The organism is Geodermatophilus sp. SYSU D00742, from assembly GCF_054049935.1.
This window is the reverse complement of the sequence record NZ_JBJGYJ010000002.1, coordinates 114,205-171,875: the sequence shown is the minus strand read 5'-3', so window position 1 is coordinate 171,875 and position 57,671 is coordinate 114,205. Positions and strand designations below refer to the sequence as shown.

The following is a 57,671-nucleotide window of genomic DNA, read 5'->3' as shown; positions in this document are numbered from 1 at the left end:
GCCTCGGCGACGTCGTAGCCCTCGTCCTCCAGCGCCCACCGCAGGGCGGTGCGGATGGGGTCGTCGTCCTCGACGACCAGCAGACGCGGAGCCACTCCCGCCATGCTGCCACCGGTCCCCGGACGTTCGGCCGGCCGTCACACGATCGCAAAGCAACGTCCAGCGGGATCTCAATCTCCTCCCACGAGGCTGTCAGTGGGCATCAGCAGGATCGGTGCCCCGACACCGAGGAGGACCGAGATGACGATGGCCGCCCCGCGGCACCGGACCGACGCCGGGACCCGGTCGGACGTGGTCACGATCCACCTCGACGACGCCCTGCTCGCCGACGGCCTCGCCGACGTGCGCTGGCTGCTGCACGACGCGCTGTTGGCCGGCGCCCGCCGCGTGGTGGTCGACGTCTCGGAGCTGAAGCACCTGTCCAGCCCCGCCGTCGCCAGCTTCCTGTGGGCGCACCGCATCTGCCGGGCGCGCGGCGGCGCGGTGGTGCTGCGCGGGGCCAACCGCCGGACCGAGGACCTCCTGCACCGCACCGGCCTCTGGCGGGTCATCGAGCTGGAGCCGACCCCCACCGGAGCGGTGGCGTGAACGCCCCGGCACTCACCGAGGTGGTCGACCGGCGGGCCGGGCTCATCCGCGCCAGCGGCCACCTGACCTCCCTCGGCGCCGACCTGCTGCGCGGCACCGCCGACGGGCTGCGCGGCAGCGGCCACGCGCGGGTGGTGCTCGACCTGCGCGGCGTGCGGGCCGCCGACGCCGACGGGCTGGACATCCTGCGGGAGATGCGGCGCGAGTTCGCCGCGGACGGCGGGGAGCTCGTCGTCCGCGCCTGAGCCCGCGGGCCGCGGTCGCCCGGGACGGCCCCGGTGTCTCCGTCAGTCCCCCGGTTCGGCCGGCTCGTCCCGCGCGGCGTCCTGCTGCCGCCGGAACCGGAGCGACTCCACCAGCACGTAGCCGAACAGGACGCTCCAGGCGAAGCTGAGGAAGCCCTCCCCCCACTCCCCGTCCACGAGGTGCAGCACCAGCTGCACGAGGCTGTAGGCGAGCGCGCCGGCGGCGAGGACCTGTACCCCCCGGTTGCCGAACCAGGGCGGGCGGGAGGGAGCGGGGGTCACGGTCCAACGCTAGCCCGGCCGACCGGGACCACCGGGGACAGCGCGCGGGGACGGACGGCACCCGGCCGGGGCCCGGTGCGCGAGCGGAGGGCGTGGGATTCGAACCCACGATGGGTTTGACCCCATAGCGGTTTTCAAGACCGCTGTCATTCGCATCTCCACTGATTCACGGCGCCTCGCGAGCCGGTGCGATGACGGTGTCACAGACTCCTGACCTGCGCAGTCACCGGTACGGGCGACGCGGCGCCGTCCGGGCCACCGGCCCTTCGACATGGGTCCCTCCGTAGACCCGTCCGTACGGACGCAGCGTACGAAGGCGCTCGGACAACGCATGATCGTTGCCCCGGCATCGGGAGCGGCGCCTGCGCCCGTTTGGATGGCGGGCGTGGCCGAGGACTACCCGACGTGGCTGTACTACCCGAACCGTGCGCAGCCGCCGGCGTGGGTCGAGACGTTCATCGAAGTCGTCTGTGATCAGCGGCCGGCCATCGAGTCCGCGAAGGTCGACCACCTGACCAGTGACGCGGTGCTGAGCCACCTGGCACCGGGGTTGGCCGCCGCGGGCTACGTCGTCGAGACGGGCAAGAAGCGGGGCGAGAAGGTCAGGCGGCCCGTGCTGTTCGGTGAACAGGGGAGACCGCGCGTCACCTACGAAGTGGACGCGGTCCACGACGAGCTCGGCATCGTGGTCGAGGTCGAGGCCGGCCGGGGCGCACGTGGGAACGCGATCTACCGGGACCTCATCAGGACCTCGTTGATCGTGGACGTGAACTACCTGGCCCTGGGGGTGATGTTGGAGTACCGCCATCTCTCCGGCGGCCGGAGGATGGCTGTCCGGAGCTTCCAGGAGGCGCGCGACCAGGTGGACGCGATCTACGCCAGCGGACAGCTCCACCTGCCGTTCGAGGGGCTGCTCCTCTTCGGATACTGAGGCTACCGGCGTCGCCCTGGCCGTCGTGCTCCCCGACCACCGACGATGACCTGTTCCTCGTCCACCGACCGCTGCCCGGCATCGACGTCGACTACGTCGCAACGTGGAAGGCGACGGAGGAGAACTACGCCGGCGGTCGCCGCCGGGCCATCGGCGTCTCCGATTTCAGGAGCACCACCTGCGGCGGCTGTTCGGCGAGACCGAGATCCGGCCCGCCGTCAACCAGGGGCGAGGTGCCCCCCACCTCGCGCAGGACGACCTGCGCGCCTTCGACGCCGAGCCCGAGATCGTCACCGGGGCGTGGTCGCCGATCCCCGGGGCAAGGTGCTCGACGCCCCGGCCATCGTCGCGATCGGGAGCGGCTGGGCCGCACACCCGGGCAGGTGGTGGAGCGCTGGCACGTCCAGCGCGGCGACGTCGTGTCCCCGAGGACGGCGGACCGGCAGCGCATGGAGGAGAACTTCGCCCTGGTCGACTTCGAGCCCGGGGCGACGACATCGCCACGTTGAGCGGCCTGGACCGGGGCGAGCGCACCGACTCCGACTCGGACACCTTCCACTACATCCCCTCGTTGGCCGCGCTGGAGCTGGCCCCCAGGATGACCACCACTACGACCGCCGCACCCGCGACCGCGGAGGACCCGAGGAAGGTCTGCTTCGCGATCCGCGCCAGGGTCGGGTCGTTCGCCCTCGGGGCCATCGCGGAGCAGACCTTCCCTACAGCCGTCAGCACCGTCTTGAGCTCCCGGAGCGGGTCGACCTGGCCACTGGCCCCGATGTTGTCGATTGTCATGCTCGCGCACTCCAACAAGTGATGGTTTTGTCCTGACCATCCGCAACCTAGTTGACACGAACCGGCGACGCAACAAGCTCTGACCGGTCGTGACTGCTCGGCACCTGTTGGGTATCCTCGCCGCGTGGACGACGGCGGAGCGCGCGACGAGATCGGGGAGCCTTCTCCCCTCGTGGATCTGCGCGTCGGGCCGGGTGAGCCCGGCAACGCCCAGTTCGGAGAGTTGCTGGAGCGCCTGCGCTGGAAGGCAGGCCTATCGCGGGCCGATGCGGCCGACAAGCTCGGGCTCACTTCCGAGTACCTCCGCCTCCTCGAGGTCGGCAAGCGCGTTCCCGCCCTCGGGCAGATGCGCCGCTTCCTGAGCGTGTACGGCGCGAACGGGGCGGTCGAGCAGATCTCGCCGCAGGGATACCGGCAGGACTTGATCGTCTTCGACCCGCTTCACGGCGAGGACGGCGAGCCCACCATCGTCGAGTTCACCAGCCGGATCCGCGAAGCACGCCGCCGCGCGCTCGGCGGCCCTCCGGACGAGGAGGATCGGGACGACGACAGCGCCGGTCGTGCGGCCGAGGTCGGCGCGATCGTGTTCCTCCTGACTCGAGCCGACGACGGCACGCTGCGGAAGATCCGCCAGTTGCTGGAGGCCCGGGTCAGCTGAGGTGCGCGTCCTGGTCCGGATGGATCGGCTCGCAGGGCTAGCCTGCTGCGGGTGCCGACCTGCCGCGACGAGATTCTGGCCGCGCTGCCACCGCTCGCCAGGAAGAGTCGGGACGGCACATTCACGGCGGACGAAGTCGTCGCGGCCCTGTCGAGCACCGGAACCCGGTACTCGGAGAGCACGATCCGTACTCACGTCACCTCCCGAATGTGCGCCAACGCACCAGATCACCACGCGCGGACGTTCGATGATCTGGAGCGCGTGGACCGGGGCCGATACCGCCTGCGGCGTCCACAGCACTGAGAGGCGACGCTGGGCCACCGCACTCGGTCACCCGAGGCGCCTGCCGGTCCTCGACCCCCGGCCGATGCGTGAGCGACAGAGGGACGGACAACAAGTGATCATGGGAACGCCGGGAGAGAAGGGCAGCCGACATCGATGCCGCCGCTCATGATCGGGCCTGACTGGAGTACCGCTGCGGCACCGGTGATCGACGCCGGCCGCTTCCCCCTGGGCGTCGAGAGCGCCACGCTCGGCAACGCAAGGCGGTTGGTGCCGTTGGTGAACTCGGGCACCGCCCACGCCCGGTACTACCTGCTGCACGCCGCGCTGGCCGCCGCACACCGCGTCCAGCCCGGAGATCGCTCCGCGATGGAGACGGCCCGGCAGCACGTACGCCGAGCGGAAGTCGTCCTCGCCGCCGCGACACTCCGTCACGCGCAGTCCGACCCGGCCGAGCACGACGCGGTCCCGCCCTACCAGGACCCCCACGGAGCGAGAGTCGTCGCTCCGGCTCTCGCCGGTGGCACCGTCGACGTCGGCAAGCTCGCCGCGAAGTATTCGGTGCAGACGAACGGCTTCCTCGCCGTCTACCGGGGCGCAGAGATCGAATCAGGGCTGCTCGACCGACGGAACGGGTCCCTCCTCCCCGGGACCGTCGCCTTGCCCGAGTCCGGACTCGAGGGCGTCCGTGCGATCCTCGCAGCCGCCGACAACACCAGCCTCACCCTCGCCCAGCTCGACGAGCTGCTCCCCGCGGCATGTCTGTGCCAGGTGCGCCGGGGCGACGAGGCGGCCCAGCTGGCACGCCTGCTGCTCGGCCATCCCGGCGATGACGGATCGGACGTGTCGAGAGAAGTCCGGCGAGCGCGCCGCAGGACGGCGGCCACCGCCAGGTTGTTGCTGCACTCGCTGAACGGCCGCGACCCCGGAAGCGACCCCACCGAGGCCATGGCCGAGCTCTGCTACGGCGAACTGGACGCCGTCGCCGCCCTCGGCGATCCCGATCTGGTGGGCTGGGCAGAGCTCTGGCGAGGCGCTCTTCTGCGGAACGCGAGCGTCACCGCCTGGCGGTGGCTGTGGTGGTGGCTCACCGAGCAGCTCCGCCAGCAGCCACAGAGCCGGGCAGCTCTGGCCTCCGCCCTCGCCGATGCTCTCGTGGAGGCCGCGGGTGGCGACGGCCTGGCGGTGGATCTCCTCAACGAACAGCTCCCCCCTCGCAAGGACGGGCAGCGACTGCTCAACGCCGAGGACTCGCTGCTGTACCCGAACGGCGGCGAAAGCGTCGAGCCGTGGGACTTCCTTCGAGTACTCCTCCTGGGAGCGCACCGGCTCCACGACCTGACAGGCCCCGCGCTGACCGCATTCCTCGAGCACGGGGAGCTCGGCCCGACGTACGTGCGTGACTGGCTGGCGTCGTCGTCACACCTATCCGTCTCTGAGCTCGGCCGCGACCTCGCCGGACGACTGCTGCGTCAGGCCGAGGAAATCAGTCGCCGCCGTATCCGCTGGGAGGCCGGGCAGCTGCGAATGCCGACCCGGCTGCGGGAGATCGGAGAGGTCCTCGATCTTGCCGGCGCGGAAGGCTTCATCGCGCCGGCGCTCCGGCTGGAGCGCCTCCGCCAGATCCTCGCGGAACTCGGCTACCTCACCGAAGTAGACGGGGCCCTGGCACCGGGCGGACCCGCGGCGCAGCGGTGGGCGGCATGATCGGCCACTGGAGCGACCACCTCACGCCCGGGAGCGCCCCGCCGTGGCTGCTCCGTTCCCGAGCGGTGCAGGCAGAGGAAGTCCTCGTCCTCAGCTACACCGCCGACCTGCGCTTCTTCGAACGTGTCTGCCTCCCGGAGGCCCGCGCCGTCGGCGCCCGGGTCACCGTGGTCCACGACGTCGCGGCCGACCTGGTCCCTGCCGAGGATCTCCACCACGTCGGCGTGCACTACACCGACGTTCCTGTCCGTTGCCGCTCCGACGGCGAGTTCCACCCCAAGCTGCTGATCGCCATCGCCGCCGACCGGGCCCTCGTCGCGATCGGCTCCGGCAACGCCACCGCCAGCGGCTGGCACCACAACGGGGAGCTGTGGACGACGCTGGCTGCCGACGTCGCGGACTGGCCGGTCACATTCCACGACCTCGCCGGTTGGTTGCGGGCACTCCCCGACCACCTGTACATCGACGACTTCGGTCGCGAGCGCATGGAAGCAGCCGCCGCCGCGCTGTCCCGCCATCCCGCACAGACGGAAGGCCCCCGGCTCGTCCACAACCTGGACGTACCCATCGGTCATCAACTGCCGAGCTCCACAGGAGCGGTGAGCAGGCTCAGCGTCGCCAGTCCCTTCCTGGACGAGAAGGCGGTCGCGCTGCGGCACGTGACCGAGCACTTCTCCCCCGAGCAGGCGACGCTCGCGCTGACGGACAACGCCGACGCCGACGCGGACGCACTCGCCGCCTGGGCCGAGCGCCCGGGCGCGGCCATCCACGCCATCGACTCCGAGCGGTACTTCCACGGGAAGCTCGTCCAGTGGACCGACGACGCCGGAACCCACGCCCTGGTCGGAAGCGCGAACGTCACGGTGGCCGCCCTGCTCAGGACGACAGGACAGCACCACGGCAACTGCGAGCTCGGCCTGCTCTGCGACCTCGAGGCGGCCGACCTGACGCCACCGCTCGGCGACGAGCTCACGGCATCCGACGAGATCGCCGGCGTGCTGACCGACGCGCCCCCGCCGCCCGATCGGGACGCGCACACCCCACGACTGCTCCGCGTGCTGCTCTCAGGGCCCGGCGTCCTGGTCACCGTCGTCGCCGACAGCAGCGACCGAGTGGCCGCCGTAGTGACCGCCACCGGTGAGCGCTACCCGCTCACGCTCGTGGGGAGCACCGGTCGCGTACACCAGTTCACCGGGTCCGCGGAACTCCTCGTAGGGGCGGTCTGCTTCGTAGAGCTCACGGACGGCTCCCGACTCGGCCCGGTACGACCGACCGACCCGGTCACCGTCACCGCCCGTCCGGGAACCAGCAGCCCGCTCGAGGGGGCCCGCCTCACCCAGGTGCTGTCTGACCCCCGGCTCAGCGAGCGGCTGTTCCAGGCCCTCGCGGACCTGGCCGCGGCGCGTCCCGAGGACACGCCCCAGCAGGGGGGCGCCGCCCCAGGCCGGCCCGCACGGTGGCGCCGCACGGCGGAGCTAGTCGTCGGCTCCGCGCTGGTCAGTCTCGCCCTCGGCCGGGCTGACTCCGACGTCGACGCGAGGGCCGACGGCGATGTCCCCCCTGCGGACGTCGATCCCGGTGACGCGGTGTCCGAGGTCGGAGAGGACGACGACGCCACCAGCCTGTTCGACGACGAAGACGCCGAGGTCGACACCGGGATCCTCGATCCCCTCGACGCAACCGGCGACCCGGTCAGCGCGCTGATCGCGGACAGCGTCACGGCCGGCCGACTCGCCCGCGCGATCGACAAGCGGCTGACCGACACCGAGGAGTGGGGCCTGGTCGCGCTGCTCGCGCTGCTGCGCGTCACCCTGATCGTCGCGGCGGGCGGCGGCTGGCCCCACCGGTTAGATGCGGCCGACGCCGTCGCGGACGTCCTCGACCGGGTACTGCAGGCGCCGCCCACTGCGGACGAGGACGTGGAAGCGTCACGTCGAGCCGCCGTTCTGGTCGCGCTGGCCGTCGTCGCCACGGCGGTCGAGCGGTGGGACGAACCGGACGATCCCTTCGCCGCCGACTTCGAGCGCTACCGATCAGGGGCCGCCCTCATCGCTTCCGAGGTCGACGCGGAGCGGGTCGCGCACTACGCGGCCGACCTGGACATCGGCTTCGGTTCGATGTTGACCGCCGACTCGGTTCTGGACGCGGCCTCGTTCCTCGTGGCCTCGACCGCTCTGGAGCGGGCGGCCGAGGCCTTGGCGGAGGACTACCCCGGCCTCCAGGTGGCGGCGCCGCGGCTGTTGCGCATCCCGGCGGCGGCGAACCCGTACACGGCCGCGATGCGCCTGCTGACCCGGGCGGCCCATCTCGCGCCCGTAGCCGTGCAGGCGGGGGGGCCAGCGGGCGAGGTCTACGTTGCCTGGCGGCCGAAGGCGCTGGTCCTGCAACGCTGCTCCGCCGTCGGGACGCCCACGGCCGGCGGTGTCCACCACCTCGTCGTAGGGCCCGGCGCCCACACGACGACCACGCCGCGGTCGGCGTCTCGGACGTGGCACGGTCCGTTGCCGACTGATCTCGGGTTGGAGCTTGCCAACGCCGGGTTGCTCGCGCGGCAGCCTGCGGATTCACAGGGGTAGCCGTCCCCTGGCTGCCCGCGATCGTGGCGAGTCCCTCGGAGACTCCTTCGAAAGGTGGCCCGACGCGGACCCACTGCTCGGACACCGACCCGGCGTGCCTGGGATGATGCGGGGACGACCGCGGTCCGCCACGGCGTAGGAGGGTTCGCATAGCGGCCGAGTGCAGGCGCCTTGAAAGCGCCCGGTGGGTCAGACCACCCGTGGGTTCGAATCCCACACCCTCCGCCTACTCCCCTAGCGCAGGTCCGTGTGGCCGTGCGGACCGCGTCGAGCCCGTCGCGGCTCTCGAGCCGTACCGGGTCCGCCGGCCATGCGTGCCCGGGGCGCCGTCACCTTCATGAAGGAGGCCGGCGCGCGGTAGGCACGGCTACCGCGCGCCGGTTCCCTATCCGCCGCGTCCACGGCTTCGGCCGCTCTCACAGTTCGCCGGCACGGCCAGCCCGCGGCCGGATCCGTCGGTGCAGGCCCGTGTGGAGGCGTTCGTTGGGGAGCAGTACCTCGCCGGGCGGAGCCTGCGCGAGTTGTCCGAGCTCGGTCGGCACGGCATCCACCGCCGCTCGGCCGGCGCCGCACCCCAGCACGCCGGCACCGCCGCGAACTGCCCGGAACAGTCCGCCGTCCGGGTTCAGTCGGCCAGGCGCAGCCGGGCCGACTGAAGGTTTCTCGGTCCGACCTGTCACGCGCGGGGGCCCATCGGGATCTTCCTTACGTGGAGCAGACGACACGGGGGGCAGAACCGTCCGACGCTGCCGTGGATGACCGCATCGGTGCCGACACTGTCGGTGCTGTGCCCTACGGTGACGCGCCCGCGTTCGCGGGAACGCCAGAACCCCCTACGCCCAGGAGCCACGTGTCCGAGCCGACCGATGCCTCGCGCCCCCCGACCGATGTCGAGCAGCTGTCCTCTCAGCTGCCGCTGGGAACCGAGACACGGGCAGCCCATCGGTCCTCGGACGTCGGGCGGGTCCTCGGCACGGAGGAAGCGACCCCGCTGAAGTTCCACGTCGCGCTCAGCGACGGCGCCTACCTGCAGCTCGATGACGTGGTCGTCACTCTGCGGGCGGTGCCCGGCATCGGTCCCGTGATGACCGCCGGCGTGGTCACTGAGGTCCGGGCCCGGCACGAGGGCGCCAGCTTTGGTTCCGACGTGTTCCTCATCAGCGACGGCGTACTGCCCGCCCGGGTGCAGGAGGTCGCCGAGGTGACCACCACGCGGGTGGAGCCGGAGGTGTACGTGCCGCCGCTGCCCGGAGAGCCGGCCCGCCGCGCGACCGGTGCCGAGCGGGCGCAGGCGCTGTACTTCGACCGGATGGAGCGCAAGCTCCCGGTCGGACTGGGCCGCGACGGCTCGCCGATCTACCTCAACCTCGACTTCCTCGACGGGACCCGCGGCGCACACATCTCCATCTCCGGTATCTCCGGCGTGGCGACCAAGACCAGCTACGCGCTGTTCCTGCTGCACTCGCTGTTCCGCTCCGGAGCGCTCGGCGCGCGGGCGGTGAACGCCAAGGCGCTGGTGTTCTCGGTCAAGGGCGAGGACCTGCTGTTCCTTGACCACGGCAACATCCGCCTCGACGACGACCTGCGTGCGGCCTACGCCGAACTGGGCCTGCCGGCCGAGCCGTTCGCCTCGGTCGGGTTCTACGCCCCGCCGACGCCCGGGGACACCACCGGCCGGCCGTACGTGGCCGGCCGGACCAGCGGGGTCGCGTCGTTCTGGTGGACGCTGGCCGAGTTCTGCGCGAACGACCTGCTCCCCTACGTGTTCGCCGACGCCGAGGACGAGCGCAACCAGTACACGATGGTTGTGCATCAGGTCGCCGCACAGCTGCGCCGCGTGGCGACCCCGGCCGGCGGCGACGGCGCGGTGAGCATCGACGGGGACCTGTGCCGCACGTACGAGGAACTCGTTGACGTCATCGTCGACCGGCTCAACGACGACACCACCCGCGCCGACTGGGCCGGGCCAGTCACCGGCGCGGGCACCATCAACGCGTTCGTCCGGCGGCTGCGCAGCTCGCTGCGACCGCTGGGCCCGCTCATCCGCGCCGACCTGACCGACCCGGGGACCCGGGCGGTCTCCACGGCCGACCGACAGGTGACCGTCGTCGACCTGCACAACCTGCACGAGCGCGCGCAGCGGTTCGTCGTCGGCGTCGTGCTGGCAACCGAGACCGCCCGCAAGGAGGCCGCCGGCCCCGGCAGCCTCCTGTTCACCATGATCGACGAGCTGAACAAGTACGCGCCCCGGGAGGGCAACAGCCCGATCAAGGACGTGCTGCTCGACATCGCCGAACGCGGCCGCAGCCTGGGCATCATCCTCATCGGCGCGCAGCAGACCGCCAGCGAGGTGGAGCGGCGGATCGTCTCCAACTCCAGCGTGAAGATCGTCGGCCGCCTCGACCCGGCCGAGGCCGGGCGACCCGAGTACGGCTTCCTGCCGGCCAGCCAGCGGATCCGCGCGACGCTGGCCAAGCCGGGCACGATGTTCGTCTCCCAGCCGGAGATCCCGGTGCCCCTGGCGGTGGAGTTCCCGTTCCCGGCGTGGGCGACCCGGCAGTCCGAGTGCGGCACCCCGCCGCCGGCGCCGGCGCACCGGCCGACCGGGTCGGCGTTCAGCCGGCTGCCCACCGCGGCGGCCGACGATGAGGACGACGACCCGCCGCCGTTCTGACCCGCCCCCGCGGCCCGCTCCCCCCTTCGGCTCGACCTTCGAGGACGTCATCGTGAAGCTGCTGCACACCTCCGACTGGCACGTCGGCAAGACGCTGCGAGGCCGCAACCGGCTCGAGGAGCAGCGGGCGGTGCTGCGCCAGATCGGCTCCCTGGCCCGCGAGCACGAGGTGGACGCCGTGCTCGTCGCCGGCGACCTGTACGACACCTCCACCCCGTCGGCCGACGCGCAGCGGCTGGTCGTGCGCACATTGCTGGACCTGCAGCGGACCGGCGCGCACGTCATCGCGCTCGCCGGCAACCACGACCACCCCGGCACCTTCGACGCGTACCGGCCCCTGATGGGCGCGGCCGGCATCACGCTGGTCGGACACGTCCGCCCCACCGACAAGGGCGGCGTGGTCACCTTCACCGCCCGTTCCACCGGGGAGAAGGCCAACGTGGCGGTGCTGCCGTTCGTCTCCCAGCGCTACGCCGTCCGCGCCGCTCAGTTGGTTGCCGCGACCCCGGCGGAGAACTCCGGCAGCTACGACCAGATGATCCGCGAGCTCGTCGACGCGCTCACCGTCGGCTTCTCCGGCGACGCGGTGAACGTGATCATGGCGCACCTGACCGTCACCGGCGGGACGATGGGCGGTGGGGAACGAGCCGCCCAGTCCATCTTCGAGTACCACGTGCCGGCCTCGGCGTTCCCTGCCACAACGCACTACGTGGCCCTCGGCCACCTGCATCGTCGGCAGACGCTGCCGGCGGGGTGCCCGGTCGTGTACTGCGGCGCGCCCCTGGCCGTCGACTTCGGCGAGCAGGACAACACCCCGGTCGTCTGCCTGGTCGAGGCCACCCCGACCACCCCGGCGAAGATCACCGACCTGCCGATCACGGCGGCGAAGCGGCTGCGCACCGTGACCGGCACGGTCGCCGAACTCGCCGCCCGCGCCGCCGAGTTCGGCGACGACTACCTGCGGGTCGTGGTGCGCGAACCGGCCCGCGCCGGGCTACGGGAGGACGTCGTCGACGCGCTGCCCAACGCCCTCGAGGTACGCATCGACCCGGAGTTCGCCGCGCCGCTGCACGACGGACGGCCGGCGGCCGACCGCACCGGCCGCAGCCCGCGGGAGCTGTTCGCCGAGTACTGCGCCGAGGCGCACGTCGCCGACGACCGCGTGCTGGCGCTGTTCGACGAGCTGCACGACGAGCTGACCACCGCCGGCCCGGCCGACTGACCCCGCCCGAGGAGAGGAACCGAGCATGCGCCCCGTGCGGCTGGACATGGACGGCTTCGCCAGCTTCCGCGAGCCGACCAACGTCGACTTCACCGACGCCGACTACTTCGCCCTGGTCGGCCCGACCGGTGCGGGCAAGTCGACGGTCATCGACGCACTGACCTTCGCCCTGTTCGGCACCGTGCCCCGGTGGGAGAACAAGAAGGCGCTGAGCTACGCACTGGCTCCGACTGCGAACCGCGGCACCGTCCGGCTGGTGTTCGACCTCGACGGATCCCGCTACGTCGCCGCCCGCGAGCTGCGCCGCACGCGGCAGGGGGTGCAGCAGAAGAACGCCCGCCTGGAGCGGCTCGATGACCGGGCCGCCCTCGGCGGCCTGGACGACCCCACCGAGGTGCTCGCCGCCGACGGTCAAGTGACCGGCGCGGTGGAGGGACTGCTCGGCCTGACGTTCGAGCACTTCACCCAGTGCGTCGTGCTGCCGCAGGGCGAGTTCGCGCAGTTCCTCAAGGCCAGCCCCGCCACCCGACGCACGATGCTGCTCAAGCTGCTCGGCGCCGACCTGTACTTCGACATCGGCCGCCGCGCCAACGCCCGCGCCTCCCTGGCCGGGGAGCGGGCGCAGCTGCTCGCCGACCAGCTGACCCGCTTCGGCGACGCCACCGCCGAGGCCCAGGCCGTCGCCGAAGGCCGCGTCGCGGAGCTAACCGCGCTGAGCGCCGCGGTCGGCGCGGCGCTGCCCCGGCTCGCCGCCGCCGACGACGCGCTGACGGCCGCCCAGGTCGACGCCGAGCGACTGGCCGCCGAGCACACGCAGCTGACCGCGGTGCGCATCCCGGCCGGTCTCGATGAGCTCGACGCCGAGCTGCGCGCGGCCCAGGCGACCCTCACCGGCGCCCGCACCGTCGAGGAGGCCGCCCAGGCCGCCGACACCGCGGCCCGCACCGAACTGGACGCCGCCCCGGCCCGTGGGCCGCTCGAGCAGGCACGCCGGGACCATGCCGATCGTGACCGGCTGACCGGGCAGCTGCCCGCCGCGGCCGCGGCGGTCGAGGACGCCGAGCAGCGGCTGGCCACGGCGACCGCCGCGCACCGGGACGCCCTCGAGGCGCTCGCGGCCGCCCGGCAGCGGCGGGACACGGCCGCCGCGGCCGCCAGGGACGCCGCGGCCGAGGTCACCCGGCTGGCCGGTGAGACCGACGCGCTGCACCGAGTCGTCGTCCCCGCCGACCTGCCCGCACTCGACGAGCGCGTCCGCGCCGCGGCGACCGCGCTGGCCGCCGCCGAAGACGCGCTGGCCGCCGCCGAGGGAGCCGAGGATGCCGCCCGCGCCGCGCTCACCACCGCTCCGGCCCGTGCCCCGCTGGAGCGGGACGTGGCCACCCTCGGCGAGTTGAACGACGCCCGCGCCGCCCTCGACGGGCTGCGCGCCGCGGACGGCGACGCCGCCACCGCGCTCGCCGCCGCGGAGGGCGCCCTGGCCGCCGCGGCCGAGCAGGTGGCCGCGGCCCGTGCCCACCGGGACGCGGCGGCGGTCACCGATGGCGCCGCCGCGCTGCGCGCCCACCTGGCCGTCGGAGCCGCGTGCCCGGTCTGCGAGCAGACCGTGGCCGTCCTGCCGGCAGCCGCGGAGGCGTCCGCGGTCGACGCCGCCGAGCGGTCTCTCACCGAAGCGGTGGCCGCGCACGCCGCCGCGCAGGACGTCGAACGCGCCGCCGCCCGCGCGGCGGCAGACGCCCGCGCTGCGCTGACCGCGGCCGACCGCCGAGTCGAGACGCTGACCGCGGCCCTGTCCGGGGCCGCCGCCGACCCAGCGGCGCTCCGGGCCGAGCTGGACCGGCTCGACGCGCTCGACGCCGCGGCCACCGAGGCGGCCGCGGCGCTGCGGGCCGCCCGCGCCGCGCGGGTCGACGCGCACGCCCGGATGAACGGCGTCGAGGCCGACGCCGCCGCGCACCGGTCGGCGTTCACCACCGCCCGCGACAGCCTGGTGTCGCTCGGCGCGCCCGCCGCGGGCGACGGGTCACTGCTGGAGTCCTGGACGGCGCTGGCGACCTGGGCCGCCGAGGCCGGCCGGTCCCGGTCCGCCGCACTGGCCGACGCGCAGCAGGCCGCCGACGCCACGGCCGGTGCGCTCACCGACGCCGAGCGGGCGTTCGGCGCCGCCGAGGCCGGCGTGGCCGACCGCCGGGCGGGGGAGGCCGCAGCCAGCGGCGCGCACGGCAGCGCCGTGACCGAGCTGCGCGGGCTGCGGGAGCGCCTCGCCGAACTGGATCGGCGTCTCGACGGCATTCCCGGCCCCGACGACGTCGCCGCCGCCCTCCGCGAGCTGGACCGGCTCGAGGTGGCCGCACACGCCGCCGATGAGGAGCTGCGCGCGGCCCGCGCCGCCCGCATCCGAGCGCAGGAGACGCTCGAGGGGCTGACCGCCCGCGACGCGGCGGCGTGGCAGACGTTGCGCGGCGCCCGCGACCGGCTGGTCGCCCTCGGCGCACCGGACCTGCCCGCCGGGTCGGCGCTGGCCGGTTGGGAGGCGCTGCTGGACTGGGCCGGGCAGCAGGCCGGTGAGCGCGCCACGGCGCTGCCGACGGCGCAGACCGCGGTGGCCGCCGCCGCCGAGGAGCGGCAGCGGTTGGGGAAGGAGCTGACCGAGAGCCTGGCCGCCGGCGAGGTCACCCTCGAGGACGGGCCGCTGGCGCAGACCGCCCCGGCCGCGGTCGCCGCAGCCGTCGCCGACGCCCGCGGCGAGGTGCGCCGGATCGCCGACCGGCGGGCGGAGGCCGGCCTGGTGTCCGAGCAGCACGCCGCGGCGGTCACCGACCAGCAGGTCGCGAAGCTGCTGGCCAACATGCTGCGCAGCGACAAGTTCCCGGAGTGGCTGGAGGCCGCCGCGCTGGACACCCTGGTGCTGACTGCATCGGGGAGCCTGGCCGAGCTGTCGGGCGGACAGTTCGAGCTCACCCACCGCGACGGGGAGTTCTTCGTCGTCGACCACGCCGACGCCGACAGCCTGCGCAGCGTCCGCACGCTCTCCGGCGGGGAGACGTTCCAGGCCAGCCTCGCGCTCGCGCTGGCACTGAGCTCGCAGCTGTCGTCGCTGGCGGCGTCCGGTGCGGCGCGGCTGGACTCGATCTTCCTCGACGAGGGATTCGGCACCCTGGACGAGACCACGCTGGAGACCGTGGCCGGCACCCTGGAGAACCTGGCCTCCGGGGACCGGATGGTCGGGGTGATCACCCACGTCGCCGCGCTCGCGGAGCGCGTGCCGGTCCGCTTTGCCGTCCGCCGCGACGCCCGCACGTCCACGATCACCCGGGAGACCGCATGAGCGCCCCGCTCTCCCCCACCGCGACATCCGCTGGCCGGTCGAGCGCGGGGGCGGCAGGGATGCGTTTCACCGTCGACGGCTGGGACCCCAGCTACGGCACCAGCCTGGAGTTGGAGGACGCCGACCTCGGCGCCTCCACCGCCCGCATCGACGTCGACGTCGAGCGGCCGGCCGCCGACTGGGCGCCGCTGGATCCGCCGGCCGACCAGGCCCGGCCTGCGGCGGTGCTGTTCGTCGACGGCGTCCGCCGGGTGGAGGCCCGGGTCTGGATCGACGACGTGTCGGCGGCCGGGCCGGCGACGGAGGCGTCGGCGGCGATCTGCGCCTCCTACGCCGGCGGGGTGGTGTGCTGCTGCAAGGAGGGCGCGCACCTGCTCACCGTCGACGCCCGCCGCGGGCTGTTCACGATCGCCGCGCACGCCGTCGACGTGACCACCTACGCCGGCACCTACACCGCCTGCCGCACCGCGCCGAGCGAGGGCATGCCGCTGTCCGTGACCCTGTCCTCGGCGCTGCAGCAGCGGCTGGCCGGCGTGGAGATGGAGGTCGCCGTGACCGCCCGCAGCCAGCTGGCCGGGCACGGTGTCGACGGTGAGGACCTGCTGGTCATCGACGGGCCGCTGCGCGGCCGGCAGCATCTGCCGCGGGCGATCGGGTTCATCAAGTCCCACCGTGCCGCATACCTGCCGGCTGAGCTGCATTCGATGGTGGGCGCGCTGGGCCCCGGGCAGCGCACCCCGGTGTTCCTGATGGGGACCTCGTGGGACCGACATGCCTGGTACCTGCGGCTGCCGTGCCGACCCGGCGCGCCGTGGGCCGGGATCGTGCGGGTGGAGTGCTCGGCGGACCTGCCGGCCGCCGAAGTCGTCGGCCTGGCAGACCTGTCGCAGCTGACGCTGTGCCGGTACGCCTCGGACGAGTACAAGGACGCCCGGGCACCGCAGAACCTCTACCCGATCGCCGGGCTGGAGCGGGAGCTGCGCCGCCGGCTGGGCGATCCGCGGCTGCTGTACCGGGCTCTGCGCGTCGCGGCCGCCTGACCCCCGACGCACCGTCCCACCTGCTCGCGGCGGCCCGTTCCTGCCAGGCCCGGTGATCGTGGTGCTGCACGCGTGCCGCAGTATGCGGAGCGTGCAGACGTGGGACGAGGTGGCGCAGGCGACGCGGGCGGCGATCGATGAGGTCGAGGAGGAGCGGGAGGACTTCGCCATCCTCTCGTTGGCCGACGACGACAGGTACGTGCAGTGGACGCTGGGCAACACGGGGGCACTGCGCGTGGAGGTCTCGAGCAACGAGGCGCTCGGGCAGGAGGTCCTCTCCCCCGCCGACGTCGCGCAGCTCCGCGCGATGGGGATCGACGTCGCCGACCCCGACCCGAACTACGTCTACGAGCCCGCGACGGCCGCCGAGGCGACCGACCTGGTCGTCCGCGTCGTCCGCGAGGTGTTCGGGGTCCAGCCGGCCCAGATCGCCGAGGTCGAGCTGGGCTGACGGGGCTCCGGCGACGCTGGCCCCTTCAGGCCGCGTGCAGTTGACGGCCGATCACGGTGACCGCCCGATCGCGCAGCTCGCCGAGCGGGCACGGACCTGACGGGCAGCCGCTGGGGAGGCCTTGACCTCTGACGGACACGGCTGCGGCCGCATTTGACGCCCCACCGCTGGCCGGACATTGCTGTCCGCACCAGCGGCGGTACTCACTGGGCGTGGGGAGATCAGCTGCGGCGCAGCCCGAGCCGGTCCTCCAGGTTGGCCACGGCCTTGCCAAAGTCATCCATGGCGGGGGCGAGGTACCAGATGTCGTCCTGCCAAAGCCTGAAGCCCAGCGAACCCCAAACCCCGCGTACCTGCTGAAGTCCCGCCATGTAGCCGGGCTCGTCCTCCTCCCGAGAGAGCTCGAACGGGGCCGGTTGGGTGACGACCACTAGGGCGCCGGAGAGGAGCCACTGCAACATCCGTGCGGTCAGGAGCCGACCGACGCCGCCGAGCCCCCGCCAGGCTGGAGCCAGTTGGGCACGGTCGAGCAGGATCACCCGACTGCCGAGGCCCTCGATCAGCTCATCGAAATCCTCGTGGATGTTGAGCTCGCCCCTGTCGAAGAACAAGGGCATGAAGTGTGCGAAGTCGGCGCTCTCATCCAGCACAGTCGCCAGGTTGCGGGCAGCGTCGACGTCGATAACGAGCCCACTCGCAGTGGCGACGACCAAGGTCTCGCTCCCGGGCGCGCCCGGGATGGGTCGACGGGTCAGAGCGACGTCCCCGCGCGCCAAGAACGCCGTTTCGTCTGAGGCATCCGGGCAATCCGGGTTGGCGTACACCTCGATGTAGGCCTCTCCCGACCACTTGGCGACGCCGCGGTCGTCGTAGTCGAGGTACTCGGTGACCGGCGCGGTCAGGGTGACGTCCACCCGCGACTCACGCAACCGGTCCCGCAGTACACGCGTGAAGTCCTCGTCATGCGTCACGCCGCCCATCCTCTCCGCCCGCCCCACGTGACCGATCGGTTTGTCTGCGCTGGTCACCTGCTAGGCGGACACGGAGCCAGCGCGCCGGGGTCACCTTGCCCATGCCACGATCCGCCGGGCCCCCGGAGTCGCAAGGTCCGTTGGCTTGTGCAGGTTGGGACTGGGGTCTGGCGCGGTCTCCTCGTAGCTGGCGACCGCAGGCACACCAGCCCGCTCATCAAGCGTTAGCACCGACAGCACCGGAGGTCAGGCCGCCAGCGGCTGGGTAAAGAACTGGCTGTGCAACCCCACGAAGTCGCTCAGCGGGCGTCGCCTGAGTACGACCAACCCTGACTCGGTAGCAGTCTCTCCATAGCCGGCGAACTCGTCCGGCATCTCCGCCGTCACCAGGTGCAGCCTGCGCTCGGTGAGCTGGGGTGCAGCCTCGGCGCGCGAGTACAGCTCCTCGAACGCCGCACGCACCGGCTGCCGCCACCGGGAGCGCAGCACCTCGGTGACGACCCCCGGCGGAGGCGTCCGTTGCCGGTCCAGCGCCGCGAGCGCCCCGACCACCTGGGCGTGCACGGTCTGGTACGCCGCCAGTACCGGCCCGCCGACAGCGGCGACGGCGCAGAACGACGGCAGGTCGTCACGCAGCCGGGCCGGGTTTCCTGTTGTGATCCACAGGCGAGGTGGGTCGGCGGGGACGTTGTAGCCGACCGGGGCGATCTTCACGCTAGTCGTGACCGCCGCTGGGCCTGCGCCGTCGTACACGATCAGGTCTGCGTACGAGAGGGCGCCACGCTCGGCCCGGATCGCCGTACCGGCCGCGATCAGTCGCTCGACGGCCCTCGCGGCCAGCGGCTGGCCACCGACGCGGCCGGTTCGCAGCCGCCGGCCGGCGACTGCCTCGGCGACCACCGCGGCAAGCACCGCCGGATTCGCGGTCTTCTCCAGGCCCATTACGACCGCCCGTGGCTCGGTCATGGGCACCCCGACCCGCTCGAGAGCGTCACGCACCGGTACCACTACTCCGGGCACCCCGGCGTTGAGCGCATCGGCGACGGCGAGCTCGAACCCTTGCCCGGCCGAACCACGGTGAGTACGCAGCAGCGCCGCCAGCTGTCCGACGGTCAGAGACCCAACGTCGCGGGTGTCGAGGTCGAACAGCCGCCCACGGCCCTGCCGCAGATGGATGGTCAATGCCTGCAGCACCGACCCGGCGAACATCAGCCGCAAGCCGGTGCCGTGCCCATGGGATGCGACGAGTCTCCCGGCCTCACCCGGGTCGACCTCGACCGCCGGGACGTAGGCGTCCAGCAGCACCGCTCCCCGTACATCCACCACGTCAGGAGGCTCGCACACCAATCCGGCAAGGCCGACGCGCGAGGTCTACCTGCACACCCGTTCGGATGGAGCCGAAGGACGCGTGCCATCGACAAGGTCGGCGGGCAGTGCTGCCCCTGGTCACGTGGCATCCCTGTCACGGCGCCGCCTTCTACTGGGTCTTCCGGGTGGAAGAACGCACGCCGGCCGCGAAACCGCCCCACGAGGGGGGCGGCGTTGTTGGCGCTTGATGCCTGCCAAGATCAGCGACCTCGGCGCCTACATGGGGCGTCATCTAAGACCGACTACCGACCGAACGCACGCACCCTCGTCCGGAGATCACCATGGCCCGTCACAAGCCGCGCAGACTGCGCATCGAGATCGAGCTCGACGTCACCGGCACGCGAAAGATCCGCCCGATGACGAACGAGGAGTTCACGCGGGACTTCGCCCGGCCTCTCCTGGAGCGGGCGGCGGAACTGGCGAACGACCTCAACCTCGACGCCCGGAACGGGACGGTCGCCGCGGACTTCACCTACGGCCCGTTTCTCGGAGCTCGGGCGAAGCTGACGGACACCCGGAAGTTCGAGGACACCGACTGACGACGACTGTCGGTCGGGCGATCCGTCGAAGGCGCGAGCTACTTCCTCGAACCCTCGTGGATGTGGCGGCCGATCGCGTCGACCGCCCGGACGCGCAGCTCGTCGAGGGGGCAGGGACCGATCACCTCTTCGGCGTCGTCACAGCACCTCTCCCCGTCCCGATCCTCGGTCCAGGCGACCCACCCGTTCGACGGCTCCGAGTCCAGGTCGAGGGCGAGGAGCAAGTACGCACCATCGACATCTAGCTGGACACCGAAGTAGCCCCCGGCGAGCGAGACCACCTTCCCGCCGGTTGCATCCGCGGCTCGATCGACCTGTTGCAGGTACTTCTGATACTCCAATGCCGTCTCGCATTCGCGCCTAGGGGATGGCGGCCGTCTCCGCTGCAACGGCGGAGGTGGTCGTACACCTCTCATGACGTACAAGCCCGTCGAGCGTCGCCTATGATAAGACCGCCGCGGACAGGGTGCCTGCGTTTCGCAACTGATGACGGCCTCGATCTTGACGCCGCTCATGCGATTTCGTTGAGGCCTTCAACCGCCCTGACAACCAACTCCGCCAGCAACAGAAAGGCTTCCCGGCTACCTGGATCGTCCGCTGGATCGATACCCACCGCCTCCAGAAAGCCCGCCGTCCCTTGGCGAAGGGTGTAGCGCCGCCGGCTATCGCTAGCCCGGAACCCGGTTGGATCGTGGAAGACGATTCCGCCGAGGCGCTCCGGCCCAACTGATTCCGGCATGTTGGCGAAGTATCCAAGGATTTTGTAGATCTCCTCGCTGGGCGGCCCCTGGCGCTGCCGCAGTTTGGCATCCAGCAGGACGGACACCGCCCTGTCAGCACGAACGCACCGCACTGCCAGGTCCGGGATGCCCGCCAGCGGCCGATCGCCGGGGGCGTACACCCACAAGGCGTCCGCTCCAGTCAGCGCCTTTAGGCTGGCCTGGAAGTACACCTCCGCCCTGCAGTCGCCGGCCGGAAACACGTACACCGGCAGCCGGTCCCGCTGGGTGAAGTCGATGCGGGCCTGAATCGGTTCTCCCAAGACCTCGGTTAGAGCTTCGGCCAGCTTTGCGAGGCACCACAACTCGAAGAGCCTTGTGTCGAACTCCTCGCCGTAGAAGGCGGCGGAGACCTCCCCCGGCCGCACGACAGGTTGGCCGGACAAGGCGTCCCTCACCCAGTGCGTGAGTTCAACGTAGGCGCCCGGCCTGTTGACATGCCCGGCGGCAAGCCGGGCTTCGACCCGTTCGAGCAACCCAGTGAGGGCCTCTCTTCCGCGCACGCGGTCCGCAGCGCTCACGGCGTCCTGAACAAGGGGGAGCCCGTGCAGTCGAATAAGATCACTGCGGAGTGCGGCGAGCTCCCGGCCCTCCGGGCTCCCGGCGGGTGGCGAGAGCAGCGCGATGACACCGTCGATTTCGCGCAGCATCCAGCGCAGTGCGAAGGCGACGAGGATGTTCTCCGGGGTGCTGCTATCTCGCCGGATGACGTGGACCGGGTACCTCCGCGGGACCGTCACCCGTCCGCGCTCTCGGAGGTGGCGAACCACGTCGAGCCGACCGCGCAACTGCCCAACATGCTCTTCGGATCTGCGCTGGTACCGGAAGTTCGGGGTGGAGGCCACGCTCCGACAGACGTTGGCAAGTCGACGGCCGGCAAGCAGAGCGACACGAAGTCGGATGGCACCAAGGATCCGGTCGGTGCTCGTGATGTCCGCGCCCAGCGGCCGCCGCTCTGTGGCGGCGCGCGGGGCGTCGGTGAGTGAGAACGTCGTCCCCTCCACGAAGTAGGTGGCGACGAGCGGAAGCGCCGAGGCCACTGCCGCGGAGCGGGCGGGCGCTCCCAGCGTCCCGCTTGGCGGTCTCTGTTCGAAGGGATCCACGGTCACCTCGTCAGAGTTGCAACGACCCTCAAGGCGGGGCTGCGGGGGCAGATGCGGCTCCTCACGCGAAGTTGGTGCTCTGTGCGTCAAGGAGCAGCCTCGTAGCTGCCGCAGCCTTCGCGAGTTCGGATTGCTCGCCAAGCCACTCGGCCATGCTGCGCACGACGTTGGGAGCAACGCCCACCATCTGCGGCACGATCAGGTCCGCGATGGCGGCATCGAGCGTCCTGAGCAGCTCTCCATTCGCGAAGGCGCGAAGAGACACCACTCGAAGGACGTCCCGGAGCTGCGCTGTGCCGAGCGGCCAACCACCGCCCGAGTTGTACCTGAAGCGGGCGACCATCCGACGGAGCACGACGATGGCATCGGTGACCTTCTGATTGGCCACCAACTCCCCCAGGACCGTCTCGGCGTCTGCGGCGCGAACCTCGGGGTAGTTCGCGGCAAGCCACTCAGCTGCTTGACCAAGGGCGGCTTGGAGTTCGTCATCGAGTTGACCTTCACGTGGCACTCCGACGTACACGAACTGGAATCTGCGGCTGAGCCCCTGGGAAAAGCTGTAGACGAACGACGCATCGACGTTGTTCATCGTGCCGATGATGCGGAACCTCCGCGGGACGACCACCACGCTCCGTTTTGGATCGTCAGCGAACCACAGTGGCAGTCTCCGCTCTCCGCCGAGCACGCTGTACAGACCGCCGATGGCCTTATCGATCTCAGCGCGACTGAACTCATCCACTATTTGCCAGTGCGCCTGCGGGGCGCCTTCCGGCGATCCGGGATCCTCGGCATGACGCTGCACTTGTTCTGCGCAGTGGACCGCTGCGCGGGTGATGTGCCCGAGCCAGGGACGGAGAACCTCTTGGCCACCCTCCCCCCGCCCCGGAAGGAAGCCGCCGATGACGTCGAACGTCGACCAGTCGGCCGTTGCAGTTTCCAACCAGTAGGTGCAGTTGAACGCCTCGGCGAGAATCTTGGCCAGCGTCGTCTTCGCCGTCCCCGGCGGTCCCTGAAGTACCAGGTGCCCGGTCAGAAGCCCGAGTACGCATCGCTCGATCAGGTCGTCTGGATCCGGCAGCACGAGCTTGTCCCGTTCCACCAATGCAACGACGCGGGCTATCAGTGCATCCACGTCTCCGCTCTCGAGCGGCAGTTCGGCCCACGCCTCAAGGGCGTTGTAGTCATCCCGCGGTTCCTGAATGAGCGGTCCTGGCGTCGCGTCCGGAGGCGGCGTGCGAGGCTGGATGGGGAGTAGGCCGGCAAGCTCTTCGTCCGACCAGTCGTCCTCGGGCACGCTAGGCAGCCGGCCGTCGTCGGGCTCGACGAAGATGGCCGTCCGCTCCTCAGCCGTCAGGTGCAACTCGTTTGATAGCTCGCGTGCCAGTTGCAGGGTCGACGTCACTCCGTCCGGCACTGCGGAGCGGTAGCGCCAGACCGCTAGCTCAAGCAGCGGAACCCTTTTCTGGGCCGGGACGATCGCCCGAAGCCCGTCGAGGTACCCGCTGTCTTGCTGCCGAGTGGCGATCGCCATCGTCTGGACACCACCGACCTTGCGGTCGTTGGAGGTTTCCAGAACGACCGACAGTTTCGCGGACATCCGGTTCGGCTTGTTCTGGGTCCAGACCGTCCCGACTGGCCATCCACCGTTTCCGGCGTCTGCACACCATTGAGGGGTGAAGGGGTCGTACCACTTGAACGGCTCAAGCCCTGCCACCCCGAAGAATCGATCGGCGAACGACTTGTAGTCGTCGCTGGTCACATCAATCGGCACGCTCGCGGCACCCGCCCACTTCGCCGCCAGCCAACTGATCAACGCGAAGCTCGGGCGCCCCAGGTGAAGGTCACGCAGCTGCTCGGCCGCCTGCACCACACGTTCCTTGCTGATCCTCAACGCAGCCTCCCACGCCGAGGCTACGGTGCGTCGTCGCCCGCCTGCGCAGCGACGTGCTGTCGGTGGCCACCCGTACGGTCCCCACGCCGACGTCGGAGTCGCAACTCGACGAATCGGTGTCGATCTCATAGAGTCACATCGCTGTAAGATCACGAAAGGAAACCGATGGGGGACATGGCCGACGGCCCGCGGACGATCGATCTCTTCTCCGGTGCGGGAGGGCTGTCGGAGGGGTTCCGCCAGGCTGGCTTTCGAGTCGGTCTCGGCCTGGACTTCGACGAGGAGGCCTGCAACACCCATGCGGCGAACCACCCGGACGCGAAGGTGCTCTGCACCGACGTCAGGCAGGTAAGCGGCGCAGACCTGCTGTCGGAGACCGGCTTCGGCGAGGTCGACGTGATGATCGGTGGTCCAAGCTGCCAGGGGTTCTCCACGCAAGGGCGTCGGGGCGCCTGGGCCTCCGAGGACGATCCCCGCAACCTCCTCTACCGCGAGTTCGCCCGACTTGTTGGCGAACTGCGACCCGAGTGGTTCCTGCTCGAGAACGTGCCAGGCCTGCTCTGGTTCGACCGGGGATCCTTCGGTCGTCGTGTGTTCGCAGCGTTCGAGGCGCACGGCTATCGCGTCGCCCACAAGATTGTGCTGGCGGCGGACTACGGCGTCCCCCAGCTGCGACGCCGGCTCCTCGTGGTCGGAACCCGCACGGGTGGCGCGTTCCCGTGGCCACGGCAGACGCACATGGGTGCGGTGCGTCGCGACGCGATCGAACTGTGGGAACGTCGGCGCCAGGAGAAGTTCCCGCACCTGGCTCCGCACCGAACGTTGTGGGACGCGATCAGCGACCTTCCTGCGCTCCCCGACGGCGGGGGTGAGGAGGAGAGTCGGTATCGGACCAAGCCGCAAGGCGAGTATCAGGCCTTGATGCGGGGCGAGAACTCAGTTCTGTGGGATCACCAAAGCCCGGTGTTGCCGCAGGTGCACTACGACCTCATCCGGCATGTCCGCGAGGGCCAGACCTGGCGCGAGATTCCTGTCGAACTCCTCCCCGAGCGGTTCGCGAAGATTCGGCGCACCGACGGCACGAACTTGTTCGCTCGCCCGGAGCGCACCCGGCCGAGCTACACGATCATCACGCAGTTCGGCAACGTGACCACGGGGGCGTACACCCATCCCACGCAAGATCGTGCGTTCTCGGCTCGCGAAGGGGCGCGGATCCAGAGCTTTCCTGACTCCTATCGGTTCTACGGCAACCTGACGTCCAAGTACCGTCAGATCGGGAACGCAGTGCCGCCACTGCTGGCGCGGACGATGGCCGAGGCGCTGCTGCTTGCGATTAGGGGCGAGGCGGGCGAGGACGTGCTCGCGGAGAAGCGAGAGCTGCTGATTCCGGAGCAGTTGGAGCTTCCCGCAGCCGTCTAGGTGAGCTCGGGCGCCCTACGCTGTGACGCGTGGGAGAACGGGCGCCGGCTCCGCCAAGCCGGCGCCCGTGGGCGTCTTCGGAACATGCCCGCAAGGTCATGGTCGCCAACCGGGGGCGAGACACGCTCCCCGAACTTCGACTCAGGCGCGCAGTGCACGCGCTCGGCCTGCGGTATCGCGTCTGCGCGCGCCCTTTGCCCGGCCTGCGGCGCACCGCGGATCTCGTCTTCCCGCGACAGCACGTTGCCGTGTTCGTGGATGGCTGCCACTGGCACGGCTGTCCTGAGCACTGGGCCCCGCCTCGAACGAACATCGCGTACTGGGTCGCGAAGGTCGACCGCAACCGTGCGCGGGATAGGGAAACCGACCGCCTACTCGAAGAAGCTGGTTGGGTCAGCGTCCGGTTCTGGGAGCACGACGATCCGCAAGCCGCTGCACTTCATGTGAGAGACGTCGTGAAACATCGGGGGACGACACTCCGTACTCCCTAACTCGGGAAAGGATAGAGATTCGTCGCTGCGCGCAAGGAGAGACCGGCGCCGCTGGGCTTCCAATCGTGGCGGAGTTGCACGCCGCTGGCGAAGGTCAACTCATCTATCTGTTCAGAGTGTCCGGACGACGTCCTGAGCCCGGCAGACCTTGCCGCACACACGAGGCAGCTCAACCAGGCATGCAGCGGATCGGGCCCGTGGCACAGGAGGACGTGAACATCGACGCCACCCCGCATCCATGCCCGAGCCGCGGCCGCGTACGTGCCCAGGCGGGTCCTCGTGGCGGCGTCGGTAGGGACCTCGGTGGCCTTGCCGTCACCGATTAGCAGGGACGGACGCTGCCGGTGAAGGCGCACCAGGTCCGGCCGCTCCACCTCGTGGAGCGGCGTGTCGACGGTGTAGCCGGCGAGCGTGGCGAGGTCCTCGAGGAGACCGACCCGCTCTTCGTGCAGGGCCGAGGGGGCACTCACCGCGGCACCGGCCGAGCCGTCGACTGCAACAGCTCCTCGAGCAGCATGCGACGGGTGGGCACAGTGTCCCTCGGGTCGCCGAGCAGGTCGGCCTGGGCGTCCGCCTTCGTCCGCAGGCGCTGGTACTCCGGCTCCTCGATGGTGCCGTTGGCAAGCAGGGTGATGTACCGCACCTCCCGCTCCTGCCCGCGGCGGTGGATCCTGTCGAGGCTCTGCAGGTAGTGGGCGGCCTGGTTTGACAGCGACTCGTAGACGGCGTATCGGGCGGCGTGCAGCGTGAGCCCGGCGCCGGCGGCCGCCGGATTGCCCAGGAAGATCCGGACGTCGTCCTCCTCCTGGAAGCGTCGCACGGCCTCCCGACGCTGCGCGGCCTCGGTGACCGACCCGTCCACCCTGACGAGGCCGTAGCGCGCGAACCGCGCGGTGATGCGGTCGAGACTGGAGCGGTAGAACGACCAGATGATCACCTTCTCCCCGTGCCCGGCAACGAGGTTCTCCAGGAGGGCGTCGAGCGCCTCGAGCTTGGCCGGCACCTCGTCGTATCCGGGGACCACCGGCCCCGGGTCGGCGCAGATCCGCAGCAGGGCCGCCCGCCGCTCGAGGAAGTTCTGGAGTTGGCGGGTGTAGGCCTCGTCGTCCGTGCTCTGCAGGTCGATGATCAAATCGTTGAGTGCGGCGTCGTACGCAGCCCGCTGCTGGGGGCCGAGTTCGACCGGGATCTCCGTGAACGTTCGCTGCGGGAGATCGGCCAGCACCCGCTGCTTCAGGTTCCTGACGAACACGCCACGGTCGTGCAGCCGGGCCCGGACCTGCCCCCTAGCGCGCTCGCGGTCCTTGTCCAACCGCAGGCCGGCGAACGTGTAGCCGAAGTCAACGAGGTCGAACTGGGCGATGACGTCGCCCGCGGCGTTGGGGGCCGGGGTGCCGCAGAGCACGAAGGCGTGCGTGCACCACTCACGCACGCGCAGCGCCGCGGCCGTCCGGCGTGCGTCGTGGTTCTTGACGTTGAACGACTCGTCCACGGCCAGGGTCAGCCGCGTGCGTCGGGCCAGGCGGACCACCTCGTGTTCGAGGGCCACGAGGGTCTCGTAGTTCGCGACGACCACGTCCGCCCCGGCAAACAGCGCCTGGGCCTTCGCGCGTCGGTCGCCGTCCGCGACCGCGACCCGGTACAGGTCGCCGGTGAACCGTTCGAACTCCCGCTGCCACTCGGCGACCATGCTCTTCGGCGCGACGACGAGCAGCGTGTCGGTGAGCCCGCGCTCCACGAGCAGATCGAACGCGGCGATCATCGTCACCGTCTTCCCGGTGCCCTGCTCATCGAACACGCAGCCGCCCCAACCTCCGTCGACGGTCAGCGCCGCGACGTTGCGGGCCTGGTGGTCGTCCAGGCGGTCGACGAGTGCGGAGTCGGCGATCTGCAGCCGCGCGGCGGCCGGGTCGCCGTTGGTGATCTCCTGCCACCGCCGGCGCACCTCCTGGGCCCGGTCCCAGATCCGGGCGCGGTTCTCGGCCAGGCACCGGGCGGTCTCGCCCCACTCGAGACCGCCCCCCGCCCGAAGAAGGGCGCTGGCCTGGTCGAAGTCGACCAGGACGGCCCCCTCGCGCACCCGCAGGCGGGCCTGCACGCCGGCGGTGGCGAGGACGGACCTCGCCGCGGTGGTGGACGCTGCGACCACGGCGAACTGCCGACGGTCGGCGGTGAGGCCGACGTGGGGCCGGCGACCGCCCGGTTCAGTCATGACCGGACACGGCCCTCTCGCCGCGGACGATGAGCTCGCCCTCGATCGTCCCCAGGCTCGCGCGGAACACCCGCTCGAGGTCACCGAGGAGCTTCGTGCTCAGAGACCGCCAGTTGTCCGGCGGGGCGCCGCCGAGCCGGTCCACACACGAGCTCAGGAAGGCTTCGAAGCCGATCTTCTTCCTCGTCGCGGTCTTCCGGTCGGCCGTGATCACGGCCTCCTTGACCAGCTCCAGGGCACCCTTACGGTCCTGCTGCTCGAGCCGCTCGTGCGCCGTCTCCAGCTGCTCCATCGCCTCCTCGTCCGCGACTACCTTCCACAGGCTGCGGACCTGCGTGCCGGAGTCCATCACCTCGAACATCAGGTCGTAGACGGTCCTCTTGAGGTCGTCGTCCTCATCGAGCTGGTTGGTGATCTTGTCGGCGGACTTGCCGGCCTGGATCTCGTAGAACCACTGGAAGATGTCGTCGGCCTTGTACCGCACCTCGGAGGCGTCGATCCCCCGCTCCTCGACGTGGTAGGTCTCGAAGTCCTCGGCCCACTGCACCATCCGCAGGTACCGGGTCACCGCGCTGACGCTGATGGCGTACTGGTCGGCGATCTTCTTCTTCAGCAGCTTCTCCTGGGTCGCCGTGAAGCTGCCCCGGACGTTGTCCCGCTCCTTGCGGTAGTCGCGGACGACCAGCCGCGCCTTGACGAACTCGGGCCACTGCTCTTTCAGGTCGTCCTCGAAGTTGAGCGCCACGACGACGGCCTCGAACTGGTCCTCCGTCGTCTCGGGCGGCGCGACCCACACCTTGACCCAGCGGGCGCGCTCCCTCTCGTCCGTGGTGAAGCCGTCCTTGTCGCAGACGTACTTGGCCCCGGCCAGCCGCCGGTTGCCGTCCTTCGGCTCGCCGTCGCTGGTCAGGATCGGCGGCCGCTCGACACCCTTGCGAGCGATGCTCTTGGCGAGCGGGCCGATGTTGAACGGGTCCTTCTTCTTCAGGCTGGGCAGGTACAGGTCGCCGTGCATCAGCTGGACGAGCTCGTCGTCATCGGGTTCGCGGTGGTTCCGGTCACGGAACTCGGCCACCTGCAGCTCGACGCGGTGGTTGCCCTTCCACAGGTCGATCTCGCCGACGTCGACGTACCCCTCCCACATCGGCACGGCGGTGTTGTTGAACGTGGGCACCGGCACGACGAGGTGCGGCTTGAGGCCGTTCCGCTCGATGAGGTTCACCTTGCCCCACGGCTTCTCGTCCCCGGCCGTACCCAGCAGCCGGTGGACCTCCTCGGCGACGTCCTCGTCGTTGCCGACCCCGGTGGCGTTGCGCAGCAGCACGAGGATCCGCGTGTACAGCCGCTCCGCGATCTCGGCCGAGATGTCGGCGCTACGCGCGGACTCCACGGCCTCCTGGACCTGCGGACCGAAGTCCGCGGACAGCACCTCAATCTCGCCGAGCAGTTCGCGCATCGCGCGCCGCACCCGGGTGTCATCGATGTGGACGGTCATCGTCACTCCTCTCCGCCGGCGACCCGGCGGTCCATCAGTCCGGTCTCTTCGACGAACTCGCGCAGCCTGCGCAGCCCCCGCGACTTCCACTTGCGTACCGACAGGGGATTGATCTGTTCGCCCAGGTTCTCCGAGACGATCTCGGCGATCTCGTCGGTCTCGAGGACGTCTCCGGCGACGACCATGTCGAGGTAGACGAGCATGACCTGCTTGATGTTGGCGTTCTCCCACGTCCGGATCTCGGCCTTGATGAGCTCCACCGCCATGTCGCGGAGGACCGTGTCCTCCGGGCCGGGGGCCACGGCGTCGGCGTGCCGCTCGACCGGGAAGTCCCTGCGCCGGGTGGTCAGCTTCAGGAGCTCGTTCCAGGCCACCCGGGCGAGGAACGACCGCACGTCGCGCACGGGGCCGTGCGCCTCGAACCGCTCGAGCAGCTTCTCGACGGCGGTGGCCACGGCGTCCTCGACCTCGGCGGAGCCGACGTTGTCGAACTGCCTCCGCAGCTGCTCCACCAGGCCCAGGAGGAAGCGCTCGTGCAGCACCCACTGGAGGGCCTCGAGCCCCTCGAAGTCCTCGGCGGCAGATCCGCTCGTCGTCCCGGTCACACCAAGAAGATCCTGTTGAGGGCCGCGGCGTGACACGGGCGACTAGAAAGTTCTTCCATGCGGCTCCGGGGCCGCCCTGCCCGCCGGCCGGTGAGCCCGTCCGGTTCCGCGTCGAGGATGATCATGTTGCGCATGCCGCCTGTGTACCGACCGCCTCGGACGAATCCGGCCCTCGTCCACGAGGCCGTCCCACGTCCGGGTGACCTGGCCCTGCGGCTGCTGCCGCGCTGACCGGTGACGCTCAGGCGGTCACCGACCGCGCTCCAGGACGAGGGAGTCGACCGCCGCCGCGACGGCCTGCAGCTCGTCGGTCGTCATGGACGCGAGGGACCGCACGAGGCGGCCCAGGAGCTCGGCATCTGATCCGCCGGCACCACCGGCGCCCGCGCGATCGAGGCGACGACCATCCCGGAGCGGGGTGGCCACCGCCTCCTCGGACGACCCGGTGTCGGGCCCGCGTCGCCGCTCCCGCGCGGGGGAGCTCTTCATCTCGAGGATCATTCGTTGACCGCCGACCTCGATCTCGAAGTCCGCACGGTCCTGGGCCGGACCGGGCTCGAGGTCTACGGCCCGGAGCAGCTGAGCCGCCACGTCGCGGGCCGGCACCCGCGCGCCCCGTTCGATCATCCGGACGTAGGCCGCCGTGACGCCGACCTCGGCAGCGAGGTCCTCGGCGCGCCGACGCAGCGCGATGCGACGTTGGCGAAGGACCCGTCCGAGGTCTCCGCCGACGACGCCCCGCTGCCCCTCCACGCTGGTCGCGGCGCCTGAATGCTCCTCGCCAGCTCCGCTCCCCTTGACGGCATCTGCCATACGCATCATTGTACCGTGCACGGAACACAACTGGTTTCACGAAACAGGAGGGAACTATGCCTGTCGACCACGGCCATCCCGGCACATCGAGCAAGTACTACGGCACCGGTCAGAGCGAAGAGCGCATCCGCACCGCGCGCGACCAGAGGCGCCTGAAGGCGGAGTTCGCCGCCAGCGAGAACGTCGCCTACAACGAGGGGCTCGACCAGCGAGCGGAGCAACTCCGGGCCGCGTCGTTCTGGCGCGGTCGTGCTGTCCGTCGCGTGCAGCGAGCGGAGGGAGCGTGATGCCGGTCAGCGAGGAGTCGTTGGAGCGCATGCGCGAAGCCGGCCGGACCAACCGCCGCGCCGACGGGAAGACCGCCACGGAGCGGGGACGGGACGACATGCTCGCCTGTGTCAGGAACTCGCGACGATGGACCACGGACGCGGCTATCGACGAGTGCCAGATCCAACTGCGGAAGTAGGCGGACCTCGCCCCGTCCGGTGACCCGGAACGGTGGTGGCGGCACGGCGTCGTGGGACCCGTGCGGCCACCACCGGCGGCCGGACCGTGCCTTCCATGGCCACGCACGAGGGTGCGTTCGTCCGCCTGCCTACGCTGTCCGCCGAGCTGGAGCGCATCCCGGATGCCGCCAGTGCCGTTGAGCTGCTCGGCGAGACGAGCAGCCGGCGCATCCGAGTCGAGCGGCTCGACTGCCGGTGCCGGCCGGAAGCCACCGTCGGCTGACCTGGCGTGGACGCCTTCCGGCTGCCCCCGGCGTACACGGACCGCGGGCTCCTCGTCAGGCAGCCGGGACGGTGAGCGGCGGTTGCCACCGCCCGGCGGGGGTCGTGGCCTGCTGCCGCACGGCCAGCCGCTGCCGGAACGTCGCCTGCCCGGAGGGCTCGCCGTGTACGAGCATCACCTCACCGGCACCCACCTCGGCCGTGATCCCGACGAGCTCGTCGGCGGTGGCATGCGCGCCTAGCCCGTAGCGGGCCACGTGCGCGGCGACGGTCACCGGCGAGGGCGGGCCACCGGCGGCGGTAGGCAGCTCGAACTCCCCACCTCCGGCCTCGGCGAGTGCCAGCAGCCTCCCGCCGGGGGACTCCTCGTCCTGGTAGCCGACGATCATCAGGCCAGACGCCGGGTCGGGCAGCAGCTCGCGCGCCCAGGACACTGCCGGGCCCGCGGTGAGCATTCCCGACGTCGCGATGACCACCCCGCACCGCAGCGCCGCGATCGCCTGCTGGGTGCCACCGACGGGGACCCGGCGGACCCGGGGGCCGAAGATGCGCAGCGGTCCGCCGTCGGGACCGATGTGCGACTCGTACACGGCGGTGACGTCGCGGGCGAGACCGTCGACGAGGACGTCGACATCCGGGAGGTGTTCGGCGAGGACGGCGGCGACCTCCTGGGCGCGCCCCAGCGCGAAAGCCGGGATGAGCACCCGCCCGCCGGCGGAGGTCACCGTGGTCACGTCTCGCACCAGCTGTGCGACCTCGGCCTCTCGCGGCGTGCGGCGCCCGGAGCCGGCGTAGGTCGACTCGAGCAGCAGCAGCTCCGCGCCCTTCGCGGAATCGGGGATCTCGATGCCGCCGACGGTCTTCTGCCCTGGCCGGGACACGTCTCCTGAGACGACGACCCGCCGCTCGCCGACATGCACCACCACGCCGGCCGCGCCGACGATGTGCCCGGCGGGGAACAGTTCGATCTCGCACTCCCCCACCCGCCGCCGGCGGCCCAACGCAGTCGGCACCAGCCGGCCGAGAGCCCGCTCGACGTCGTCGCGGTCGAACGGCGCGGCCATGCCAACGCGGCGGGCCAGCACCTTCGCGGAGTCGAACCACATCGTGGCCAGCAGGTCCGCGGTGGGTGCGGTCACGTAGACGGGCGTGTCCGGGCGGCGGGCTATGACGGCCGGTACCCAGCCGGCATGGTCGTTGTGCGCATGCGTGACGACGATGCCGTGCAGCGGCCCGGAGAGCGCCTCTTCGATCCGGCGCGGCGCGAGCGTCTCGGCGTCGGTGCCACCGGGCCGGGACCCGGCGTCGACGAGCAGTCTGGTGTCGCCGGCGGTGACCAGCACGCAGGAGCCGCCGACCTCGACACCACCGCCGAGGACGTCGACGCGCAGCTCCCGCTCGTGCACCACGGCGACCGGCTGCGGGGGGCGGACGAACGCCTCGAGCAGCTTCGGCAGCCACGCGGCGGCTGTCTCGGCGACCTCGGCGGGCAGCCCGGCGGCACGGGCGGCCGCCACGAGGCGGGCGGGGTCTGCGGCCGGGCCCCCGACGTCGTGGCGGGTCGGGTCCACCCGTTCGGGTTCGCCGGCACCGACCCCGCGGGTGTCGGCGGGCCGACGGACCTCGGCCGGGGTGAGGGTCGCGGCCAGCTGCTCGGCGGCGCGGACCGGGTCGGCAGCGTCGCGGCGCGCGGCGGCCAGCTGCGCCTCGGCGGCCGCCGCGCGTGCCTCGAGCGCGGTCAGGTCCTCGGCGAGCCCCGCGTTCTCGTCGCGGAGCCGGGCCGTGTCTGCCTCGGCAGCGGCGGCCTGCACGCGGGCCCGGTCGCGGGCGGCGCGCAGCTCGGCGACTCTGCGGTCGGCGCGGGCGGCTTCCCGCTCCTCGGGCGCCTCCCTCTCGGCGCGTACGGCCCGGCGGACGGCCCGGCCGCGGGCACGGCGGGCCGTGGCGAGCATGCCGCGCACGGACTGCGCGCCGCGGGCCGAGGCGGTCGCGTCGATCGACAGCAACTGGGCGACGACGTCGCTCCCCTCCTGCGCGGACCCGGCGTTCCCCCGCAGCGCCGCGGTGGTGGCCACGCGCAGCGCGGGCACCTGTTCCAACAGGCCGAGCAGCCGAGTGATGCCGTCGGGGTCGGTGACCACGGCGTCGGGATCAATCGGCTGAGGGGACCGCTCGGCAGCGATGGCTGCAGCGGCCCGCAAGGCCGCGCGGACCGCGACTGGCAGGCTGAGCCCGGCTGCGGCCGGGGAGTTGTTCCCCTCCGCGGTCACGCCCGCATTCCGGTCTGCCGGGCCACCGCGGCTGCGAGCACCGGCTCGGCCTGCGCCCGCCCGTCGGCGGTGACGGCCAGGCATCCCAACGCCAACAGCGTGTCGATGACCTCGCCGACGCCGGTGAACCTGGCGGAGGTGGCCAGGGCGGTCAAGCCGGCGTCATCGGCGAGGACGGCGGCCAACTCGTCGGGCTGTTCCCCGGCCTCCGCGGTCAGGCCCGCGGCGACGTCGAACACCGCCCGCAGGGCGGGCGAGTCCTCGCCGACGCCGGCGTCGGCGACCAGGCGCTGTCCGGCGTCACCGTCCAGCCACGCGGCGGTGTCCTCGAGCAGCCGGGCCGCCCCGGGCGCGGGCTGGCCGGTGGTGGCGAGGGCGGCGGTGTGCGCGAGCACCTTCGGCCAGCAACCGGTGACCGCCGCCAGCCGGGCGCGGGAGGACTCGTCGGGGAACGGCAGGTTGTCTTGGTCGCACCACAGCCGCAGACCGGGCGTGTCGACGCGGGCGAGGTCGATGCGCTCGGTGCGTCGCACCCACGTCGGCGCGTTGCCCGGCGCACAGACCACCGCGACGGTCACGTCCACGGGCGCGGCCTCGACGGCGGCCTCAGCGGCGGCGAACAGCGCCGCCAGCACGTCGGCCGGGCAGCCGGTGGCGTCGGCGAGGACCAGCGTCGCGTCGCTGGCGGCCTTCGCGACCTCGGCGCGGATCCCGTCGGGCGTGACGGTGTGGCAACGGGTCAGGGCCCCCAGCCACCGGCCGCCGGAGCGAGCGGCCTCCGCGGCGGTGACAACCGCACCGACGCCGAGAGCCGCCGAACCGGCGACTGCGAGCACCTGCCGGCGGGCGTCGAACAGCCGGCCCAGCTGCCGCTCGGTCAGCGGACTGCGCCCGGCCTCGCCGAACGGGCGGCGGTGGCTGCCGGCGTCGGAGACAGACGGCACGGTCAGCCGGTCGGGCGCGGAGAGCAGGATCTCCAGCACCTCCTCCTCCGTCCCCAGGAGCCGCAGCACGCTGGGCGTGCGGAGCCGGTACCGGCCGCCGTCGGCGGCGAGTACGCCTAGGTCGACGCACTCGGCGACCAGGCTGCGGAAGTCGTCGGCTCCGCACGAGGCGAACCCGGCCGGCCAGTACGCGCGGCACTCCTCCGACAGCTCCGACAGGCTGAGGCCGTAGTCGATGCCGTGCTCGTGGGCGGCGGCGGCGACCGCGTAGGCGACCACCAGGTAGCGGTGGTCGAGGTTGAGGGTGAGGACGTACTTGTCCCGGTAGGCCGCGCGCAGGTCGGCGTCGGCGAACACGACCTCGACGTCCTCGGCGGTCACCAACTGCGGAGGCCCGTCGGCCGGCACCGGCTGGGCCGCCATGTGCCGCATCAGCGCCTCGCCGAACAACTGCAGCAGCGCGGGCATGTTGTTCGCCAGCGCGAGGATCCGCGCCGGCAGGGTGTGCGGGTCGGCGAAGCCGAACCCGAGCGCGCCGAGCGGCTCGGTGAGCAGTTCGTGGGCGTGCTGGGGGCGCAGCGGGCCGACGACGATCGGGCGGCCCAGGTGCGCCAGTGGCTGGTTGGGCAGGGACTCGAAGCGGGCGGTGCGGTGCAGCCCGGCGAAGACGAACTTCACCCGGCGCTCCGACTCAAGCATCATCCGTCGGCACCGGTCCACGTTCGGGAAGAGGGCGTCGACCGCGTCGGCCTCGAGGAAGGCGTCGGCCTCGTCCAGCAGGACGAGCAGTGCCCGGCTGGGGTTGCCCTCCAGCCAGCGCAGCACCGCGGCGTGCACCTCCTCGGCGACGTCTGCACTCACCGGCACCTCGCCGACGATCCCGGCGCGGTGCAGGTCGGGCCACAGGGTCTGCCAGAGCCGCTCGGGATGCCCGTCGCCCCCGACCGTGAACAGGCTCGCCATGACCGCGTGCCTGGCCGTGCCGGACTCGACGAAACGGCGGGCGGCCTCGCGCAGCAGTGCCGACTTGCCCAGCTGGCGACCGCCGGAGACGAACGACGGCCCGGCGAGGTCCTGCACCGCGGCGAGTTCCTCGGTGCGCCCGTAGAACATCTCCTTCGGGGTGTCCCCGGGGGTGTCGCGATACGGGCTGGCAGCGGTGAAGGGCAGCGCGATCGCCTCGAACGTCTTTCGCCGTGGCTCGGGCTGGCACGCCAGGTAGGCCAGCGCGCCGGCGTCGAGCCACAGCAGCGGCGGCTTCGTGCGGCCCCGCGCCGCGTTGGCAATGGCACGCCGCTGGTCGGCCGACAGCGCCGCGCCGGTCCACAGCACCAGCACCGTCTGGTCGCCCGCCTCGCCGCTCATCCACTCCAGCACCGTGGTCGGGCTGGGGGCGCTCTTGACCAGCAGCACCCGCAGCGTCGTCCCGTCGGGGCTCATGCCCGACCCGAGGGCGGGGGTGAGGGCGTCGCCGTAGCCGGAGACCCTGTGCAGCGTCAGCCACTGCCGGCCCGCCTGCCCGGCCGGCGACGGGTGCTGGCGGACGTCGCCGAACTCCAGGCCGGCCTGGGACAGGACCAACCGCAGCGCACCGGCGAGCTCCACCGACCGTTGCGTGCCCCGGCCACCGGTCAACGCCGACTGCCACGCGCCGATAGCCTTGCGGGCGGCGTCGCGTCGGACGTCGGGCAGCGAGGCCGGGTCCAGCCCGCCGCCGACCAGCCCGGCCACGCCCCTGCTGACCGGGCCACCGGACAGCACGACGTGCAACTCGGCGAGCAGGTTGGGGTGCGCGGCGGCGAGGTCGGGGACGGCCGGGAAGAACCGCTGCAGATGTCCGGGCTCCGTGCGCGGCTGCGGCAGACGGTCGCCGGCCAGGGTCGTCTGCAGGTGTTCCTCGGCGCTGGCGACGTGCCCCTCGCGGGCCCACGCCGACAGCTTCTCGGCGGCCTCGGCGACGAGCGTGCTGCTCTGCGCGTGCTCGGCGATGCGAGCCAGCGCCCCGTCGATCTTGAGCTGCTGGTGCCGGTCGAGCTCGGCGCGGATGCCGGCGGCCGCGGCGCGGATGCGGCCGTAGTCCCGGCGGGCGTTGTCGTCCAGCGCCCGGGCCCGCGACGCCAGCGTCGCCCACGGCCCGTCGTCGAGGGTTCCGGCCATCCGTCGGGCGTCGATGAGGCTGCTCAGCGCGGTCACCTCGTCACCGACGACACCGGTCATCTCGGTGATGTCGGCGGCACGCTGCCGGTCGAGGGCGGCGGCGGTGGCCGCGTCCTCGGCGCGCAGCCCGGCGACGAGGACGGCGGTCAGGTCGTGGTCGCCGCGAGCGGCGCGACGGGCGTAGGCGACCTCGGCGTCGGGCGCCTCGCCGGCGACGGCGAGCAGCGCCGGGAGCGTCTCGGCGTTCAGCCCGGCGTCCGGCAGCAGCGTCTCGGCCGCCAGCGGCAGGTCGGTGGCCAGCAGCTCGGCGTGCCCGGTGTAGGCGACCGGCGGCTCATCTCCGCCGGGGGCGTCCCCGTCGCAGATCGCGAACGCATCGGCGAGCAGCTGCCCGGCTGCGTCGATCGTCGCCGCTGCGAGCGAGTCGTCGCCGGCCTGGGCGGCAAGCTCGGCGGCCGCGGCGAAGCGGACGGCCGCCAACCGCTGCCGGAGCTTGTTCAGGGGCGCGGCCTGCCACGCGCCGGCAGAGACTGCGGCCGCCTGCCCCACGTGCTCGGCGGCGTTGGCCCAGCGGACGGCAAGCTCCAACGCCTCTTCCCAGCGAGCCAGCAGGGTACCGCGGGCGCCCGCCTTGATCTGGCGCTTCTGCTGCCGGTTGAGCTCGCTGAAGGTCGTGTCGATCGCCTTCGCGGCCTTGCCGCGCAGCGACACGACGGCATCACGCACGTCCGGCACGGCAGCAGGGTCGTTCGCCGCCACCATCCCGAGCAGCGACCCCAGCGGTCCGTCGGGGTTCAGCCAGGCGCCGTACACGCCATTGGCCGGCACGTACTTGATCGGCCGCCGGGCGGCGGGGGTGAGCAGGTCCGTGGCGGCGCGGGCGGCGTCGGAGGCGTCGTTCTCCGCTGCGGCCAGGGTGCCGACGGCGTCGGCGGCTTCGGCGGCGACGACGATCCCGGCACGGCTGGCGTCGGCGAGCGCGTCGAGAGCTTCGGTCAGGGCCGCCTGGTCGGAGACGCACGGAAGGAGGTCGGCCAGCACGCTCGCCGGGGACGCCGAGGGCGCCAGCAGCGCGACCCGGGCGGCAGCGGCCAGCGCGAGCAGCTGCCCGGCGCGGTCCTCGGCGAGCTTGTCGCGGGTGACCTCGCCGATCAGGTCGGCGAACGCCGACGCCAACGGGCCGGTCGGTGCAGACAGCGCGTCGGCGTAGGCGGCCAGGCGGCGCGCGGCGACGGTTGCGGGGGCGGCCCCGGCGGCCTCCAGGACGTCGGCGGCGAGTCCGAACCGTCGCTCGGTCATCAGCGCGGAGACGGCAGTGGCGACGTCCCCGTCGGCGCGGCCGGCGCCGGCCGTGTCGGAGGCCGGCGGCGCCTCGACGCGGGTGCCGGCAGTCATGTCGGCGTCGGCCTCCGGTGCCGCCACGGGGACGGGCCGCCGACGCGGCGCGCCGACGGCGGCGAGTGCGGCACCGGCGCCCGCCTGCAGCGCCGCGTCCAGTTCGGTGAGGTCGATGGCGGGGAGGTCGGCCCACTCGGCAGGGGCGGCGACGGTCCCTTCCTCACGGGCCGGCTCGGCCTCCGCGGAGGGCACCGGGGCGTCGGTCGGCACCGACTCGTCGGCGGGGATCCCGGCTGCGGCGCCGAGGGCGGCCCCGTCGGTGGGCGCCTCAGAGCCGGGCGTCTCTTCGGCGGAGACCGCGACGGTGGGCCCCTCCTCGCCGCCGCCGTCATCGGGGAGGTCCGGCGCCTCGGCGACGGGCGCCTCGGGCTCCACGGTGTCGCCCACCGCGTCTCCCGTCATCGCCTCGTCGGCATCGAGGAGAGCCTGCGCCGAAGCGTCGCCCTGGACCTCCGCATCGACTACGACAGACCCGACCTCGGGGTCGACCTCGTCGGGAAGGGTCACGAAGCCCATCGCGGCGGCGGTGAACAGCCCCACGGTCTCCGGCCACAGCGTCGCAGCGGCGCCCTGCGCCTCGGCGACCGCGGCGAAGTCCGACTGTTCCCCGCGGCGCTGCGCGGCGATGAGGTCCAGGACGCGCACCAGCGCGGCCAGCGGCTCCCGCGGCGCGTCCGGGTCGTCGAGCGCCGCCGCGGCTGCCTCCCGGACCTGCCCGATCGTGGTCCGTACGCTCTCGTGGCCCTCCAGCGCCGCGAGTCGGCGCAGCCACACCGCATCGGAGGCTGCGGCCAGCTGGGCTCGGAACCCCGCCACTCCCTCGCGGATCCCAGCCCTCGACTCGGGCAGCTGCCCGGCGCCGGTCCGGTGCCGCAGTTCCCGCAGGGCGGCGAATGCTGCGGCGACGTGGGTGACGACCTGTCCCAGAGCGGTGTCGTCCGGCAGCCTGCCGGCACGTAGTTCCGTGGCAACCGAGTCGGCGGCGTCGGCGGCCGCCTCCCACTCCGTCAGCACCCGCTCGCTGTCGATGATGAGCGCCTCGTCGTCGGGCGGGGCTTCCCCACCTTCCGCGGCGGCGGGCTCCCCGAAGGCCTCCGCGTGTTGCTCGGTGTCGCCGTCGGGCTCATCGGCCGGCTCGAGGTCGGTCTCGGAGGTTTCCTCGGGCATCGGGTACCGGTCCGGCAGCGCGCGGATCTCCTCCAGAGCGTGCTCCAGGCCGGCGTCATCGAGCTCGCCTGCACCGGTCACCCCCAGCGCGGCCAGCCGCGCGGCGGGGGCCAGTTCGTTCAGCGGAGCCGCCGGCACCGGCGGCAGCTGCGGGAAGCGCCCGGCCAGCGCGGCGTGTGCGTGCCGCGCGGTCTCCTCGGTGACCGCCAGGAACGCCAGGGCGACCGCCGATGCGGCCGTGTCCCAGGCGATCGCGCTCGCCAGCCCGGCGCGCAGCAGCGCCGGGGACAGCTCCCGCGTCGCGAGGTTCAGGTTGCCCGCCAGCTCGCCGTGGCGGGCGAACACCGCAGTCGGCGGTACGTCGTCGGCGCCGAGGACCGCGTCCCAGTGCTCGGGGTCCAGCGGATGGTCCAGCGCCGCCGCCAACGGTCCGGTCAGGTCGCGCAGCACCTCGCCACGGGCCGCCGGCTCCTCCGCGCGGGCGCGGGCCAGCAGCTGGGCGGCCATGCCCCGGTTCACCGTGGCCGCGCCACGCAAGCCCAGGACGCTGAGCACGTACTGGCGGCTGCGCTGTGGCATCGCACGCAGCACCCGCAGGACGTCGTCCGGGCTGACCTCGGCCAGGGCCTCCGACACGATCGCGTCCAGGTCGCACTCGTCGGCGATGTCGCGACCAGACGGCCACTGCTCCGGCGTCTCCGGCACCGTCGCCGACGGGTGGGAGTGCAAGTGCGGGCGGGGCCGACCGGCCTTGCGCCGACGTGAGTACGCCACGGGCGACCTCTTCGAGCGATGAGTTAGCGGATGAGAACGGACCGTATCGGGACGGTCCGACAACTCCGGTGAGCGCCGCCTTCGCGACCGCGCCATGTCGGATCCGCCGGCTTCCCGCATCCAGGCAAGGCGCCGTCGCGACTTCGACGGGGAGCACCCGTGGCCCCCGTCGAGCAGTGAGGGCAGCACCTCTCCCCCGCAGCGGCCTGCACGGTCAGGCCTCCATGACACCCGCCTCGCCCCCCGGACCAGTCAGACGCATGGACGAGAGCGGAGAGCCCGTGGACGAGCAGCAGGACCAGCCGACGATCGGTCGGCCCAAGAGAACGAAGGGCCGCCGCCGGGCGGCGCAGCTGAACGGCGGCATCACCGACGCGCCGGTGACCGCGGGCGGCTACGAGCACCGGGCCCCGGGAGCCTTCGCGGTGCGGGAGTCGGATCAGTACGACTACATGCTCCTGGAGAAGATGATCGAGCAGACCCTCGAGCGGCACATGCACATCCCCGCCGTGCAGGCCGCGGCCGCGCTCGGGGTGACGCCGCTGCTGCGGACGCCGGAGGGGGACGAGGTCCGCGAGGAGCTCAACGCCCGTCTGCTGTACTCCAGCGATGGTTCCGGCCGCCGGTTCTTCGGCGTCCGCTTCGAGATCGACGGCTACGCGTTCCAGTACGGCCTGACCACCGGTGCCGGATCCACCCTGCAGGGCGACAACGACTGGGTCGAGTCACTGGTCGAGCTGATCGAGGACTACCGGCCGGCCAGGCTCATCGCCGGGCCGGCGGCCCGCCTGGCCCGCATCGAGCCGCTGTTCGTGCGGATGGAGGCACCGCTGAAGGCGGCGAGGACCGCGGTGGTGACCGCGGAGACCCCGGAAGCCGGCTTGGACCTGCGCAACCCCGCCGACCTCGCCACCTGGCGGGCCCTCGCGAGGGCGGCCGAGGAGGACTACCGCGCCTCGGTCCTGCGGATGTTCACCGGCGTGCTCTACGACATCAAGCACAACCGGTACCCCCGGGCCCGTGTCTGTCTGTATCCGGGCTACCGGAAGCGCGGGGGCAGGCGTCGTGACAAGAACGACGTCCTGCTGGACACGTCTCCCGAGACCGTGAACTTCGTCCGGAAGTTCATCGAACTCGCTGCGAGCGATGCCACCGACGACGAGATCATCACGGAGCTGACTCCGCTGGGTCTGCGGTCACGGCACCCCCGGCTGGTGGCCGAGGGGCGGGACGCCCCCGAGCACGTCGATGATCCCCGGCGGATGCTCCGTTCCCTTTACCCGGCCTTGCGCACCTACCGGGACGGGACGTATCTGTTCCAGCACGAGGTGCCGCTGCCGAACTACGACGAGATCCACGGGTTCACCGTCTACCGCACCAACCCGCGCGACCACGGCTTCATCCAGCGGGAACTGCGGTTCCCGGTGCCGGACGGCGGATGGCACGAGCGTGCGCTGATCGAGGAAGCGATCCGCCGGCGGGACCCGGACCCGGACCCGGACGCCCCGGCGCCGGCCCCGCTCACCCGGGACACGGTCAAGCCGCTCGCCGGCCTGTTCCGATGGACCGACCAGGGCGGATACGAATACTGCCTGCTGGCGAACGACGCCGAGAGCTACGAGCTGCGGCGCCGCCCGGCCACGGAAGCCAGGACGGAATGGGGGCGGCGGGCGTTCGGCCCGAAGGACGGAGAGCTGACGGGCCGGTTCGACGCGGGCATGCTGCACCACGCCGTGGCGCAGGTGCTGCGCCACCTGGCCGAAGGCGTGCCCGCGACCCTGCCGTGCCCCGCGGCACCTCTCCCCTCGGACCAGGTCCTCACCGACCTCCGCCAGCAGCGTGGGGGTGCCCAGCGCAAGGCGGACGCGGCCCGCGAGGAGGTGCTCCGCGCCGGCGACGAGGACGAGAAGGCGCACTACCGGAGGCTCGGCGAGGAGCAGCAGCGGGAGGTCCGCCGGCTCAACGCCGAGATCGCCCGCGAGGAGGCCAAGCGCCGCCCGGTGCCGCGCACGACGCACGACGGGACGCGGATCGCCGCGCTGATCAGGATCCTCGAGGACCTGGCCGGGGCCGCGGACACCGCGGTCGCGCGAGCCCTTCGCGGACTCGTGCGCAGCGCGCGGATCCTGGACGCTCAGCCGACGCGGCCCCTGGCGCGGCTGCAGATGACCCTCGCCATCCGTACCGACACCGGCTCCCTGACCGTCGGGCCGATCAGCGTGCCGGTGAAGAACCGGGCGGTCGGCGGCAGGCCCGGCACGGACTCCCGCAAGGAGGGCTTCGCCCGCCGCAACGTCAACCTCCTCGAGGCGCTCCTGTTGGAGGCCGTCCCCGAGGACGACCACCGGGAGCTCTGGGAGACCGAGGGGTTCACCGCCCGCAACTACACGCGCCGCATGTTCGAAGCCCTCAAACCGGCCGTGGGTCCCCAGGTCGCCTCGGCACTCATCAAGTGCCCCAGCGTCGACGTGCGCCGCGCCGCCCTCGAGCCATACCTCCGGCACGGCCTTCCGGTCACCGACGACTTCGGAGCCGAGCTCGCCGACGAAATCCCTCGCATCTACGTCCCGATCGGGTTCTCATGGACCCACGGTTGGTGCCCCGGCGGCATGGCGCGCGAGCGGCAGGTGCTGGCCTTCATCGACCGGTATGCCGACGACCCGGAGACCGGCCTCCTGACCGCCCACGTTCTACGGTCGTGCGCGATCGAAGAGACGGCGCTGTACCGGATGGCCCACGAGGGCGCCAGGCCCTACGGCCGCCCGAACGGCAAGCCGTCACCCGCCCCCTGGTACGCCCGCATCGAGATCCTCCCGGGCCCGGGCGGCCCGCGGAGCCCCGGATCCCGCGTCCGCATCCGCCGCTGCCCCCACTGCCGCGAGCGCAAGCTCCTACAACCCCTGCGCGTCCCCGAGGTGGCCGGCTTCCTGCTCTGCGTCAACTGCCGCCGGTCGCTGAACTCACCGCTCCCCTACCCCGACGAGTTCTTCTTTCCGTGGGACGGGCCGCAGTCCCTGGCGCGTCGGCGCTCGGACGCGGGGACCGTCGAGGAGAAGGTGTGGTTCAGCACGTCGGGACGGATCATCGTGGGCACCAGCTTGTGCACCGTGCACGTGCCCAGCCTGCACGCGCCTCGGCGGCGTGCGTGACCTTCGGCCGTGCGGTCAGTTCACCCGTCGAGCGCCCTGGCCAGCGCGGTGACCAGGCTGGGCCAGGCGTTGGCTCACCGCCCGTCGGAGAGGGACCGTCACGGTCCTCCAGCGATGCACCCGGATCGCCGGTGCCGCGAACTGTCAGCGCCTGCCGGTAGGCGTATGCGCATGTCAGGGGACGAGGACAAGAGCGACGGGGACGAGGGCAAGATCGAGTTCGCGTCGGGGCTCGACGACGGGCAGCGGGCCGAGGTCGAACGGATCTTCGCCGCGCTTCGTGCCACCCGGGCCGAGCGGCACGAGCAGGCGGAGGAGAACGCGTTTGACGGTGAGCCGGCGCCGATGCTGCCCCTGTGCCCGGTACTGCTGTGCGCCGGGGAGCCCTGCCTGCTCCTCATCGTCGAGGGTCACGACTGCCCGCACCGCGGCCCCGGCCCCGCGCCGGAGCCCCTGGCCCAGGTGATCCTCGGACTGCGGCAGGAAGTCGCCGAAGCCCGGCAGGTCGCGTCCACTCTGGGTGCCGCCGTGCGATACCTGCGGGGCGACGACGGTGTGGAGGCGGTGCTGCGCCGCGAGCAGCCGGGGTGGCTGTTGCCGGGAGAGTGGCCGCCGACGCAACCCGGTGGCTGGTGGCCGGGAATGCCCCCGCGCCCCGCGCCATGACCCGGCCACATGCGTGACCGGTACGTGACCCCTGCCGGGGGTCCGGTTGCGATAGACCGCGAGCTGAGCACGTCCGTCCCCGCCGTCACCAGCCGGCTCGACGGCGCCGGCGTGTCCCGCCGCCGTCCCGGCTGGTCGCGGCCAGCCCGGGGGGCGGCCGATGCCTGACCCGGCCGGCGCTCTCGACGTGCTGCTGCGGCCCTACGCCGACCCCGATCCGCGGCAGGCCGGGCGGCTGATCGACGTGCCGCCGGCCGTAGCTGTGGAGGCGCTCGCCCTTCTGCCGCGCGATCTGGCCGAGACACGCCTCAACCTGACCCAGCCGCCGATGCGCTGGCTCGTGGAGTGCGCGGCCGACCTCGGCGGCCGGCTCGTGGGGGCGATAGCACCCGGCCGCGCCGCGATCCGCTTCGACGGGGTGCAGGTCGACCTTGCCCTCGCCCGACAGTTGGCCGAGCGGGTCGCCGAGGCCTGGCCGGCCGCGCCCGACGTCTCGGCGGCGCTGTCCGCGGCCGTCGCCGAGGCGTGGCCGAGCTGGTCGCCCGGCGAGCGGCCGCTGTGGACCGGCGGAGGCACGGATCTGCTCACCCAGCAGCTGCCGTCGGGCGCCGCCGTCGTCGGCCTCTGGTGGGACTAGCGCGACGTCGGGGCCTGCGGCGCGGGCCCGCGTTCACCCAGCCGGGCGACCCGTGCTCCTGGTCGTGGCGAAGTTGTCGCTGGTCGATGCGACGGTCGGGCGGTGACTGCTGTCGGCCGCCTGGTGTCTGCGGCACTCGCCGCAACGCAGATCACCGCCACCCTCGCCGTCGGTCTCGACGCCCGCGTCCGCGCTGCGGTGGACGTCGGCGGCTGTGCGTAGCCCAGCAGCGCCCGGGCGGGGCGCGACGTCCCGCCGTCCCGCCATCTGCCCGGAGGCGGCGTTGCTGATCGACCTGGACAACCTCGGCGTGCGCAAGGTTCGCCTCGGGGAGACGTTGGCCGCGCTACGCCGTGCCGCCGGAGATGTTCCGGCCCTTGCCGCGGGGCATCCCACCGTGGTCAGCGAAGAAGTCAGGCAGATCTGCGTGCAGATGGGCGTCGACCTCCTCGCAGTCGAGACGGGCCCGAACGCCGCCGACCGGGCCCTGCTCCACCGCGGCTCTGCGCCTGCACGCAGTTGGCGTCGCGAACTGGTTCGTGGCCTCGTACGACGCCGTCTTCTCCGCCCTGCCGGGCAGCGTCACGATCCTGTCCACGGGCAGCGGCCGCCCTGCCCAGGCGTTGATGCAGCGCGCCGTTGAGGTTCGGCGCATTGCCTGACCTCCTGCGCTGGGTGCAGCAGTCCTGACGGAGACAGCTTCACGTGGAACCTACCCCGGGAAGCTGCAGCATCTCCGGCTCTCGCGGGCCCGGTCCGGTCACTGGGTCGATCTCGCTGGCCTCCAGCACGGCGTGCGGGCCTCCGCCGACGAGCTGTCCGAGCAGGCGCTGCAGCAGCGTGGCCTGGTCGTGCGGGGCCGAGAGCTGCGGCAGCCCGACCCCGACGCCCGCCCCGGCCATCAGCGTGACCAGCTGCGCGGCCAGCGCGGCGGCATCGACGCCGCCCGGCTGCCGGCCGGTTCCGCTGCGCCACTCCGGCGGCACAATGTCATCGACGTGGGCGCGCAGCTCCTCGGCGTAGCCGATGCCGCGAAGATCCCGGATGCCTCGGTAGACGTTGTTCAGCACCCAGGTCGAGTGGCCGAGCCAGGCGGCGACCTGGCCCTCGTCCAGGCCGGCCGCGAGCAGGTAGGTAGCGCGGGTGGCCCGGAGCCCGTAGGGCTTCAGGGCCTCGAACCGGTCGTCGCCGGCGAGCGCGACCGCCTTCGCCGCCCGCCACACTTCGCTGATCTTGTCGGCGTTGATGACCTTGCCGTTGGGGCCGACGAACAGCCGGTCGTCGCCGGTGAGGCCGAACAGGAAGATGTGCCGGCGCAGCAGCGCCACCAGCCGGGGCGGCAGCGGGACCGCGCGGGTGACGCCGGCCGGCTGCCACTTCAGCGCCCCCTCCTCGTCCCGCTCGCCGTCGGGCGTGAAGCGCTGGCCGGGGGCGGCCAGCCGGCCGGCGAGGACCAGGCGGCCCCAGCCGTGGTCGGGCAGGAACAGCCAGGAGACCCGCACCGCCCGCGCCTCCGCCGGCCGGAGGCCGGCCAGGCCCAGCAGGCCGAAGTAGGCGACCAGCCGGAGGGCCAGCTCGTTGCCCTGCTCGCCCAGTGCCTGCACGGTGGCGAGCAGCCGCAGCAGCAGCGCCATCGGCAGCACCCTGCGCAGGTCGAGCGGCGTGACGGCCACGGTGGTGCTGGGGCGGTCGTCGCGGTCCATCGCGTGCACCGGGTTGGCGCCCAGCCGCCGGTTCTTCACGCCCCACTCGAACAGCTCGTTGAGCAGGACGAACCGGCCGGTGACGGTGATCTCCTCGGCGTCGTCGCCGTCGACGGTCAGCGCGATCGCCTCCAGCGCCCCCTCGACGGCGACGACGTCGATCTCCCACCAGCGCAGGCCGTAGCGATCGAAGAACTCCTCCCACCGGTCGTTGCGGGCCTCGAGCTTGCGGTGGCGCTCGGCGCGTGCCGCGTCCGCCCGGCGCCACTGGTACCGCTGCTGCGCCGTGGGCGCGGCGACCGCGGCCCGGCGCGCGGCGCGCTCCTGCTCTTCCCGCTCCGCCTTCCGGCGGCGGACCTCCGGCGGGGTGAACCGGTCGCGCAGGTACGCCCGCGCCGCCTTGCGCTGCCCGGCGTCGAGGACGATGCGGTCCTTCTCCAGGGCGTTCCAGCGGAGCAGGGCCATCGCGTTGTCCACGGCGCCGTCCAGGCGGTCCTTCGTGGTGGACCCGGAGACGGTGCCACGGCGGCTGGGCTTGTCCCACCGGGCGTGGATCCGCGCCTCGATGTCCACCAGGAGAGGGCGCGTGGGGTCGTAGCCGCCAGGGCGCCCGCTGCGGCCGGCCCGGCTGTTCCCAGGCCGCTCCACGCCGGGCGGCAGACCCGTCGTCTGGTCGAAGGTCACCCCGGCTTTGCGGGCCCCGATCAGCGCCGCCCGGAAGACGTCCACCACGTCCTTGTCCGCGTGAGTGGCGGTCTTGCCGCGCTTGGACCCGTCCGGGTTGAGCAGCGTCCACTCGAAGCGCCAGCGCTTTCCGACCTCTCGCACCTCGCCGATGGAGATGCGGACCGTCCCGGCGGTCACGCCGACGCCCCCGCCCGTGCGCAGGCTCCGACGCCCGGCCTGGTGTTGCGGCCGGAGCCGTGAGACCGGCGGCTGCCGACCGGAGCGTGGGAGTGCACCGAGGGGGTCCTCTCGCGGGTGGGGACGCTGTCGGCAATCAGCCTCCGTCGGCACGGCCGGTCGGCGCGTCGCCCGTAGACCCGGTTCTCCTGTCCCCCGATCGCCCTACACGACCGTCCGACTGCGGCCGGTCCGATGCCCGATCGGAGCCCTCCCCGGCGGCTCGTCGGTGCCCCGTCGATGCCGGTGCTCCGGCGTCGCGGAGTGCCGGTCAGGCGGCCCGCGACGCCGGCGGCGTGGCGAGGGCGGCGAGCACCTCGGCCGGGTCGACCAGGACCGGACCGTCCGCCAGACGGTAGGTGGTCACCGACTCGGCCAGCGAGTGCTGTGCCGCGGCGCACGCCCCCAGGGCGGCGACCACCTCCGCCAGCGGGCGCAGCCGGGTCAGCACCGCCCACGCGTCCGCCACCGGCGCCGCCGACGCCGGTCCCGCCGTCGCAACGGCGGTCGTCGGCGAAGCCGGCTGGCTCCGCCGGGGGCGGCGCCGGGTGGGGGCGGCGCTGGGCAGCGGCGGCAGCGGCGGTGGCGCCAGCGGGTCGAAGTCGTCCTCGGTCACGGATCGACATGTCCGCGGTCATCAGCGCGCCGCAGTCGCCGGATCCTTCTTGTCCGTACGTCCTCCGTACGGACAGCCTCTCGGCAGCCCGGTCAGGCGCCTGAGCTGGGCCTCCACATCCGGCAACGGGGGGTTTCAAGACCGCCGCCATCGGCCACTAGGCGAGCCCTCCTGGCGCCGTCGAGGCTAACCCGCATCGCGGGTCCGCTCGCATCGTGTCCGCGTTGATCACGCTGCCGTCGGCGTCTGTCGGCACTCCGCACCAGCACGCCACCGTGCTGGACCCGCAGGAGCCGGCGCTCAGCCGCTCGGCTGCAGCGGCCCGCCGTCGTAGTTCCCGTACCACGGCGCGTTCGTCGTGGCGGAGACCCGGAACGGGTCACCGTCGTCGGTGATCGTGGTCTCGCCCTCCTCGTCACCCACCCGCCACTCGAGCGTGGCGGTCCACTCGCAATAGCACGCCTCGGTCCACGCCACGATGGAGAAGAGCTCGGGATCGCTCTCCGTCACCGTGTACGGGAAGTCGACCGGGTCAGGCGGCGACTGTCCCTGCTCCACCTCCGCACGCCGGTCCTCGCTGGGCGCGACGTCGGGCGGCTCGTCGTCCAGGTCGACCGAGAAGTACCGCGCGTGGAACGCATCACCACAAACCTCGGCAACGTTGGTCCCCTGGAGCGGTTCCTCGCGACGGACGACGTCGACCCTCAGGCCGGTGAGGATGACCGCGGTCCCGCTGGTGCCCTGGACGGTGACCTCGGCCGTCGTGACACCGGCGTCGACGCCGCCATGCTCCTCGATCCACCGGAGGCGTGCATCGGGCTCCGCGGGGTCGTAGGCGGGCGGGACCTCACCGAGCGCCTCCGGCGGTTGTGGCACCACCCATCCCGGGGCGCACGGACCGGTCGTGAGGTGCTGGGCACTGACGGTCAACGGCGGTGCGAGCCGCTCACCGATCCAGCCCTCGATGGCCAGCGCCCCGGAGACGAGCCCGACCACGGTGGCGCCCCCACCGACCACGACCCCGGTCCGCTTCCACAGGGGCTTGGGCGGCGGCTTGCCCTCGGGGTCTGCGCGTGCGCCCGCCACCGGTGACCGCAGCGCGCGCGGGCGACGGCGTGTCCTGTTCGTGGCGACGCGAGGCATGGGCGTCTCCCGTTCCGCACTCCGCGGGGCGACAGCGGCCAGACAGGACCGTAGACCGGTTCGGGACGGATCGGACCTGTGCCCGCGGTGGTGAGCCGCAGCCGCGCGGGAGCCGTCAGACGGCGGTCGCGGTCACGAAGGTGCAGATCCCGTCGCCGGAGTGCGCCGCCTGCCGGACGCCGATGAGCTTGAGCAGCGCGATCTCCAGCCGGTAGCCCAGTCGCACCAGGCCCTTGTAGAACGTGTTGCCGCCGTTGCGCACCTCGATCCGGTCGAACCCGGCCAGGCGCACGTGCTCGGTCAGCATCCAGTCCGGGAGGATCGTGATGTGCCCGGGTGAGTGGTAGAAGCCCGGCCCGAAGATGTACGGCGACCCCTTGAAGAACATCTTCAGCCGCGAGTGCGGGTGCGTGATGTTCGGCGTGCTGACCAGCACGCGGTCGCCGGCGCGGAGCAGGGAACGGATCGACCGGAGCACCTGCCGCGGGTTCTCCACGTGCTCCAGCGTCTCGACGCACACGACCATGTCGAACGGGCCGCGGGTCTCGTCGGTCCACTGCGGGTCGTCGAGGTCCAGCCGGTGGATCCAGTCGTGCGGGGGGTCGAGGTCGGTCGGGACGACGTCGAACCCGGCGTCCCGCAGCCGCAGCGCCAGCGCGCCGCACCCGGAGCCGACCTCGAGGATCCGTCCCCCGTCGGGGAGTGCCGCCCGCACCAGCTCCACGGCGTACTCGTGCACCCCGGGCGCGGCGTGGATGCCGTGACCCTTGTAGGAGTTGACCGCCTGGGTCCGCTGACCGCTCCTGTGCTCAGCCACAGCCATCGGGCCACCGTGCCACACCGGCGGGCGCTCCACGCGGACGGGGCCGGACCTCGGCGAGCGGGCCCACCCGCGCCGTCGACGACACGCTCCCGGGCGCATCCGCGGAGGTGCGCCGCGCAGGTCCGCGGAGGCACCCGGGAGGGGTGGGTCAGGAGGTGACCTCGACGCCCTCCCGCTGCACCGGCGTGCCGACCACACCGTGCAGGTGGCAGGCGGCGACGTGGCCGGGGGCGGAGCCGACCGGCTGCAGCGCCGGGTCGACGTCGGGGCACGGCTCGAACACGTACGGGCAGCGGGTGCGGAACCGGCAGCCGCTGGGCACGTTCGCCGGCGAGGGGACGTCGCCGCCGAGCACGATCCGCCTGCGGGAGCGCTCCAGCTCCGGGTGCGGCACCGGGACGGCGGACAGCAGCGCCTGCGTGTAGGGCATCTGCGGCGTGGAGCCGACCGCCGCCGCGGGCCCGACCTCCACGACCCGCCCGAGGTACATGACGGCGATCCGGTCGGAGATGTGCCGGACGGCGGACAGGTCGTGGGAGATGAAGAGCAGGGTCAGCCCGAGCTGGCGCTGCAGCCGGCGCAGCAGGTTGAGCACCTGCGCCTGCACGCTGACGTCCAGGGACGCGATCGCCTCGTCGCAGACCAGGAAGTCCGGCTCGCCGGCCAGCGCCCGGGCGATGCCGACCCGCTGCCGCTGCCCGCCGGAGAACTCGTGCGGGTAGCGCCCGGCGACGGCGGGGTCCAGGCCGACCAGCTCCAGCAGCTCGCCGACCCGCTGGGCGCGCTCCCGGCGTCCACCGCGCAGGCCGTGCACCTCCAGCGGCTCGGACACCGTCTGTGCGACCGTGCGCCGCGGGTCCAGGGAGGCGAACGGGTCCTGGAACACCATGCCCGCCCGCCGGCGCAGGTCCCGCAGCCCGCGGCGGTCGAGGGAGGTGACGTCGATCCCGTCGAAGGTCACCGTGCCGCCGGTCGGGGGTACCAGCCGCAGCAGCGCGTTGCCCAGCGTCGACTTGCCGCAGCCGGACTCCCCCACCAGGCCCAGCGTCTCGCCCCGGTGGACGTCGAGGTCCACCCCGTCGACGGCGCGCAGCACGCCGGCCGCGCGGCGGCGCACCCCCTTCGACCGGATCGGGAAGTGCACCTCCAGCCCGCGTGCCGACACCAGGACCTCACTCACGGCCGCTCCTCACACCACGTCGCCGCCCGGTGCGGCAGCCCGGCAGACCCGGTCCGCTCACCCCCGGAGGGGCGTGGACGGCCCCTCCTGTCCTGGGCGACCGGCATCAGCGGCGGCTGCTCGGTCTCGCACCGGGGGTCGGACCGCACCGGGCAGCGCGGCCAGAAGACGCACCCGGGGGGCAGGTCGGTCGGCGCGGGCGGCACCCCCGGGACGGTGGCGAGGTCGGGCACCTCGCCGTCCACCGCGGGCTGGGCGAGGTCGGGCAGCGCGCCCAGCAGCCCGCGGGTGTAGGGGTGGGCGGGCCGCTCGAGGACGTCGTCCACCGTGCCGTCCTCCACGCACCGCCCCCCGTACATGACCAGCACGCGGTCGGCGATGCCGGCGACCACCCCGAGATCGTGGGTGATCCAGATGACCCCGGTGCCGTGGTCGGCCTGCAGCCGCTCCACCAGGTCGATGATCTGCGCCTGCACGGTGACGTCGAGCGCGGTGGTGGCCTCGTCGGCGATGAGCAGGGACGGCGAGTTGGACAGCGCGATCGCGATGACCACCCGCTGCCGCATGCCACCCGACAACTCGTGCGGGTACCGGTCCAGCGCCCGCTCCGGGTCGGGCAGCCCGACCTCCCCGAGCAGCTCGGCGGCCCGGCGCCGCGCGTCGGCCTTGGACACCTCGCCGTGCGCGCGGATCCCCTCGACCAGCTGCCGCCCGATGGTGAGCACCGGGTTCAGCGACGTCATCGGGTCCTGGAAGACCATGCCGACGCCGGGGCCGCGGACCTGGCGCAGCCGCTCGGGCGGCATCGTCAGCAGGTCCTCCCCCTGCAGCAGGACCCGGCCGGCGACCGTGGCGACGCCGGCCGGCAGCAGGCCCAGCAGGGCCAGCACCGAGACGCTCTTGCCGCTGCCGGACTCGCCGACCACGGCGACGGTCTCGCCCTCGCCGACCTCGTAGCTCAGCCCGTTGACCACCGACGCCGGCCCGCGCGGCGTCCGCAGCTGCACCCGCAGGTCCTCGACCTCGAGCAGGGTCACCGCCCACCCCCCGACATGAGGGTGCGCTGCCGCGGGTCGAGGACGTCGCGCAGGCCGTCGCCGAGCAGGTTGAAGCAGAGCACGGTCAGGAAGATCGCCATCCCCGGGAAGAAGGCCAGCCACCAGGCCAGGTCGATGTAGCCGCGGCCCTCGGCCAGCATCAGCCCCCACGACGGGTTGGGCGGTTGGGTGCCCAGACCGAGGAAGGACAGCGCCGCCTCGGCCAGGACGGCGAACGCCAGGCTGATCGAGGTCTGCACGATGATCGGCGGTGCGGCGTTGGGCAGTACGTGCCGGGTGAGCAGGCGGAGGTCCGACGCCCCCACCGAGCGTGAGGCCCGCACGTAGACCTCCTCCCGGACGCCGAGCACGCTGGCCCGGGTGACGCGGGCGAACACCGGGATGTAGACGATCCCGATGGCCAGCGCGGTGTTGCCGGCCCCGGGGCCGCGGACGGCGAGCACCGCGATCGCCAGCAGCACCGCCGGGAAGGCGAAGAGGATGTCCATGAACCGCATCAGGACGTCGTCCACCCACCGGCCGTAGAAGCCGGCCAGCAACCCGATGAGGCTGCCCACCACGAGGGCGATCGCGACGGCGAGGAAGCCCACCCGCAGCGAGACGCCCGCGCCGAGGAGGACCCGGCTGAAGATGTCGCGGCCGAGGTCGTCGGTGCCGAACGGGTGCTCCAGGCTCGGCGACTGCAGCCGGTCCTCGACGGCGATCTCGTTGGGCCCGGACGGCGCCAGCGTCTCGTCGAACAGCGCGATCAGCACGATGGCGAGCAGCACGAGGGCGGCGGTCGCCGCCGTCGGGTTGCGGGCCAGGAGCCCGAGGGTCTCCCGGAGGCGACCGCGGGGCGGGCGCTGTGTCGACCGGACGCCGGCGTCGGTCGCGGTCGGCGAGGGCGCCGGCTGGGGCAGCGGCTGGCCGGTCATCGCAGCAGGCCTCGGCTGTGTGTCATCGGCGGATCCGCGGGTCGATGGCGGTGTAGAGCAGGTCCACCACCAGGTTGATCAGCAGGAAGACCAGCGCGAAGAGCAGGATCGCCCCCTGCAGCACCGGGTAGTCGCGGGCCTGCACCGCCTGGAGGGCCAGCTGACCGAGCCCGGGCCAGGAGAACACGATCTCCACGACGACCACACCGGAGAGCAGGTAGGCCAGCTGCACGCCGGTGACGGTGACCAGCGGCAGCAGGGCGTTGCGCAGCACGTGCCAGGTGAACACCTGACGCGCCGGCAACCCCTTGGCCTGCGCCGTCCGGACGTGGTCGGCGCCCAGCGCCTCGAGCACGCTGGACCGGACGAACCGGGTGATGACCGAGCCGGACACCACGCCGGTGACGACCGCCGGCATGAGCAGCCGCTCCAGCCAGCCCAGCGGGTCGTCGCCCAGGGGCACGTAGCCGCCCGAAGGCAGCCAGCCCAACGTCCCGGCGAAGACCAGGATGAGCACGATCGCCATCCAGAACTCCGGCACCGAGATGCCGATCTGGCTGAGCACGGTGGCCACGCGGTCGACGACCGACCGGGGTCGCAGCGCCGACAGGGTGCCCAGCGGGACGGCGATCAGCAGCGCCACGAGGATCGAGGCGAGCGCCAGGGTCAGCGTCGCGGGCAGCCGCTCGGCGATGAGCGAGGTGACCGTCTCGCCGCTGCGGAAGCTCACCCCGAGGTCCCCGGTGAGCGCCCGCCCCGCCCAGGTGACGTACTGCTGCACCAGCGGCTGGTCCAGGCCCGACCGCGCGAGGAGTGCGTCGTACGTCTCCTGGTCGAACCGGGTGCCCAGGGCCAGCCGGATCGGGTCACCCGGCACCAGCTGGACCAGGGCGAAGACGATCACGCTCACCCCCGCCAGGACGACGAGCGCCTGGCCGACCCGGCGGAGGAGGTAGCCGGTCAGGGCAGCTCCACGGTCTCGAAGTTGATCGCCTTGTCCGCCCGGATCTGGTAGCCGGACAGGCCCGGTGCCCAGGCCTGCACCACGTCGGGGTTGTAGAGGTACAGGTAGGAGACGTCGTCGACGATCAGCTGCGCGGCCTGGTCGTAGGCCGCCTTGCGGGCGGCCTCGTCGGTCTCGGTCGCGCCCTGCTGGAGCAGCTGGTCGACCTGCGGGTTGCTGTAGCCCTGGTAGTTGTTGGGCCCGTCGGTCTGGTGCTGCTCCTGGTAGTAGGCCGCCGGGTCCAGGTTGCCCAGCCAGCCGAGGTAGAAGGCGTCGAAGTCACCCTGCCCCTGGCGGTCCAGCCAGGTCGCGAAGTCCAGCGTCTCGATGGTGACGTCGATGCCGATCGGCTCGAGCTGGCTGGCGATCACCTGCGCGGCGGTGACCGTCTCCGGGAACTCGTCGGTGACCATCAGCCCCATCGTCAGCGGCGTCTGGACGCCGGCCTGCGCGAGCAGCTGCCGGGCCTGCTCGGGGTCGGGCTGGAACGGCGCGTAGTCGTAGTGGAAGAAGCTGTCCTCGGGGATCGCCGTCTGGTTGGCCTGGGCCGCGCCGAACCACGCCGCCTCGGCGACGGCCTGCCGGTCGATCGCGAAGGAGATCGCGCGCCGCACGTCGCGGTTGTCGAACGGCGGGCGGGCGTAGTTCATCGACATGTACCAGTAGTCGACGCTCGGCGTCGTCTGCAGCTCGACGGTGTCGTCACCCTCCAGTGACTCGATCTGCTGCGGCGGGACGTTGTCGGTCCACTGCACCTCGCCGTTCTGCAGCGCGGTCAGCGCCGCGGCCGGCTCGGTGATGTAGCGGAACTCGACGCCGCCGATGCTGGGCGCCCCGCCCCAGTAGTCCTCGTACGCGGTGAGGACGGTGCTGCTGGCGTCCGAGCTCTCCAGCCGGAAGGGACCGGTGCCGACGGCCTCGGTGGTGAGGTCGAGGTCCTCGGCGGCCCCCTCGGGGAGGATCGCCATCCCCTTGAACGAGCCGATCCGCTCCAGGAGGTTCGGCGTGGGCTGGCTCAGCGTGATGACGACGGTCTGCGGGCCGTCGGCCTCCACCGAGGCGACGTTCTGGAACCGGAAGGAGTTGCTCAGCTCCTCGTCGATGATCCGGTTGTAGGAGTAGACGACGTCGGCGGAGTCGAACTCGCTGCCGTCGTGGAAGGTGACGCCCTCCCGGAGCGTGAAGGTCCAGGTGAGCCCGTCCTCGCTGGTCTCCCACTCCGTCGCCAGGCTCGGCTCCATCGTGAGGTCCTCGGCGTTGGGGACCACGAGGGTGTCGTAGACGTTCTCCAGCACCTGGAAGCTCGGGTAGGCCGTGGTGACGTGCGGGTCGAACTGGTCGGGCTGCGCCGACACCGCCGCGACCAGGGTGTCGCCGCCACCCCCGCCCCCGCCGCCGCCCCCGGTGTCGACGCTCTCCCCTCCGCCGCACGCGCCGAGGGCGAGGGTGGTGACCGCGGCCAGGGGCAGGAGCCGGTTGCTGCGCACGAGGTACCTCCGGGCGGGGGGTGGCTGCGTCTCGCTCCCGACCTTGGCCCCGTCCGGCCGACCTCGCAGGTCGGGGCACTGATCGTTGTCGCGTCGAGATCTCCGGGGCACGGCAGCGGCCGCCCCCTCGACGGGCGCCTCAGGTCACCCCTCGCCGAGCGTGGCCCGCCGGAGGTCGTCGAGGTCGCACTTGGCCAGGCGGTCCATGGTCAGCAGGCCGTTGACCTCCTGGTAGGTGTCGGTCAGCTGCGTCCAGCAGGCGCCGGCCAGCGCGTCGCCGGCGTGCACCGCCGCCCACTGCTCGCGGTACCGCGTGAGCAGGTCCTCCGGGGAGGACGCGTCGGCGTAGCCCCACGCCTCGGTGCGGTCCCCGGTGTCGGGCCGGCTGCGCAGCGCTTCCGCGTTCAGCGACACCCCGCCGAACTCGGACAGGACGACGGCGCGGCCGGCGGTCCCCGCGCGGTCGAGGTCGGGCAGGTACCCGTCGTGGCGCCGTCCGGTCGCGGCCCGTTCCAGGGCCTCCCGCGTCCCGTAGCGGGCCACCAGCAGGTGCGGGTCCTGGTCGTAGTCGTGCAGACCCAGCAGGCTGCCGCCGAGGGTCTCCCAGCCGTCGTTGGCCGAGACCGGGCGGGTCCCGTCCAGCGCGTCGGCAGCGGCGGCCAGGGCCCGGACCAGCGCCCGCTGCCGCGGGTCGGTCGCCGCCTCCTGCACGCCCCAGGACTCGTTGAGCGGCACCCACGCGACCACGCTCGGGTGCCCCCGGTGGGCGATCACGACCTCCGGCCACTCCCGCAGCAGCCGCGCGGTCGCGGTCGGCCCGGGCCGGAAGGCCGAGGGCATCTCGGCCCACACCAGCATCCCCATCCGGTCGGCGAGGGCGAGGTAGCGGGGGTCCTCGGTCTTCTGGTGCTTGCGCACGCCGGTGAAGCCCAGCGCCCGGGTGAGCTCGAGGTCACGGCGCAGGGCGTCGACGTCGGGCGGGGTGGCGCCGGTGTCGGGCCAGTAGCCCTGGTCGAGGACCAGCCGCAGGGGCACCGTCCGGTCGTTGACCAGCAGGCGTCCGTCGTCCACGGTCACCGAGCGCAGCGCCGTGTAGCCGGCCACCTCGTCGAGGACCTCCCCCGCCTCGGTCACCAGCGCGAGTTCGGCGTCCAGGAGCGTGGGCGAGTGCGCCTCCCACAGCAGCGCCCGCCGGTCGTCGAAGCCGCCGTCCCCGACGCGGAAGGACCGTTCCACCACCGCGCCGTCCACCCGGACGACGTCGTCGACCAGCAGCCGCTCCCCCGCCCGCAGCCGCAGGTGCAGCCGCGCGCCCGACACCGGGACCGACAGCTCCACGCGGACGTCGACCCGCAGGGTCCGCGGGTCACCGCGCCACTGCACGTCGGCGACGTGCTGCCGGGACACCTGCTCCAGCCAGGCCGTACGCCAGATCCCGGTGGTGCGCGGGTACCAGATCTCGTGCGGCTCGTCGCGCCAGTCCTGCTTGCCCCGCGGGGCCTCGAGGTCCAGCGGGTCGTCGTCCGCGCGGACCACGAGGTCGGCACCGTCGCCCAGGGCGTCGGTGACGTCGACGCTGAACGGGGTGTAGCCGCCCTCGTGCCGGGCGACGTGGGCACCGCCGACCCAGACGTCGCAGACCCGGTCGACGGCGCCGAGGTGGAGGACGGTGCGGCGGTCGCCGTCCGGGGCCGGCAGCGGACGGCGGTACCAGGCGCGGTTCAGCGGTCCCTTCCAGTGCACACCGCTGGCCGGGGTCTCGGGGGCGTAGGGCACCCGGATGCGCCGGTCGAAGCCGACGCGGCCGGGGGTGCCGGTCAGGTCGGGGTCGGCGGCGAACTCCCACTCCCCGTCCAGGGAGGTCCAGGGACGGCGCAGCAGCGGGCGGGGGTGCTCGGTCGGGTCCATCGGGTCCACGGCCCCACCTCACCGGAGACGCGGCCGGAGCGCAGCCCCGTGACCCGGTCCACCATCGGCGGGTGGCTGCCCGGCACGCCGGCCGGGGCCGCTGCCCGCCGATGACCACGGCCGGCTCAGAGGGGGCGGACGGTGCCCCGCAGGTGCTCGGTGCCGGCCGTGGCGTTCCGGACGGCGAGGTCCCAGCCGCCGTCCACCGGCGCGGTGGCCAGCGTGACCGTCGAGGGCAGGAACAGCGGCTTGCGGAAGGCGACGTCGGCGGTCAGGGCCTCGGGCAGACGGCCCTGCAGCGCCGCCAGCGCCCGAGCGGCCATCCACATCCCGTGCGCGATGGCCCGCTTGAACCCGAACGCCTTGGCGGTCAGGGCCGACAGGTGGATCGGGTTCACGTCCCCCGACACGCCCGCGTACCGCCGTCCGGTGTCGGCGGGCACCCGCCAGTGGACCGCGCCGTCGGGCAGCGACCCGACGGTCACCTCGACGTCGGCGGCCGGTGCGCCGTCGGGGGCGCTCGCCCCGCGCGACAGGTACGTCGACCGGCCACGCCAGACCTCGACGCCGCCGGCGGA

Annotated in this window: 48 protein-coding genes and 1 tRNA gene (2 of these 49 only partly in view); 24 read left to right on the top strand and 25 right to left on the bottom strand. The window is 72.6% G+C overall.

The features are described from left to right. Positions 1 to 104, bottom strand: partial view of a response regulator gene (locus ACI78V_RS02200; RefSeq protein ID WP_456848472.1) — the start only. 619 nt of this gene lie to the left of the window's left edge; only the first 104 of its 723 coding nucleotides appear in the window; its start codon is at positions 102 to 104; its stop codon lies off the left edge, out of view. A 136-nt stretch (positions 105 to 240) separates the two neighbouring features. Here ACI78V_RS02200 and ACI78V_RS02195 point away from each other — a divergent pair, with 136 nt between their 5' ends. Then, a complete protein-coding gene (locus ACI78V_RS02195; protein WP_456848470.1) occupies positions 241 to 588 on the top strand; it encodes an STAS domain-containing protein in 348 nt (115 codons plus the stop codon). Next, positions 585 to 833, top strand: a complete 249-nt coding sequence (locus ACI78V_RS02190) for an STAS domain-containing protein (RefSeq protein WP_456848469.1) — start codon at positions 585 to 587, stop codon at positions 831 to 833. The genes ACI78V_RS02195 and ACI78V_RS02190 overlap by 4 nt, the downstream gene beginning before the upstream one ends. Before the next feature lie 42 nt (positions 834 to 875). Here ACI78V_RS02190 and ACI78V_RS02185 read toward each other — a convergent pair whose 3' ends face one another. Continuing rightward, a complete protein-coding gene (locus ACI78V_RS02185) occupies positions 876 to 1,115 on the bottom strand; it encodes a hypothetical protein (protein ID WP_456848467.1) in 240 nt (79 codons plus the stop codon). Positions 1,116 to 1,500: 385 nt separating this feature from the next. On the opposite strand from ACI78V_RS02185, the gene ACI78V_RS02180 reads away from it, so the two are divergent. Together ACI78V_RS02180 and ACI78V_RS02175 are read left to right on the top strand one after the other, a co-directional pair. Continuing rightward, positions 1,501 to 2,046, top strand: a complete 546-nt coding sequence (locus tag ACI78V_RS02180; RefSeq protein ID WP_456848465.1) for a hypothetical protein — start codon at positions 1,501 to 1,503, stop codon at positions 2,044 to 2,046. Between the two features lie 383 nt (positions 2,047 to 2,429). Continuing rightward, complete coding sequence (locus tag ACI78V_RS02175; RefSeq protein ID WP_456848463.1) at positions 2,430 to 2,555, top strand: hypothetical protein; 126 nt, start codon at positions 2,430 to 2,432, stop codon at positions 2,553 to 2,555. A 49-nt stretch (positions 2,556 to 2,604) separates the two neighbouring features. Here the strand turns inward: ACI78V_RS02175 and ACI78V_RS02170 are convergent, their stop codons facing one another. Then, positions 2,605 to 2,838 (bottom strand): hypothetical protein, encoded by a 234-nt coding sequence (locus tag ACI78V_RS02170; protein ID WP_456848461.1) that lies wholly within the window; start codon positions 2,836 to 2,838, stop codon positions 2,605 to 2,607. Between the two features lie 124 nt (positions 2,839 to 2,962). Between ACI78V_RS02170 and ACI78V_RS02165 the strand changes: the two genes are divergently transcribed. The 11 genes from ACI78V_RS02165 (at position 2,963) to ACI78V_RS02115 (ending at position 16,776) form a co-directional block, all read left to right on the top strand. Then, complete coding sequence (locus tag ACI78V_RS02165) at positions 2,963 to 3,496, top strand: helix-turn-helix transcriptional regulator (RefSeq protein ID WP_456848459.1); 534 nt, start codon at positions 2,963 to 2,965, stop codon at positions 3,494 to 3,496. A 51-nt stretch (positions 3,497 to 3,547) separates the two neighbouring features. Next, positions 3,548 to 3,799, top strand: coding sequence for a DUF7669 domain-containing protein (locus ACI78V_RS02160; protein ID WP_456848457.1), 252 nt, complete (start codon positions 3,548 to 3,550; stop codon positions 3,797 to 3,799). 135 nt (positions 3,800 to 3,934) lie between these two features. Then, positions 3,935 to 5,485 carry a hypothetical protein gene (locus ACI78V_RS02155; RefSeq protein ID WP_456848455.1) on the top strand — a complete coding sequence of 517 codons (1,551 nt, stop codon included), beginning with the start codon at positions 3,935 to 3,937 and terminating at the stop codon, positions 5,483 to 5,485. After that, a complete protein-coding gene (locus ACI78V_RS02150) occupies positions 5,482 to 8,061 on the top strand; it encodes a hypothetical protein (protein ID WP_456848453.1) in 2,580 nt (859 codons plus the stop codon). Before ACI78V_RS02155 ends, ACI78V_RS02150 begins: the two co-directional genes overlap by 4 nt. A gap of 138 nt (positions 8,062 to 8,199) precedes the next feature. Further along, a tRNA-Ser gene (locus ACI78V_RS02145) sits at positions 8,200 to 8,286 on the top strand. A gap of 233 nt (positions 8,287 to 8,519) precedes the next feature. Further along, entirely contained in the window at positions 8,520 to 8,717 is a 198-nt protein-coding gene (locus ACI78V_RS02140; protein WP_456848450.1) for a hypothetical protein, read from the top strand. A gap of 194 nt (positions 8,718 to 8,911) precedes the next feature. Further along, positions 8,912 to 10,735, top strand: coding sequence for an ATP-binding protein (locus ACI78V_RS02135; protein ID WP_456848449.1), 1,824 nt, complete (start codon positions 8,912 to 8,914; stop codon positions 10,733 to 10,735). Positions 10,736 to 10,787: 52 nt separating this feature from the next. Beyond that, entirely contained in the window at positions 10,788 to 11,957 is a 1,170-nt protein-coding gene (locus ACI78V_RS02130) for an exonuclease SbcCD subunit D (protein WP_456848446.1), read from the top strand. Between the two features lie 25 nt (positions 11,958 to 11,982). Further along, positions 11,983 to 15,285 carry an AAA family ATPase gene (locus tag ACI78V_RS02125; RefSeq protein ID WP_456848444.1) on the top strand — a complete coding sequence of 1,101 codons (3,303 nt, stop codon included), beginning with the start codon at positions 11,983 to 11,985 and terminating at the stop codon, positions 15,283 to 15,285. Between the two features lie 59 nt (positions 15,286 to 15,344). Then, complete coding sequence (locus tag ACI78V_RS02120) at positions 15,345 to 16,325, top strand: hypothetical protein (protein ID WP_456848442.1); 981 nt, start codon at positions 15,345 to 15,347, stop codon at positions 16,323 to 16,325. Between the two features lie 91 nt (positions 16,326 to 16,416). Continuing rightward, positions 16,417 to 16,776 carry a TY-Chap domain-containing protein gene (locus tag ACI78V_RS02115; protein ID WP_456848440.1) on the top strand — a complete coding sequence of 120 codons (360 nt, stop codon included), beginning with the start codon at positions 16,417 to 16,419 and terminating at the stop codon, positions 16,774 to 16,776. Between the two features lie 221 nt (positions 16,777 to 16,997). On the opposite strand, the gene ACI78V_RS02110 is transcribed toward ACI78V_RS02115, so the two are convergent. Next, positions 16,998 to 17,747 (bottom strand): hypothetical protein, encoded by a 750-nt coding sequence (locus ACI78V_RS02110; RefSeq protein ID WP_456848438.1) that lies wholly within the window; start codon positions 17,745 to 17,747, stop codon positions 16,998 to 17,000. 246 nt (positions 17,748 to 17,993) lie between these two features. Further along, complete coding sequence (locus ACI78V_RS02105; RefSeq protein WP_456848436.1) at positions 17,994 to 19,052, bottom strand: hypothetical protein; 1,059 nt, start codon at positions 19,050 to 19,052, stop codon at positions 17,994 to 17,996. A gap of 344 nt (positions 19,053 to 19,396) precedes the next feature. On the opposite strand from ACI78V_RS02105, the gene ACI78V_RS02100 reads away from it, so the two are divergent. Continuing rightward, positions 19,397 to 19,654, top strand: a complete 258-nt coding sequence (locus tag ACI78V_RS02100) for a hypothetical protein (RefSeq protein WP_456848434.1) — start codon at positions 19,397 to 19,399, stop codon at positions 19,652 to 19,654. A gap of 38 nt (positions 19,655 to 19,692) precedes the next feature. Here the strand turns inward: ACI78V_RS02100 and ACI78V_RS02095 are convergent, their stop codons facing one another. The 3 genes from ACI78V_RS02095 to ACI78V_RS02085 all read right to left on the bottom strand — a co-directional run bounded on the left by ACI78V_RS02095 (position 19,693) and on the right by ACI78V_RS02085 (position 23,427). Further along, positions 19,693 to 19,995: a hypothetical protein gene (locus ACI78V_RS02095; RefSeq protein ID WP_456848432.1), complete on the bottom strand. Its 303-nt coding sequence runs from the start codon at positions 19,993 to 19,995 to the stop codon at positions 19,693 to 19,695. A gap of 170 nt (positions 19,996 to 20,165) precedes the next feature. Continuing rightward, a complete protein-coding gene (locus ACI78V_RS02090) occupies positions 20,166 to 21,536 on the bottom strand; it encodes a hypothetical protein (protein WP_456848430.1) in 1,371 nt (456 codons plus the stop codon). A 61-nt stretch (positions 21,537 to 21,597) separates the two neighbouring features. Further along, on the bottom strand, positions 21,598 to 23,427 hold the full coding sequence (locus tag ACI78V_RS02085) for an AAA family ATPase (RefSeq protein ID WP_456848428.1): 1,830 nt from the start codon (positions 23,425 to 23,427) through the stop codon (positions 21,598 to 21,600). Between the two features lie 174 nt (positions 23,428 to 23,601). On the opposite strand from ACI78V_RS02085, the gene ACI78V_RS02080 reads away from it, so the two are divergent. Both ACI78V_RS02080 and ACI78V_RS02075 read left to right on the top strand, forming a co-directional pair. Next, positions 23,602 to 24,846 (top strand): DNA cytosine methyltransferase, encoded by a 1,245-nt coding sequence (locus tag ACI78V_RS02080; protein WP_456848426.1) that lies wholly within the window; start codon positions 23,602 to 23,604, stop codon positions 24,844 to 24,846. 29 nt (positions 24,847 to 24,875) lie between these two features. Next, positions 24,876 to 25,337, top strand: coding sequence for a very short patch repair endonuclease (locus tag ACI78V_RS02075; protein ID WP_456848424.1), 462 nt, complete (start codon positions 24,876 to 24,878; stop codon positions 25,335 to 25,337). A gap of 466 nt (positions 25,338 to 25,803) precedes the next feature. Here ACI78V_RS02075 and ACI78V_RS02070 read toward each other — a convergent pair whose 3' ends face one another. The 4 genes from ACI78V_RS02070 to ACI78V_RS02055 all read right to left on the bottom strand — a co-directional run bounded on the left by ACI78V_RS02070 (position 25,804) and on the right by ACI78V_RS02055 (position 30,462). Further along, on the bottom strand, positions 25,804 to 27,549 hold the full coding sequence (locus tag ACI78V_RS02070) for a DEAD/DEAH box helicase (RefSeq protein ID WP_456848423.1): 1,746 nt from the start codon (positions 27,547 to 27,549) through the stop codon (positions 25,804 to 25,806). Then, complete coding sequence (locus ACI78V_RS02065; RefSeq protein ID WP_456848421.1) at positions 27,542 to 29,044, bottom strand: hypothetical protein; 1,503 nt, start codon at positions 29,042 to 29,044, stop codon at positions 27,542 to 27,544. The genes ACI78V_RS02070 and ACI78V_RS02065 overlap by 8 nt, the downstream gene beginning before the upstream one ends. A gap of 2 nt (positions 29,045 to 29,046) precedes the next feature. Then, positions 29,047 to 29,649, bottom strand: a complete 603-nt coding sequence (locus ACI78V_RS02060) for an RNA polymerase sigma factor (RefSeq protein ID WP_456848419.1) — start codon at positions 29,647 to 29,649, stop codon at positions 29,047 to 29,049. Between the two features lie 249 nt (positions 29,650 to 29,898). Next, positions 29,899 to 30,462, bottom strand: coding sequence for a helix-turn-helix domain-containing protein (locus ACI78V_RS02055; RefSeq protein WP_456848417.1), 564 nt, complete (start codon positions 30,460 to 30,462; stop codon positions 29,899 to 29,901). A gap of 56 nt (positions 30,463 to 30,518) precedes the next feature. Between ACI78V_RS02055 and ACI78V_RS02050 the strand changes: the two genes are divergently transcribed. Both ACI78V_RS02050 and ACI78V_RS02045 read left to right on the top strand, forming a co-directional pair. Further along, complete coding sequence (locus ACI78V_RS02050) at positions 30,519 to 30,749, top strand: hypothetical protein (RefSeq protein WP_456848416.1); 231 nt, start codon at positions 30,519 to 30,521, stop codon at positions 30,747 to 30,749. A gap of 274 nt (positions 30,750 to 31,023) precedes the next feature. Continuing rightward, positions 31,024 to 31,191, top strand: a complete 168-nt coding sequence (locus tag ACI78V_RS02045) for a hypothetical protein (RefSeq protein WP_456848414.1) — start codon at positions 31,024 to 31,026, stop codon at positions 31,189 to 31,191. A gap of 55 nt (positions 31,192 to 31,246) precedes the next feature. Here the strand turns inward: ACI78V_RS02045 and ACI78V_RS02040 are convergent, their stop codons facing one another. Beyond that, positions 31,247 to 33,460 (bottom strand): MBL fold metallo-hydrolase, encoded by a 2,214-nt coding sequence (locus tag ACI78V_RS02040; protein WP_456848412.1) that lies wholly within the window; start codon positions 33,458 to 33,460, stop codon positions 31,247 to 31,249. Further along, on the bottom strand, positions 33,457 to 39,900 hold the full coding sequence (locus tag ACI78V_RS02035) for a hypothetical protein (RefSeq protein ID WP_456848410.1): 6,444 nt from the start codon (positions 39,898 to 39,900) through the stop codon (positions 33,457 to 33,459). Before ACI78V_RS02035 ends, ACI78V_RS02040 begins: the two co-directional genes overlap by 4 nt. Positions 39,901 to 40,181: 281 nt before the next feature. Here ACI78V_RS02035 and ACI78V_RS02030 point away from each other — a divergent pair, with 281 nt between their 5' ends. The 4 genes from ACI78V_RS02030 (at position 40,182) to ACI78V_RS02015 (ending at position 44,995) form a co-directional block, all read left to right on the top strand. Beyond that, a complete protein-coding gene (locus ACI78V_RS02030) occupies positions 40,182 to 43,049 on the top strand; it encodes a hypothetical protein (RefSeq protein WP_456848408.1) in 2,868 nt (955 codons plus the stop codon). Between the two features lie 171 nt (positions 43,050 to 43,220). After that, the gene (locus ACI78V_RS02025; protein WP_456848406.1) at positions 43,221 to 43,715 is read left to right on the top strand and encodes a hypothetical protein; all 495 of its coding nucleotides are present in this window, start codon (positions 43,221 to 43,223) and stop codon (positions 43,713 to 43,715) included. A gap of 160 nt (positions 43,716 to 43,875) precedes the next feature. Then, positions 43,876 to 44,352, top strand: a complete 477-nt coding sequence (locus ACI78V_RS02020; RefSeq protein WP_456848405.1) for a hypothetical protein — start codon at positions 43,876 to 43,878, stop codon at positions 44,350 to 44,352. A 283-nt stretch (positions 44,353 to 44,635) separates the two neighbouring features. After that, positions 44,636 to 44,995 (top strand): hypothetical protein, encoded by a 360-nt coding sequence (locus ACI78V_RS02015; protein WP_456848404.1) that lies wholly within the window; start codon positions 44,636 to 44,638, stop codon positions 44,993 to 44,995. A gap of 58 nt (positions 44,996 to 45,053) precedes the next feature. Here the strand turns inward: ACI78V_RS02015 and ACI78V_RS02010 are convergent, their stop codons facing one another. From ACI78V_RS02010 to ACI78V_RS01960, 11 genes are all read right to left on the bottom strand, one after another. Then, complete coding sequence (locus tag ACI78V_RS02010) at positions 45,054 to 46,919, bottom strand: tyrosine-type recombinase/integrase (protein ID WP_456848402.1); 1,866 nt, start codon at positions 46,917 to 46,919, stop codon at positions 45,054 to 45,056. A gap of 310 nt (positions 46,920 to 47,229) precedes the next feature. Then, positions 47,230 to 47,574: a hypothetical protein gene (locus ACI78V_RS02005; protein ID WP_456848400.1), complete on the bottom strand. Its 345-nt coding sequence runs from the start codon at positions 47,572 to 47,574 to the stop codon at positions 47,230 to 47,232. 300 nt (positions 47,575 to 47,874) lie between these two features. Further along, positions 47,875 to 48,717 (bottom strand): hypothetical protein, encoded by an 843-nt coding sequence (locus ACI78V_RS02000; RefSeq protein ID WP_456848399.1) that lies wholly within the window; start codon positions 48,715 to 48,717, stop codon positions 47,875 to 47,877. A gap of 115 nt (positions 48,718 to 48,832) precedes the next feature. After that, positions 48,833 to 49,540, bottom strand: coding sequence for a class I SAM-dependent methyltransferase (locus tag ACI78V_RS01995; protein ID WP_456848397.1), 708 nt, complete (start codon positions 49,538 to 49,540; stop codon positions 48,833 to 48,835). A gap of 148 nt (positions 49,541 to 49,688) precedes the next feature. Next, positions 49,689 to 50,720, bottom strand: a complete 1,032-nt coding sequence (locus ACI78V_RS01990) for an ABC transporter ATP-binding protein (RefSeq protein ID WP_456848395.1) — start codon at positions 50,718 to 50,720, stop codon at positions 49,689 to 49,691. Next, a complete protein-coding gene (locus tag ACI78V_RS01985; RefSeq protein WP_456848392.1) occupies positions 50,717 to 51,757 on the bottom strand; it encodes an ABC transporter ATP-binding protein in 1,041 nt (346 codons plus the stop codon). Before ACI78V_RS01985 ends, ACI78V_RS01990 begins: the two co-directional genes overlap by 4 nt. Further along, a complete protein-coding gene (locus ACI78V_RS01980; RefSeq protein WP_456848390.1) occupies positions 51,754 to 52,695 on the bottom strand; it encodes an ABC transporter permease in 942 nt (313 codons plus the stop codon). The genes ACI78V_RS01985 and ACI78V_RS01980 overlap by 4 nt, the downstream gene beginning before the upstream one ends. 22 nt (positions 52,696 to 52,717) lie before the next feature. Next, a complete protein-coding gene (locus ACI78V_RS01975) occupies positions 52,718 to 53,659 on the bottom strand; it encodes an ABC transporter permease (protein ID WP_456848627.1) in 942 nt (313 codons plus the stop codon). Next, the gene (locus tag ACI78V_RS01970) at positions 53,656 to 55,185 is read right to left on the bottom strand and encodes an ABC transporter substrate-binding protein (protein WP_456848388.1); all 1,530 of its coding nucleotides are present in this window, start codon (positions 55,183 to 55,185) and stop codon (positions 53,656 to 53,658) included. The genes ACI78V_RS01975 and ACI78V_RS01970 overlap by 4 nt, the downstream gene beginning before the upstream one ends. A 144-nt stretch (positions 55,186 to 55,329) precedes the next feature. After that, complete coding sequence (locus ACI78V_RS01965) at positions 55,330 to 57,093, bottom strand: glycoside hydrolase family 2 protein (protein ID WP_456848625.1); 1,764 nt, start codon at positions 57,091 to 57,093, stop codon at positions 55,330 to 55,332. A 125-nt stretch (positions 57,094 to 57,218) separates the two neighbouring features. Then, a protein-coding gene (locus ACI78V_RS01960; protein ID WP_456848386.1) for a MaoC family dehydratase crosses the window boundary here: on the bottom strand, positions 57,219 to 57,671 show its 3' portion. It continues 402 nt past the right edge of the window; only the last 453 of its 855 coding nucleotides appear in the window; its start codon lies beyond the right edge, outside the window; its stop codon occupies positions 57,219 to 57,221.

Coding starts and splice junctions, on each gene's coding strand:
- ACI78V_RS02195 (WP_456848470.1), top strand. CDS start 241: ATGACGATGGCCGCCCCGCGGCACCGGACCGACGCCGGGACCCGGTCG.
- ACI78V_RS02170 (WP_456848461.1), bottom strand. CDS start 2,838: ATGACAATCGACAACATCGGGGCCAGTGGCCAGGTCGACCCGCTCCGG.
- ACI78V_RS02155 (WP_456848455.1), top strand. CDS start 3,935: ATGCCGCCGCTCATGATCGGGCCTGACTGGAGTACCGCTGCGGCACCG.
- ACI78V_RS02150 (WP_456848453.1), top strand. CDS start 5,482: ATGATCGGCCACTGGAGCGACCACCTCACGCCCGGGAGCGCCCCGCCG.
- ACI78V_RS02125 (WP_456848444.1), top strand. CDS start 11,983: ATGCGCCCCGTGCGGCTGGACATGGACGGCTTCGCCAGCTTCCGCGAG.
- ACI78V_RS02120 (WP_456848442.1), top strand. CDS start 15,345: ATGCGTTTCACCGTCGACGGCTGGGACCCCAGCTACGGCACCAGCCTG.
- ACI78V_RS02100 (WP_456848434.1), top strand. CDS start 19,397: ATGGCCCGTCACAAGCCGCGCAGACTGCGCATCGAGATCGAGCTCGAC.
- ACI78V_RS02080 (WP_456848426.1), top strand. CDS start 23,602: ATGGCCGACGGCCCGCGGACGATCGATCTCTTCTCCGGTGCGGGAGGG.
- ACI78V_RS02070 (WP_456848423.1), bottom strand. CDS start 27,549: ATGACTGAACCGGGCGGTCGCCGGCCCCACGTCGGCCTCACCGCCGAC.
- ACI78V_RS02065 (WP_456848421.1), bottom strand. CDS start 29,044: ATGACCGTCCACATCGATGACACCCGGGTGCGGCGCGCGATGCGCGAA.
- ACI78V_RS02055 (WP_456848417.1), bottom strand. CDS start 30,462: ATGGCAGATGCCGTCAAGGGGAGCGGAGCTGGCGAGGAGCATTCAGGC.
- ACI78V_RS02050 (WP_456848416.1), top strand. CDS start 30,519: ATGCCTGTCGACCACGGCCATCCCGGCACATCGAGCAAGTACTACGGC.
- ACI78V_RS02045 (WP_456848414.1), top strand. CDS start 31,024: ATGGCCACGCACGAGGGTGCGTTCGTCCGCCTGCCTACGCTGTCCGCC.
- ACI78V_RS02025 (WP_456848406.1), top strand. CDS start 43,221: ATGTCAGGGGACGAGGACAAGAGCGACGGGGACGAGGGCAAGATCGAG.
- ACI78V_RS02020 (WP_456848405.1), top strand. CDS start 43,876: ATGCCTGACCCGGCCGGCGCTCTCGACGTGCTGCTGCGGCCCTACGCC.
- ACI78V_RS02000 (WP_456848399.1), bottom strand. CDS start 48,717: ATGCCTCGCGTCGCCACGAACAGGACACGCCGTCGCCCGCGCGCGCTG.
- ACI78V_RS01995 (WP_456848397.1), bottom strand. CDS start 49,540: ATGGCTGTGGCTGAGCACAGGAGCGGTCAGCGGACCCAGGCGGTCAAC.
- ACI78V_RS01980 (WP_456848390.1), bottom strand. CDS start 52,695: ATGACCGGCCAGCCGCTGCCCCAGCCGGCGCCCTCGCCGACCGCGACC.
- ACI78V_RS01965 (WP_456848625.1), bottom strand. CDS start 57,093: ATGGACCCGACCGAGCACCCCCGCCCGCTGCTGCGCCGTCCCTGGACC.